48 protein-coding genes, 4 tRNA genes and 3 pseudogenes (1 of these 55 only partly in view) are annotated in these 57,483 nt (G+C 71.0%); 33 read left to right on the top strand and 22 right to left on the bottom strand.

The window, feature by feature from the left end:
* Positions 1–36 precede the first annotated feature (36 nt).
* From ORI94_RS01565 to ORI94_RS01555, 3 genes are all read left to right on the top strand, one after another.
* The gene (locus tag ORI94_RS01565) at positions 37–561 is read left to right on the top strand and encodes a MarR family winged helix-turn-helix transcriptional regulator (protein ID WP_266071848.1); all 525 of its coding nucleotides are present in this window, start codon (positions 37–39) and stop codon (positions 559–561) included.
* A 21-nt stretch (positions 562–582) separates the two neighbouring features.
* A complete protein-coding gene (locus ORI94_RS01560) occupies positions 583–2,334 on the top strand; it encodes an MDR family MFS transporter (protein ID WP_266071847.1) in 1,752 nt (583 codons plus the stop codon).
* A 130-nt stretch (positions 2,335–2,464) separates the two neighbouring features.
* Positions 2,465–2,935: a PPOX class F420-dependent oxidoreductase gene (locus tag ORI94_RS01555; protein WP_266071846.1), complete on the top strand. Its 471-nt coding sequence runs from the start codon at positions 2,465–2,467 to the stop codon at positions 2,933–2,935.
* 75 nt (positions 2,936–3,010) lie between these two features.
* On the opposite strand, the gene ORI94_RS35455 is transcribed toward ORI94_RS01555, so the two are convergent.
* The 3 genes from ORI94_RS35455 to ORI94_RS01540 all read right to left on the bottom strand — a co-directional run bounded on the left by ORI94_RS35455 (position 3,011) and on the right by ORI94_RS01540 (position 5,648).
* Complete coding sequence (locus tag ORI94_RS35455; protein WP_416237749.1) at positions 3,011–3,628, bottom strand: hypothetical protein; 618 nt, start codon at positions 3,626–3,628, stop codon at positions 3,011–3,013.
* A gap of 77 nt (positions 3,629–3,705) precedes the next feature.
* Complete coding sequence (locus tag ORI94_RS01545; protein ID WP_266071845.1) at positions 3,706–4,446, bottom strand: response regulator transcription factor; 741 nt, start codon at positions 4,444–4,446, stop codon at positions 3,706–3,708.
* Between the two features lie 275 nt (positions 4,447–4,721).
* Positions 4,722–5,648: a DUF2797 domain-containing protein gene (locus ORI94_RS01540; protein WP_266071844.1), complete on the bottom strand. Its 927-nt coding sequence runs from the start codon at positions 5,646–5,648 to the stop codon at positions 4,722–4,724.
* Positions 5,649–5,817: 169 nt separating this feature from the next.
* On the opposite strand from ORI94_RS01540, the gene ORI94_RS01535 reads away from it, so the two are divergent.
* Both ORI94_RS01535 and ORI94_RS01530 read left to right on the top strand, forming a co-directional pair.
* Positions 5,818–6,252: a hypothetical protein gene (locus ORI94_RS01535; RefSeq protein ID WP_266071843.1), complete on the top strand. Its 435-nt coding sequence runs from the start codon at positions 5,818–5,820 to the stop codon at positions 6,250–6,252.
* Positions 6,253–6,282: 30 nt separating this feature from the next.
* Positions 6,283–6,828 (top strand): potassium channel family protein, encoded by a 546-nt coding sequence (locus ORI94_RS01530; protein WP_266071842.1) that lies wholly within the window; start codon positions 6,283–6,285, stop codon positions 6,826–6,828.
* Between the two features lie 66 nt (positions 6,829–6,894).
* Here ORI94_RS01530 and ORI94_RS01525 read toward each other — a convergent pair.
* Positions 6,895–6,967 (bottom strand) — tRNA-Arg (locus ORI94_RS01525).
* Between the two features lie 189 nt (positions 6,968–7,156).
* Positions 7,157–7,247 (bottom strand) — tRNA-Ser (locus ORI94_RS01520).
* Between the two features lie 394 nt (positions 7,248–7,641).
* On the opposite strand from ORI94_RS01520, the gene ORI94_RS01515 reads away from it, so the two are divergent.
* Complete coding sequence (locus tag ORI94_RS01515) at positions 7,642–12,270, top strand: PAS domain-containing protein (RefSeq protein WP_266071841.1); 4,629 nt, start codon at positions 7,642–7,644, stop codon at positions 12,268–12,270.
* Between the two features lie 190 nt (positions 12,271–12,460).
* Here the strand turns inward: ORI94_RS01515 and ORI94_RS01510 are convergent, their stop codons facing one another.
* From ORI94_RS01510 to ORI94_RS01500, 3 genes are all read right to left on the bottom strand, one after another.
* Positions 12,461–14,116 carry a long-chain fatty acid--CoA ligase gene (locus tag ORI94_RS01510; protein WP_266071970.1) on the bottom strand — a complete coding sequence of 552 codons (1,656 nt, stop codon included), beginning with the start codon at positions 14,114–14,116 and terminating at the stop codon, positions 12,461–12,463.
* Positions 14,117–14,252: 136 nt separating this feature from the next.
* Entirely contained in the window at positions 14,253–14,813 is a 561-nt protein-coding gene (locus ORI94_RS01505; RefSeq protein ID WP_266071840.1) for a SigE family RNA polymerase sigma factor, read from the bottom strand.
* Between the two features lie 525 nt (positions 14,814–15,338).
* Positions 15,339–15,647 (bottom strand): hypothetical protein, encoded by a 309-nt coding sequence (locus ORI94_RS01500; protein WP_266071839.1) that lies wholly within the window; start codon positions 15,645–15,647, stop codon positions 15,339–15,341.
* A gap of 357 nt (positions 15,648–16,004) precedes the next feature.
* Between ORI94_RS01500 and ORI94_RS01495 the strand changes: the two are divergent.
* The 5 genes and pseudogenes from ORI94_RS01495 to ORI94_RS01475 all read left to right on the top strand — a co-directional run.
* A pseudogene (locus ORI94_RS01495) lies at positions 16,005–16,845 on the top strand (bifunctional DNA primase/polymerase).
* A gap of 86 nt (positions 16,846–16,931) precedes the next feature.
* On the top strand, positions 16,932–17,363 hold the full coding sequence (locus ORI94_RS01490; protein ID WP_266071838.1) for a hypothetical protein: 432 nt from the start codon (positions 16,932–16,934) through the stop codon (positions 17,361–17,363).
* Positions 17,364–17,406: 43 nt separating this feature from the next.
* On the top strand, positions 17,407–17,946 hold the full coding sequence (locus ORI94_RS01485) for a DinB family protein (protein WP_266071836.1): 540 nt from the start codon (positions 17,407–17,409) through the stop codon (positions 17,944–17,946).
* A 336-nt stretch (positions 17,947–18,282) separates the two neighbouring features.
* A complete protein-coding gene (locus tag ORI94_RS01480; protein ID WP_266071834.1) occupies positions 18,283–18,483 on the top strand; it encodes a hypothetical protein in 201 nt (66 codons plus the stop codon).
* 581 nt (positions 18,484–19,064) lie between these two features.
* Positions 19,065–19,233, top strand: a pseudogene (locus ORI94_RS01475) (GntR family transcriptional regulator); the annotation flags it as partial.
* A 498-nt stretch (positions 19,234–19,731) separates the two neighbouring features.
* Here the strand turns inward: ORI94_RS01475 and ORI94_RS01470 are convergent.
* Complete coding sequence (locus ORI94_RS01470) at positions 19,732–20,073, bottom strand: hypothetical protein (protein WP_266071832.1); 342 nt, start codon at positions 20,071–20,073, stop codon at positions 19,732–19,734.
* Between the two features lie 291 nt (positions 20,074–20,364).
* Here ORI94_RS01470 and ORI94_RS01465 point away from each other — a divergent pair, with 291 nt between their 5' ends.
* A complete protein-coding gene (locus ORI94_RS01465) occupies positions 20,365–20,883 on the top strand; it encodes an HAD domain-containing protein (RefSeq protein ID WP_266071830.1) in 519 nt (172 codons plus the stop codon).
* Between the two features lie 232 nt (positions 20,884–21,115).
* Here ORI94_RS01465 and ORI94_RS01460 read toward each other — a convergent pair whose 3' ends face one another.
* Positions 21,116–21,523 carry a DUF6086 family protein gene (locus tag ORI94_RS01460; RefSeq protein ID WP_266071828.1) on the bottom strand — a complete coding sequence of 136 codons (408 nt, stop codon included), beginning with the start codon at positions 21,521–21,523 and terminating at the stop codon, positions 21,116–21,118.
* A gap of 169 nt (positions 21,524–21,692) precedes the next feature.
* A protein-coding gene (locus tag ORI94_RS01455) for an IS3 family transposase (protein WP_266071826.1) occupies positions 21,693–22,855 on the bottom strand; the annotation gives its coding sequence in 2 pieces (ribosomal slippage) (positions 21,693–22,568 and positions 22,571–22,855; 1,161 coding nt in all).
* A gap of 171 nt (positions 22,856–23,026) precedes the next feature.
* On the opposite strand from ORI94_RS01455, the gene ORI94_RS35285 reads away from it, so the two are divergent.
* On the top strand, positions 23,027–23,179 hold the full coding sequence (locus ORI94_RS35285; RefSeq protein ID WP_323056015.1) for a hypothetical protein: 153 nt from the start codon (positions 23,027–23,029) through the stop codon (positions 23,177–23,179).
* 152 nt (positions 23,180–23,331) lie between these two features.
* Here ORI94_RS35285 and ORI94_RS01445 read toward each other — a convergent pair whose 3' ends face one another.
* The 3 genes from ORI94_RS01445 to ORI94_RS01435 form a co-directional block, all read right to left on the bottom strand.
* Entirely contained in the window at positions 23,332–25,152 is a 1,821-nt protein-coding gene (locus tag ORI94_RS01445; protein WP_266071825.1) for a pentapeptide repeat-containing protein, read from the bottom strand.
* Between the two features lie 256 nt (positions 25,153–25,408).
* Positions 25,409–25,495: transfer RNA gene (locus tag ORI94_RS01440), tRNA-Ser, on the bottom strand.
* 65 nt (positions 25,496–25,560) lie between these two features.
* On the bottom strand, positions 25,561–27,132 hold the full coding sequence (locus ORI94_RS01435; RefSeq protein WP_266071823.1) for a S1C family serine protease: 1,572 nt from the start codon (positions 27,130–27,132) through the stop codon (positions 25,561–25,563).
* Positions 27,133–27,432: 300 nt separating this feature from the next.
* On the opposite strand from ORI94_RS01435, the gene ORI94_RS01430 reads away from it, so the two are divergent.
* The 3 genes from ORI94_RS01430 (at position 27,433) to ORI94_RS01420 (ending at position 30,391) form a co-directional block, all read left to right on the top strand.
* Positions 27,433–28,260: a glycerophosphodiester phosphodiesterase gene (locus ORI94_RS01430; RefSeq protein ID WP_266071821.1), complete on the top strand. Its 828-nt coding sequence runs from the start codon at positions 27,433–27,435 to the stop codon at positions 28,258–28,260.
* Between the two features lie 310 nt (positions 28,261–28,570).
* On the top strand, positions 28,571–29,131 hold the full coding sequence (locus ORI94_RS01425) for an ATP-binding protein (protein ID WP_323056014.1): 561 nt from the start codon (positions 28,571–28,573) through the stop codon (positions 29,129–29,131).
* 270 nt (positions 29,132–29,401) lie between these two features.
* Positions 29,402–30,391: a DUF5926 family protein gene (locus ORI94_RS01420; protein ID WP_266071817.1), complete on the top strand. Its 990-nt coding sequence runs from the start codon at positions 29,402–29,404 to the stop codon at positions 30,389–30,391.
* A gap of 481 nt (positions 30,392–30,872) precedes the next feature.
* On the opposite strand, the gene ORI94_RS01415 is transcribed toward ORI94_RS01420, so the two are convergent.
* Positions 30,873–31,538: a bifunctional DNA primase/polymerase gene (locus ORI94_RS01415; protein ID WP_266071816.1), complete on the bottom strand. Its 666-nt coding sequence runs from the start codon at positions 31,536–31,538 to the stop codon at positions 30,873–30,875.
* Between the two features lie 526 nt (positions 31,539–32,064).
* On the opposite strand from ORI94_RS01415, the gene ORI94_RS01410 reads away from it, so the two are divergent.
* Together ORI94_RS01410 and ORI94_RS01405 are read left to right on the top strand one after the other, a co-directional pair.
* A complete protein-coding gene (locus ORI94_RS01410; protein ID WP_266071815.1) occupies positions 32,065–33,615 on the top strand; it encodes a PP2C family protein-serine/threonine phosphatase in 1,551 nt (516 codons plus the stop codon).
* 374 nt (positions 33,616–33,989) lie between these two features.
* A complete protein-coding gene (locus tag ORI94_RS01405) occupies positions 33,990–35,501 on the top strand; it encodes an aminopeptidase P family protein (protein ID WP_266071814.1) in 1,512 nt (503 codons plus the stop codon).
* A gap of 214 nt (positions 35,502–35,715) precedes the next feature.
* Here the strand turns inward: ORI94_RS01405 and ORI94_RS01400 are convergent, their stop codons facing one another.
* Entirely contained in the window at positions 35,716–36,180 is a 465-nt protein-coding gene (locus ORI94_RS01400; protein WP_266071813.1) for an ATP-binding protein, read from the bottom strand.
* Between the two features lie 220 nt (positions 36,181–36,400).
* On the opposite strand from ORI94_RS01400, the gene ORI94_RS01395 reads away from it, so the two are divergent.
* From ORI94_RS01395 to ORI94_RS01355, 9 genes are all read left to right on the top strand, one after another.
* Complete coding sequence (locus ORI94_RS01395; protein WP_266071812.1) at positions 36,401–37,279, top strand: hypothetical protein; 879 nt, start codon at positions 36,401–36,403, stop codon at positions 37,277–37,279.
* 251 nt (positions 37,280–37,530) lie between these two features.
* Positions 37,531–38,292, top strand: coding sequence for a YcnI family protein (locus ORI94_RS01390; protein ID WP_266071811.1), 762 nt, complete (start codon positions 37,531–37,533; stop codon positions 38,290–38,292).
* 91 nt (positions 38,293–38,383) lie between these two features.
* A complete protein-coding gene (locus ORI94_RS01385) occupies positions 38,384–39,037 on the top strand; it encodes an SCO family protein (protein WP_266071810.1) in 654 nt (217 codons plus the stop codon).
* An 80-nt stretch (positions 39,038–39,117) separates the two neighbouring features.
* Entirely contained in the window at positions 39,118–39,561 is a 444-nt protein-coding gene (locus tag ORI94_RS01380; RefSeq protein WP_266071809.1) for a copper chaperone PCu(A)C, read from the top strand.
* A gap of 13 nt (positions 39,562–39,574) precedes the next feature.
* Positions 39,575–41,641: a copper resistance CopC/CopD family protein gene (locus ORI94_RS01375; protein ID WP_266071808.1), complete on the top strand. Its 2,067-nt coding sequence runs from the start codon at positions 39,575–39,577 to the stop codon at positions 41,639–41,641.
* Between the two features lie 6 nt (positions 41,642–41,647).
* Entirely contained in the window at positions 41,648–42,952 is a 1,305-nt protein-coding gene (gene efeB / locus ORI94_RS01370; protein WP_266071807.1) for an iron uptake transporter deferrochelatase/peroxidase subunit, read from the top strand.
* A gap of 91 nt (positions 42,953–43,043) precedes the next feature.
* On the top strand, positions 43,044–43,976 hold the full coding sequence (gene pheA / locus ORI94_RS01365; RefSeq protein ID WP_266071806.1) for a prephenate dehydratase: 933 nt from the start codon (positions 43,044–43,046) through the stop codon (positions 43,974–43,976).
* Positions 43,977–44,611: 635 nt separating this feature from the next.
* Positions 44,612–45,889 (top strand): serine--tRNA ligase, encoded by a 1,278-nt coding sequence (gene serS / locus ORI94_RS01360; RefSeq protein ID WP_266071805.1) that lies wholly within the window; start codon positions 44,612–44,614, stop codon positions 45,887–45,889.
* Positions 45,886–46,689: an HAD family hydrolase gene (locus ORI94_RS01355; protein ID WP_266071804.1), complete on the top strand. Its 804-nt coding sequence runs from the start codon at positions 45,886–45,888 to the stop codon at positions 46,687–46,689. The genes serS and ORI94_RS01355 overlap by 4 nt, the downstream gene beginning before the upstream one ends.
* 58 nt (positions 46,690–46,747) lie before the next feature.
* Here the strand turns inward: ORI94_RS01355 and ORI94_RS01350 are convergent.
* The 5 genes from ORI94_RS01350 to ORI94_RS01325 form a co-directional block, all read right to left on the bottom strand.
* Positions 46,748–46,832: transfer RNA gene (locus ORI94_RS01350), tRNA-Ser, on the bottom strand.
* A gap of 909 nt (positions 46,833–47,741) precedes the next feature.
* Positions 47,742–48,461, bottom strand: coding sequence for an ABC transporter permease subunit (locus ORI94_RS01340; RefSeq protein ID WP_266071802.1), 720 nt, complete (start codon positions 48,459–48,461; stop codon positions 47,742–47,744).
* Between the two features lie 11 nt (positions 48,462–48,472).
* A complete protein-coding gene (locus tag ORI94_RS01335) occupies positions 48,473–49,384 on the bottom strand; it encodes an ABC transporter ATP-binding protein (protein WP_266071801.1) in 912 nt (303 codons plus the stop codon).
* The gene (locus ORI94_RS01330; protein WP_266071800.1) at positions 49,381–50,298 is read right to left on the bottom strand and encodes an ABC transporter permease; all 918 of its coding nucleotides are present in this window, start codon (positions 50,296–50,298) and stop codon (positions 49,381–49,383) included. Before ORI94_RS01330 ends, ORI94_RS01335 begins: the two co-directional genes overlap by 4 nt.
* Complete coding sequence (locus tag ORI94_RS01325) at positions 50,288–51,313, bottom strand: ABC transporter ATP-binding protein (RefSeq protein WP_266071969.1); 1,026 nt, start codon at positions 51,311–51,313, stop codon at positions 50,288–50,290. The genes ORI94_RS01330 and ORI94_RS01325 overlap by 11 nt, the downstream gene beginning before the upstream one ends.
* A 350-nt stretch (positions 51,314–51,663) precedes the next feature.
* Here ORI94_RS01325 and ORI94_RS01320 point away from each other — a divergent pair.
* The 6 genes and pseudogenes from ORI94_RS01320 to ORI94_RS01295 all read left to right on the top strand — a co-directional run.
* Positions 51,664–52,230, top strand: a pseudogene (locus tag ORI94_RS01320) (alpha/beta fold hydrolase); the annotation flags it as partial.
* Positions 52,231–52,258: 28 nt separating this feature from the next.
* On the top strand, positions 52,259–52,807 hold the full coding sequence (locus ORI94_RS01315) for an RNA 2'-phosphotransferase (RefSeq protein WP_266071799.1): 549 nt from the start codon (positions 52,259–52,261) through the stop codon (positions 52,805–52,807).
* A gap of 43 nt (positions 52,808–52,850) precedes the next feature.
* Positions 52,851–53,297, top strand: coding sequence for a hypothetical protein (locus ORI94_RS01310; protein WP_266071798.1), 447 nt, complete (start codon positions 52,851–52,853; stop codon positions 53,295–53,297).
* Between the two features lie 606 nt (positions 53,298–53,903).
* The gene (locus tag ORI94_RS01305; RefSeq protein WP_266071797.1) at positions 53,904–54,776 is read left to right on the top strand and encodes a DUF72 domain-containing protein; all 873 of its coding nucleotides are present in this window, start codon (positions 53,904–53,906) and stop codon (positions 54,774–54,776) included.
* A 10-nt stretch (positions 54,777–54,786) separates the two neighbouring features.
* Positions 54,787–55,683, top strand: a complete 897-nt coding sequence (locus ORI94_RS01300) for an LLM class flavin-dependent oxidoreductase (RefSeq protein WP_266071796.1) — start codon at positions 54,787–54,789, stop codon at positions 55,681–55,683.
* 65 nt (positions 55,684–55,748) lie between these two features.
* Positions 55,749–56,675, top strand: a complete 927-nt coding sequence (locus ORI94_RS01295; protein ID WP_266071968.1) for an HAD family hydrolase — start codon at positions 55,749–55,751, stop codon at positions 56,673–56,675.
* A 91-nt stretch (positions 56,676–56,766) separates the two neighbouring features.
* Here ORI94_RS01295 and ORI94_RS01290 read toward each other — a convergent pair whose 3' ends face one another.
* Positions 56,767–57,483, bottom strand: the 3' portion of a protein-coding gene (locus tag ORI94_RS01290) for a M23 family metallopeptidase (RefSeq protein WP_266071795.1). Its footprint extends 348 nt past the window's final position; only the last 717 of its 1,065 coding nucleotides appear in the window; the start codon falls outside the window, past its right edge — the gene reads right to left on this strand; its stop codon occupies positions 56,767–56,769.

Below are 57,483 nucleotides of genomic sequence, written 5' to 3'. Positions count from 1 at the left end.
TTCTACCGTTGCCCTAAGCAACGATGGAGAGGTGTCATGGCCGAGCAGGCGCAGTACGACGAACTGGTACGGCAGTTCAGTGCCTTCGGCGCGGTGAAGCGGGAGTTGCGCCGGAGCATGTCGGCCGACTTCCACAGCGGCTCCGCCGCCGTGCTGACGGCCATCGGCCGCCACGGCGACATGCGTATGAGCAGGCTCGCCGAACTGCTCGCCGTCGATCTGTCGGTCACCAGCCGCCATGTCACCCATGTGGCCGAGCGCGGCTGGATCGAGCGCTCCCCCGACCCGGCCGACAAGCGCTCCCGCATCCTGCGCCTGACCCCCGCGGGCCAAGTCCAGCTCGACGCGTTGTTCCGACAGACCACCCACCTGCTCGCCGAGCGCCTGGACGACTGGTCCGACGACGAGATCGGCCTGCTCGCCCAGCTCATGTCCCGGCTCCGGGACAGCTTCAGCGACTGCCGGCCCACGCCCCGCGCGGCACCACCACCGAGCCCCGCACCACCGGCGCCTCACGCCCCGCAGGACAGCGGGACCACTGCACCACCCGTACACCCGTAAACGAGCAAGAGAAGGAAGTCCATGGCAACGACCACACCGACCGGTGTGCGGGCTCAGGCCGGGCACGGAGGAGTCTCCTCCGAAAGCGGCGCTCCGATGTCCCACCGGCAGATCCTGGAGGCGCTGTCGGGCCTGCTGCTCGGCATGTTCGCAGCGATCCTGTCCTCCACCATCGTCTCCAACGCCCTGCCCGAGATCATCACCGACCTCGGCGGCGGCCAGAGTGCCTACACCTGGGTCGTGACGGCGGCGCTGCTGTCGATGACGGCGTCCACCCCCCTGTGGGGCAAGCTGGCCGACCTGATCAGCAAGAAGACGCTGGTCCAGACGGCCCTGGTCGTCTTCATCGTGGGCTCCGTGATCGCCGGCACGGCACAGAACCCCGGCATGCTGATCACGGCCCGGGTCATCCAGGGTCTCGGCGCCGGTGGTCTGACCGCGCTGGCCCAGATCATCATGGCCGCGATGATCTCCCCCCGGGAGCGCGGCCGCTACTCCGGCTACCTGGGCTCGACCTTCGCCGTCGCGACCGTGGGCGGCCCGCTGATCGGCGGCGTGATCACCGACACCTCGTGGCTCGGCTGGCGCTGGTGCCTGTACGTCGGTGTGCCGTTCGCGCTGATCGCCCTGGTCCTGCTGCAGAAGACCCTGAAGCTGCCGGAGACCAGGCGCAAGGCGAAGGTCGACTGGCCCGGCGCCTTCTTCGTCACCGCGGCCGTCAGCCTGCTGCTCATCTGGGTCACCTTCGCCGACGACAAGTTCGCCTGGGTGTCCTGGCAGACGTACACGATGGTCGGCGGCGCGCTGCTGCTCACCCTGGTCTTCCTGTTCGTCGAGACGAAGGCCGCCGAGCCGATCATCCCGCTGCGGCTGTTCCGCAACCGCACCATCACGCTGGCCTCGGCCGCCTCGCTGTTCGTCGGTATCGCGATGTTCGCCGGAACCATCTACTTCAGCCAGTTCTTCCAGCTGGCCCGGAACGAGTCCCCGACGATGTCGGGTGTTCTGACCATCCCGATGATCGGCGGTCTGTTCGTCTCATCGACCGTCTCCGGCCTGATCATCACCCGGACCGGCAGGTGGAAGGCCTGGCTCGTCGTCGGCGGTGCGCTGCTGACCGCCGCTCTGGGGCTGCTGAGCTCCATACGCCACGACACCCCGTACTGGCACATCGGCGTCTTCATGGCGATCATGGGCCTCGGCGTCGGCATGATGATGCAGAACCTGGTGCTGTGCACGCAGAACCAGGTGGAACCGAGCGACCTCGGAGCCGCCAGCTCCGTCGTCACCTTCTTCCGGTCGCTCGGCGGCGCGGTGGGCGTCTCGGTGCTCGGCTCGGTCATGTCGACCCGGATCAGCCACTACGCCCAGGACACCATCGGCTCGCTGAGCCCGCAGGAGCAGGCCGCCGCCGCCCGGTCGGCGAACTCCGGCGAACTGCCGGACATGGACCTGCTGCCCGACGGCATCCGCACCTGGCTGGAGAGCGCCTACGGGCACGGCATCGCCGACATCTTCCTGTACGTCGCCCCGATCGCCTTCCTCGCCTTCCTGGTGACGCTGTTCATCAAGGAGGTCCCGCTGCGGACCTCGGGCGCGCTGGCCCAGGCCGCCGAGGCGCGCTCCGCCACGCCGGTCCCGGTGGCTGCCGGGACGACGGGCGGGGCCACCGGCAGGTCGGCAGCCACCGACACCGACACCGACACCGGCGACGCCGTCGAAGCCGCGAACGTCCCGAGCCGGTCCGGCTCCGGCTCCGGCTCCGGCAAGTAACCCGGGACCGGACGGCCCCTACGCCCCCGGCCCGCGGCGGCCGGCGCGCTCTCGGCGGGAGGCGCGCCCCGCCGCGGGCCGTTCCTCCTCGCCGCGGGTGAGGAGAACCCGTCAGCCCTAGGCTGGCGCCATGGCACCGAACATCGCGACGAACACCCGCGTCTCCCTCGACGAGCTGCTGGACTTCGTACGTCCCCGGCACCGCGCGATCCTGCTGACCCGGCGGGCCGACGGAAGCCCTCAGGGATCGCCGCTGACCTGCGGGGTCGACGACTCCGGCCGGATCGTGCTCTCCACCTATCCGGAGCGCGCCAAGACCCGCAATGCCAAGAGGGACACCCGGGTGAGCCTGATCGTCCTCAGTGACGACTGGAACGGACCCTGGGTACAGATCGACGGCGCCGCCGAGGTCGTCGACACGCCCGAGTCGGTGGAGCCGCTCGTGGAGTACTACCGGAACATCGCCGGTGAGCACCCCGACTGGGACGAGTACCGGGCGGCCATGGTCAAGCAGGGCAAGTCGATCATCCGGATCACCCCGGAGCGGTGGGGCCCGGTGGCGACGGGCGGCTTCCCGGCACGGCTGGTCGAAGCGGAGTAGCGAAAGGGCGGTGGCTCCCGGTGCCACCGCCCTCCGCCCGCCTGCCGGCGTCTGCCGGCGCCCGCTGGGCGAGCGTCAGCCGTCGGCCTTCCGGGTGAGGTCGTAGAAGGTGGCCGGGTCTGCCGTCACCTCCTCGGAGTCCTCCTCCGCCCAGGACGCGATCTGCGAAGAGGTACTGGAGTCACCGGAGTCGTCGTCTTCGCCCGTACCTCCGCCCGTACCGCCGCCCATGCCACCGCCGGCGACGAAGTAGTGGATCCTCCCTTCCGCCACGTACTGCTGGAACTGTGCGAGGGTCGGCGAGGGGTCGGTGCCGTTGAAGCCGCCGATCGCCGTCACGGGATCACCGGTCGCCAGTTGGTGGCTCGCGGCGTTCTGGGCGCCGGTGAGCGGCTCGGCCTCGGGCGTCGTGAACCCGTTCTCCTCCTTGGAGGTGCTGACGATCCCGTCGGTCACCCGGCCGTCCCCGACGGTCGCACCGATGGTGCCGATGCCCTGCGGGCCGACCACGACGAATTCGAGCGGGTCCCGGTCGTCCAGGTGCTGGGGCCGCGGGCCGCCGTCGTCGGGCCCGCCGACGGCACGCGTCGCCACCTCGTGCACCTGCCCGTCCAACTGCCCGTACAGGTGCGAGCGCAGGGCCAGCGTCGTCACCGTGCCGATGACCGTGCACACCACGGCGATCAGCACCACGGACGCGACGACGAGCCGGGTCCGGAGTGTGCGCGGTGTGCCCGCTCTCCGCCGTGGACGCGGCCGTCGCCGTCCGCTCACGACACCGCGGGCTTGATCAGGTACCCGGCGCCGCGCCGGGTGTGGATCATCGGCTCCCGGCCGGCGTCGATCTTCCGGCGCAGATACGAGATGTACAGCTCGACGACGTTCGCCTGCCCGCCGAAGTCGTAGGACCACACCCGGTCGAGGATCTGCGCCTTGCTGAGCACGCGCCGCGGATTGCGCATCAGGTAGCGCAACAGTTCGAACTCGGTGGCGGTGAGGTGGATGCCCACCCCGCCCCGGGTCACGTCGTGGCTGTCCTCGTCCAGCGTGAGGTCACCGACGACCAGCAGGGACTCGGACCGGCGGTCGGCGGCGCCGGAACGCCGGATCAGCCCGCGCAGCCGCGCGACGACCTCCTCCAGGCTGAACGGCTTGGTCACGTAGTCGTCGCCACCGGCGGTCAGGCCCGCGATACGGTCCTCGACCGCGTCCTTGGCGGTGAGGAACAGGACGGGCACGTCCTGGTGCTCACGGCGCAGCCGCCCGAGCACGGACAGCCCGTCCATGTCCGGCAGCATCATGTCCAGGACGACGGCATCGGGCCGGAACTCGCGCGCGGCCCGGACGGCGCCCCGGCCGTCCCCCTCGCTGCGGATCTGCCAGCCCTCGCAACGCAGGGCCATGGACAGCAGTTCGGTGATCGACTGCTCGTCGTCCACCACCAGTACGCGGACGGGGCTCCCGTCCGGCCTCAGCAGTTCGGTGCGCCCCTGGGGCGAGGTCGTGGTCATGCTCCACACCCTCGCGGGGACCTCTGAGAGCGCCCTTTCGCAAATCTGTGTTCTCCCTGAGAATCCCGGTGCGCGACGAGGGAGCGCGCGTTTCAGCCGGTGCTGTCGGCGAGGCCGGAACTGCCTCCGAGGCCGCCGGCGCGCCCGCGCCCTCTCCCTCCCCCGCTCCCGCTTCCGTTGTCGTTCTCCCGCAGGCCGGAGAGGCGGGCCGCGTTGTCGTGGCACACCACCCGCAGCCACGCCGGCCCGAGCCCGGCCGCAGGCACCGGTCCGCATCAGAACAACCCGTCCTGCACCCCCGCCCCCTCGCCGTCCCCCCTCGCCCCTCCGGCGCCCTTCGCCCCCTTCGGGTGCCTCACCGGAAGATCGAACGCCCGCCCCTCGCCCGGCACGAGCCCCCACCCACCCAGCAACCGCGTATCGAGCACCACGACGTCGGCCCGCTCCCCACCCGCCGGCACGACACGCAGATGCAGATCCGGGCCCGCCGCGGCCACCAGCTCCCCGCTCACCGCGCCCCCGGCGACCAGCTCGCTCACCTCCCCCAGCACGGCCGACGCCCCCGCCAGCCCGAACGCCCGCACGTGATCGACGGGCCGGAAAGGCTCCCGGGCCAGCGACTCGGGCCACCCGGGCAGAGCGCCCGCCCGGTCATGCAGCTCCGCAAGCTCGGCCGCGCGCTCCCCCTCCGTGTCCGGAAGCACCGCCCGCACCGCACGCTTGTCGGCGTACGGAATCCGGTCGGGCACCCGGAGCGCGGCGCTCAGCAGCGCCTCGGTGCGCCGGGCCGCCATCAGCGGCCCGGTCCCCAGCCAGCTGAAGCAGACCGCGCCCTGCTCCAGCAAACGCGCCGGGCCCCGGGCCACCCCGGTGATCCCGACCTTGACCGCCCCCGGCCCGAACCACGCCAGATACACCCGGTACGGCCGCGGATCGTCCGCAACGGTGTCGGCGGCCACGGAGTGCGCCCGGTCCAGCCGCGCGCACTCCTCGCAGCGCGCTCCCGTACTCCGCGCCGACACCACCGCGCCGAGCGGACACGTGTGCCCCCGCGCCCCGACACAGGTCCGTACGCTCCCCTCCTCGACCGCGAAGGCCACTCGTTTCCCCCAAGGCAGGGCGGTGCGCCGCCCGCCCTCCCACACCAGCACGGGACCGTCCGCCGACCAGCGCAGCCCCGAGCATCTCCATACCTGTGCCATCTCCGACGAGAGTAGGGGCGGGCACCGACAACGCCCCGCTTCCACTCCCAGTCCGTCCGCACCGAGGTGTCGAGGTGCCAAGCACCCCCCGTGGTGCGAACCTGGAGGAGGCGCCGTGCACCTCGGCGCCCGCTCGGGGCCCGCTCGGGGACAGCCGGAAGGGCGACACATGGCTAGCAATGTCGGCGGAACGCACCACCGGGCCGACTGGGAGTCGCGCAGTGCCTGGGCGACGAGCTGGACAGCGGCCGCGGCGGTACTGATGACCTTCGGCGGGATCATGGCGATCTTCCAGGGCATCGCGGCCATCGCCGAGGACGACGTCTTCGTCACCACCAGCAACTTCACCTACGCCTTCAGCCTGACCGGCTGGGGCTGGGTACACCTGATCCTCGGCGCCCTCGTCCTGGCCGCCGGGCTCGCCCTGTTCAGCGGGGCGGTCTGGGCCCGCGTCACGGGCATCGCGCTGGCCGGCATGAGCATGATCGCCAACTTCGTGTGGCTGCCCTACGCGCCGGTCTGGTCGATCGTCCTCATCGTCATCGACGGCTTCATCATCTGGGCCCTGTGCTCACCACGCCGCGAGACGGCGCCCCCGACCTAGGAACACCCCTCCGGGCATCCTCCCCACCCCATGGAAAACAGCGAGAAGAAACCCCCCACGGTATCGAGCAGGCTGTGGTGCCGGCTCGCCCAGACAGCCGGCGCGGCCGGTCTGGTCACCGCCTACTTCCTCCTCCCCCTCGACCATCTGGGCCCCCGCCGGCCCGGCCTGAGCTGGACCCTCTTCGGCCTGTCACTGGGGGTCATCGCCGCCCTGCTGCTCCAGCAGATCGGCCACGTCCTGCTCGGCCACCCGCACGCCCGGCCCGGACTGGTCATCCCCCTGCTGATGTGCCTGTCCATCCTGGTCTTCGCGACGACCTACCAGGCCCTGGCCCAGCGCCCCGGCGAACTCGTCGGCCTCGACACCCGCCTGGACGCCCTCTACTTCACGCTGGTCACCCTCGCCACCATCGGCTACGGCGACATCACTCCCCACGGCCAGGCGGCCCGCATGGTCGCCATCCTCCAGATCTTCTACACCTTCGTCTTCCTCACCGCGGCGGCCACCGCCCTGAGCCGCCAACTCCAGACCACGCTCCTCCGCCGCAGAGCCGACCACGAGCACACATCCTGATCCGCCCGGTCCCGCTCCCAGCACGCAAGAGCCCCGCCGGTTCAACCGGCGGGGCTCTTGTTCCTGTGCACTCGGCAGGATTCGAACCTGCAACCTTCTGATCCGTAGTCAGATGCTCTATCCGTTAAGCTACGAGTGCGTGTTTTTCAGTTTTCTCGCCGCTCCCGGCCCTCTGCGGGCTCGCTCGCGGCGACAGGAAGAACATTACATGACCGCCGCCGCCATGTGAAATCCGTTTGGCCCACCCCTTGTGGCCTGGGAAGACAGCAGTTCGGGCCGGGCGCACGACGAAGCCCCGGCCGGATGGGCCGGGGCTTCGCAATCGGTGCGGAGGCGGAGGGATTTGAACCCTCGATGGGCTTTAAGGCCCAAACCGCATTAGCAGTGCGGCGCCATAGACCGGACTAGGCGACGCCTCCGTGCACAACATCCCTCGCGCGAGCGCGGTTCAGTGGTGCGTGCCGATGATGACACAGTCCTGCGTGGTGTCACCAATCGCCCCCTACGGTACTAGGCGCGACGGCCGCAGAGCAAAGCTCCTCCGGCAAGCGCGTGGCGGGCGCGTCGTCGCCGTCACCGGGCAGGCCGGACCACGTGGAGGTCCCACAACGTTTCGGGGTGCGGCGGGCCGGGCCGTGGCCGGTGACGGGCGGCGGAGGCGTTACATCACCGTCACGTTACGTGCGACCTCGGTCTCATCCGGCGTCGCGAGCGCAACCCCAGCCCTTAGACTCCCTCGCGTGACACGTTGAGGGCCGGTCGGCAAGATGGCCCGACCGGTCGGCACGCAGCGGAACAGGAAGGAAGCGTCTCGTGAGCAGCAGGCCATCCCGAGGCACTGCTCGCCTCGCAGCCATACTGGACGCGCTTCCGGACGCCTTGGTGCTGGTCAACGCCAACGGGACGGTCGTCAACGCCAACAGCATCGCCCTCGAGGCCTTCGAGACCCCGGGCACGGCACTGGTGGGGCGCGGGCTGCTCGACCTGCTGCCCGAGTTCGACTCCAAGCTCATCCCCGGCTCCATGCGCCGGCCCGACCACATCGACCCGCGGGCCCGTACCAAGCCGACGCGGATGGTCGCCCGGCGGACCGACGGGATCGAGTTCCCGGTCGAGGTCACCAGTGCGAACCTGGAGACCGGCCAGCAGGCCTACGACAATTACGGCTACACCGGCGACGAACTGCTGATGCTCGTCGTACGCGATCTGTCCGGCACCGTGGACACCGAGGCCGAGCTGGCGCGTTCGCAACGGCAGACCGAGATGATCCTGCGGGCCGCCGCCGAGGGCGTCGTCGGGACGGACACCGACGGGCGGATCGTCCTCGTCAACCCGGCCGCCGCCCAGATACTGGGCTACCGCGCCAGCGACCTCGGCGGACGTGAGCTGCACACCCTCGTCCTCCACTCGCGCGCCGACGGCTCCCCGTTCCCGTACGGCGAGTCCCCGCTCGCCGACACCCTGCGCTCCGGACGCAAGCACCGGGTGCGCGGGCAGGTGCTGTACTCCAAGAGCGGCGACAAGGTGGCGGTCGACCTGACGACCGCGCCGGTACGCGACGGCGACCAGCTCGTCGGCGCCGTCATGACCTTCACCGACCGGCGTCCGTACGACACGCTCCTCAAGGAGAAGGAAGCGGCCGAGCGGCAGCACGCCGAGGAACTGGAGCGGCTCGCCGAGGAGCACGCCTCCGAGCTCACCGCCCTGCGCCAGAACCACGTCCGCGAGCTGGAGGAACTGCAGGAGGCGCACACCGAGGAACTCGCCGCGAACGAGGAGCGGTACGCCGCGCTCGGTGAGCGGGAGAAGGACCGCTTCGAGGCCCTCACCGGCCGGCACGAGCAGCTGCTGACGCTGCTCGGGCAGTCCCTCAGGAGCCCGCTGGAGGAACTCCGCCGCGACCTGGCCGCGCTGGCCGCCGACGACGCAGGACAGCTGTGGCCCGAGGCCAACCAGGTGCTCCACCACCTGTCGGCCGGCTACTCCCGGATCACCACCCTCATCGACAACGTCCTCGGCTTCCAGCGGCTCGACTCCGGGACGGAGGCGATCACCCGTACGAAGGCGATGCTCGACGCCGTCGTCGCCGCCGGTGTCGACGGGGCCGTGGAACTCATCGGGCCCGGCCGGGTGCAGTTCGCCGTGCACGCGCCGCCCATCGAGGCCGAGGTCGACGCGCGGCTGCTCGCCACCGCCCTCGCCCATCTCGTCGCGGATGTCGCGGGCGTCGACGCCACCGGCAACACCCCCGTTTCGGCGGGCGGTTACCTGGACAACACGGTCGTGGTCGCGGCGGCACAGCGCGGCGAGGTCGTACGCATCGAGGTGCGCGGGCCGTACAGCGGCGGCGACCCGGTGCACGAGCCGGTCGTACGCGGGATCGTACGGGCGCACGGCGGGGTACTGCAGACGCACGAGGTACCGGGGATGAGCGGCAGCGCGTTCGTCCTCGAGGTGCCCATCGGGGCCGGTGCGGGTGTCGTCGCCGCAGGCCAGCCGCCTGCCCAGCTCGCGCTGCCCGCCGGAGTGCCGGCGGGCGAGGGGCCGGGCGCGGCACCGGCGCCGGGAGCCGTGCCAGGTGCGGCTCCGGCCGAGGGGGCTGCCGCTGTCGCGGGCGGGCAGCAGGGTTCCGGTGGCGGACGGCGGAGGGCCCGGCGGTCCTCGGTGGACGCGTTCCTGGACAGCGAGGTGCCGGGAGCCGACGACGGTTCCGAGGCCGGTACGGACGCCGCGGCACCCACCGGCCGGCGCAGGCGCCGGGCGGCCTCGGAAGCCGCGGAGCCCGTACAGCCCGCGCAGGCTCCGGCTCAGCCGTCCGGCGGGACCGGACGGCGGCGCGGCCGGCCGGCCGAGGGCGCGGAGGCCGCTGCTGCCGCTGTCGTCCCGGGTACGGGTACGGGTGGGGCCGTCGGTGCGGTCGGTGCGATCGGCTCCGGGGGCGGAGTGTCCGAGGGGGCCGTTGTCACGGCCGCCGAGTACGCGGCGGGGTCCGCCGCGTCGAACACCGGGCTGGGCGGGACCGTACCGCCGCAGGGCGTACCCGTCCCCGCCGGGGGGCAGCGTGCCCGGCAGGCCTCCGGTGAGCAGCACGCCCTGCCGCCCGCGTTGCCCGCGATGGGCAGCGGGGGCGGGACCGCCGGTGCCTCCCAGGGACAGGGGCAGGAGCCCGGCCAGGGAGAGGGGCAGCAGCCCCAGGGGGCCGGGCGACGCCGGCGTGCGCTTGCGGCGGCGACCGAGCGGGCGGCGGCGCAGGAGGCCGCGCCCCGTACGGTGTTCGCCCTGCCGCCCGCCGAGGCGGACCAGGGGGGCCAGGAACAGGCCAGGGCTGTCGGCGCGGTCGGGCAGAGCCCGGGGCAGGGCCCCGCGCAAGGACCGGAGCAGGGGCCGGCACAGGGCTCGGCTCCCGTGGCGGTGCCCGCACCGGCTGCCTCCGGGGACGCGCTGATCGACGGAGGGCGCCATGACGCCGTCCCGCACGACCAGCCCGACGATCACACTCCTCCGCAGCCGCACCCCACCAGTGCCCCGACCGGCCGCCGACGACGGGCCGCCGCCCAGCCGGTCGAGCAGGACGCGGCACCTTCACCGGCGCATACCGCTCAGGTCCAGGCCCCGGGGGCTCCGGTCCAGGCCCCAGGGGTTCCGGGGATTCCGGTCCAGGCTCCGGGGGTTTTGGCCGGAGGTGCCGCTCAGCCGGCTCCCGTACCGGTCGCACCGGTGCAGGGGACCGCCCCACAGGGAGCAGCCGTTCCGTCGGCTGTGCCGCCGGCCGTTCCGCCGCGGGGCATCACGGGGCAGGGGCACACGGCCGCCGTCCCGGGACAGCTGCCGCAGGCACAGGTGCCGGCACCGGCCTCCCACGACCAGCCGCAGGCGGCCTCCGCCGGACAGCCGCTGCCCCAGCCGGCAGCGCCGCCGCCCGCCCCCCAGGGGCAGCCCCCGGTACAGGAACAGGCGCAGCCCGTCGTCCCGGCCGCGGAGCAGCCCGCCGCCGTGGCCCAGCCGCTGCCCGCCGAGGCCGCACCCGGTCAGGGAACTCCGCCCCAGGGCACCCCGTCCGCGCAGCCTCCGTGGCCTGTCCCAGGTGGCACCTCCGGCGCCGGAACTCCCGTACCGCCGAACGGCATGCCGACGCCTGCGCCCGCACCGGCCGCCCCGCTGCCTCCCGAGAACGCGGCGCCCGCGCAACGGGCAGCTCAGCCGCTCCCCGTCGAGACGGCGGCACCGTCGGTGCCGGTGGACCCGAACTCGACCCAGGGGCGTGCGTTCAGCGTGCGCACGCTGGGGCAGGGCGTGCCGTTCACCCGGCAGGCCGCCCAGGCCCAGCAGCCGCTGCCGTCGGCCACGCCTCCCCCGCATCAGCCGGGCGGCTCGGGCCGCCGCCGCAAGCTCGGTACGCGCCCCGACCCGGCCACGGGCCAGGAGCAGAGCGCGCACCCGCACGCGGCGACCGGCTCCGCCCCCACCCAGCGGCAGGCCCAGGCAGCGCCCCCACAGCCTCAGCCGCAGCCCTCGTCACAGCCCCCGTCCCAGCCCCAGCACTCGATCGCCGGTCAGCCGGGGCAGTCGCGGCTCGCGCCCACGACCGAGGGCACGGGACGCTCGTACGCCATAGGAGCGCCGGATGCGGACGCGGCCGAGGGACCCGAGCCGCTGGACGGTCCAGGTGGGGCCGTCGAGGTGGCGGACCCCCCTCGTCCGCAGCCGATGGACGACGAACTGCCGCCCGAGCCCCTGGACAACCCGCGCCGGCTGCTGGTGTGGCCCGCGCCGGACGTCGCCACGCAGCAGGCGCTGAGCGACCGCGGCTACCGGCCGGTGATCGTGCACTCGCGCGAGGAGGTCGACGCCCAGATCGCGGCGTTCCCCGCCGCGCTGTTCGTGGATCCGCTGACCGGGCCGATCACCCGTACGGCGCTCCAGTCGCTGCGGACGGCGGCGGTGGCCGCCGACGTACCGGTGCTCGTCACGGCCGGGCTGGGGCAGGCGTCGCGCGATGCCGCCTACGGCGCCGATCCCGCGGTACTGCTGAAGGCCCTCGCGCCGCGGGACAGCGAGCAGCATCCGCCGCGGGTGCTGCTGGTCGAGGAGCACGCGGAGATCGCGCTCGCGCTGACCGGGACGTTGGAACGGCGCGGCATGCAGGTCGCGCGGGCCGCGGGCGACGCGGACGCGGTGGCGCTGGCGGGGCAGTTCCGGCCGAACCTGGTGGTGATGGACCTGATGCAGGTACGCCGTCAGCAGGCCGGGATCGTCGACTGGCTGCGGGCGAACGGGCAGCTCACCCGCACCCCGCTCGTCGTCTACACCGCCGCCGTCGACCAGGGGGACCTGCCGCGGCTGGCCTCCGGCGAGACGGTGCTGTTCCTCGCGGAACGCTCCACGAGCGACGAGGTGCAGGACAGGATCGTCGACCTGCTGGCCCGCATCGGCACCAACTGAGGCGCCGGGTCCGTACCGGGTCCGTACCGAGGGTGCCGTGCCTTCCCTCCGGGCGCAGGCCGTGCGCGGCCCCGCGTACACCGGCCCGGCGCACACCGGCCCCGCGCACGTCGGTCCGGTGCCCGGCCGACGTATGCGGGGCGCGTCATGGTGCGTCCGGCGCGCGAAGGGGTGCGCGCGCCGGAGCGCGTCAGAGCTGGGTGATGTCCAGCGTGCCCTCGGCGTACCGCCTGCGCAGCACCTTCTTGTCGAACTTGCCGACGCTCGTCTTCGGCACCGACTCGATCACCGTCCAGCGCTCGGGCAGCTGCCACTTGGCGATCCTGCCCTCGCCGGCGAGGAACTCGCGCAGCGTGGTGAAGTCCGCGGCGGAGCCCTCCTTGAGGACGACGGTGGCCAGCGGGCGCTCGCCCCACTTGTCGTCCGGGACGGCGACGACGGCGGCCTCGGCGACGTCCGGGTGGGACATCAGCGCGTTCTCCAGATCGACGGAGGAGATCCACTCGCCGCCGGACTTGATGACGTCCTTGGCCCGGTCGGTGAGGGTGAGGAAGCCGTCGGGCGAGATCGTGCCGACGTCGCCGGTCTTCAGCCAGCCGTCCTCGCTGAACTTGTCCGCGGGGCGCAGGGGTTCGGCGTCGGTGCCGTTGTAGTAGGCGCCGGCGATCCAGGGGCCGCGCACCTCCAGCTCGCCCGCGGACTCGCCGTCCCAGGGGAGGCGTTCGCCGCCGGGGCCGGTGAGCCGGGCCTCGACCCCGGCCGGGAAGCGGCCCTGGGTCAGGCGGTAGGTGAACTCCTCGTCGGTGCCCACGGCGTGGGCCGGCGGGCGGGCGATGGTGCCGAGCGGGGAGGTCTCCGTCATGCCCCAGGCGTGGCAGACCCGCATGCCCATCCGGTCGAACGCCTCCATCAGGGAGGGCGGACAGGCAGAGCCGCCGATGGTGACCTGGGTGAGGGAGGAGACGTCCCGCGGCTTGGCCAGCAGTTCGGCCAGCAGGCCCTGCCAGATGGTGGGGACGGCGGCGGCGTGGGTCGGACGCTCGCCCTCGATCATCTCGGCGAGCGGTGCGGGCTGCAGGAAGCGGTCCGGCATCAGCATGTTGACACCGGTCATGAAGGTGGCGTGCGGCAGACCCCAGGCGTTGACGTGGAACTGGGGGACCACCACCAGTGAGGTGTCCTGGTCGGTCAGACCCATCGACTCGGCCATGTTGACCTGCATCGAGTGCAGGTAGATCGAACGGTGGCTGTAGACCACTCCCTTGGGGTCCCCGGTCGTGCCCGACGTGTAGCACATGGCCGCGGCGGCACGCTCGTCCAGCTCGGGCCAGTCGTAGGCGGTGGGCTTCCCGGCGATCAGGTCCTCGTACTCGTGCACCCGCACCTGTGCCTGCGCCGCGGCGTCCGCCAGCGCGGAACGGTCTCCGGGGCCGGACACGACGACGTGCTCGAGCGACTTCAGGTGCGGCAGCAGCGGAGCGAGCAGCGGGACCAGCGAACCGTTGACCAGGACCACCCGGTCGGCGGCGTGTTCGACGATCCACACGAGTTGCTCGGCCGGAAGGCGGAGGTTCAGGGTGTGGAGCACCGCGCCCATGGAGGGGATCGCGAAGTACGCCTCGACATGCTCGGCGTTGTTCCACATGAGGGTCGCGACCCGTTCGTCGCCGGTCACTCCGAGATCGTCGCGCAGGGCGTGGGCCAGCTGCGCCGCGCGGGTGCCGATCTCCGCGTAGGAACGGCGGTGCGGCTCGCTCCCGCCGGTCCAGGTGGTCACCTGTGACGTGCCGTGGATCGCCGCCCCATGGGTCAGGATCCTCGAGATCAGCAACGGTACGTCCTGCATGGTGCTCAGCACGGCGTCCTCCCGGGCGACATTGCCTACGCGGCGGTAACGGATGTGCTGATTCTGCGCACATACCGCGCGGTATGTCACTAGAGGAGCGGATGATCGATCACATACCGCGAAACGACATTTCGGTTCAGGACCGAACAAGCTCCAGCTCAGCGTCGTCCCGCAGCTTGCCCAGCGCCCGCGACACGGCCGACTTCACCGTTCCCACCGACACGCCGAGCACCTCGGCCGTCTGCACCTCACTGAGGTCCTCGTAGTACCGCAGGACGACCATGGCACGCTGCCGCGCGGGCAGCCTCATGATCGCCCGCCACATCGCGTCACGCAGCGCCTGCCGCTCGGCCGGGTCGTCGGCCGCGGACACCGGGTCCGGCTCGGGCAGCTCCTCACAGGCGAACTCGTCCACCTTCCGCTTGCGCCACTGCGACGTCCGGGTGTTCAGCAGCGCCCGGCGCACATAGCCGTCGAGCGCACGGTGGTCCTCGATGCGCTCCCAGGCGACGTACGTCTTGGCGAGCGCGGTCTGCAGCAGGTCCTCCGCGTCGCTCGAATTCCCGGTCAGGGACCGGGCGGTACGCAGGAGCGCCGGCTGGCGGGCCCTCATGTACGACGAGAACGACGGGTACGGGAGGGTCTGCGTCACTGGAGCAGCGGCGTCCGAAGCGCTGGTGCAGACGGGTGTGGTCATGGCTCAACGCTATGAGCGGGGCGCGTCCGGCGGATCGGCCGCAGGTCCCGAAGCCGCGTCCCCCTCAGGTTGTAGGGGGAGCGTCTGCTGCACCTCCTGAAGGTGGACGAGCGGTGGAGAGCCCCTGCGGGTTCGCCCCTGGGGAAAGCACACCGGCACCCCGGGGCCTCCCCCGCGCCCCGAGGGCCCCCCGTCACCCCGGGCGCCCCCCGCGCCCTGAGCGCCGAGGCCGGCACGCCCACACCCTCCCCCCACGAGAGCTGCCTCTCGTGCGACTTCACCGCGCCTCGAACGCATCCGACGCCCCAACCCCCCGGCGGCTCCCTCACCCCCTCTCCGTCGACCCCGCTCACGCGCCCCCTTCGCCGTCCCGCATCGCCTCCCCCTGCGCCCTCCTGCGCCCCTTGCGAACCCGCCCCCGCGAGACGTGTGCGCGGCGACACCGGAAGACCGACGCGCACACGCCCCGCACCCCACGAAGCACGCCCCGCACAACCGCCAGAGGGCCACTGCCCCCTCACCTCATCACCACAGCGGGGTGAAGCTGATCGCCACGTTGTCGTTGCCCTGGCTGACGGCCGTGAACGCGGATCCGTTGACCTGGGCGGTGTCGCTCTGGTTCGAGGCACCGGAACCGACGGCCTGCTGCTGCGAGGTGGCCGAAGTGCCGAAGTTGTCCCCGTCCACGCCCGATGCGGCACTCGCGGCCGTGGCACTCGAGCCGTCCTCCGCGAGAGCACCGCTGTCCGCCGCCGCGACACCGGTGAAGAGGGCTACCGCCAGCGGCAGGGCGGAGACGGCGGCGATGACGCGGGCGGTACGGATGCTTGCCATGTCGTGTTTCCTCCAGAAACCAGGGACGCACCGGCTCATGACCGCGTGTGCCCGATGTACGGCTTTCACCAGGGAAGTTGGCCGACCGCCCCGGGCTGTACTCGACGTCGCAAGATCAGGATTGCCCACCGGATCCCCGTGAACCACCCCTGAAGACATCATTCGCACGCAAGCGTGAGGACAAGTCGATAAACCCCTACCCGCCCCCTAATCCGCCCCCTCCGCCCGACAAGACACCTCCACACCAAGTCCCACAAGAGGTGAAGCGTTCCGGCACTTTTTCCGCCAGCCATGCGAACCCCGGCGCGACACCCCGCCCCCCTTCCCTTGTTCGAACGTAGGTACGAAAATAAAAGCATGGCCACCACCGACCGGCAGGCCACGACGCCGGCCCTCGCGCACGCCCTGTCCGCCGCCGAGCGCGGACTGGCCGTCCTCCCGCTGTCCCGGACGAAACTCCCCGCACTGCGTTCTCCGCACCACGACGAACCCGCTCCCCGCCCCGGTCCCACCACCCGCTGCCGTGGCGAGTGCGGCCGCTTCGGACACGGTGTCCACGACGCCTCCACCGACCCCGCCCGCATCCGCGCGCTGTTCGCCGCCGCCCCCAGGAGCACCGGTTACGGCATCGCCTGCGGCCTGCCGCCGCACCACCTGATCGGCGTCGACCTGGACACGAAGAGCAGCGCCGACTCCTCCGCCGCCCTGCGCGAACTGGCCCTGCGCCACCTGTTCACGATCCCCGCCACAGTGGTCGTCCTGACCCCCAGCGGCGGCCGCCACCTGTGGCTCAGCGGCCCGCCCGACGTCGTCGTCCCCAACCCGGCGAGCCGGCTCGCCCCCGGCATCGACATCCGGGGCGCCGGCGGCTACCTGGTCGGCCCGGGCTCCCGTACGGACCACGGCACGTACACCGCCACCCCGGGAACCACTCACCTCGCCCCCGCCCCGCGCCCACCACCCCGCACCTCCGGCAGCCGGCGGCCACGGGCAAGGACTCGTCCAGTTCGTCCTCGCCGCACACCAGGGCCGGCGCAACACCCGCCTGTTCCGGGCGGCCTGCCGCGCCTACGAGGACGGCATCGGCCCCGCCCTGGTGGCCCCCCTGGTCGAGGCGGCCCTCAGCACCGGCCTGCCCGAACGCGGGGCCCGCGCGACGATCGCCTCGGCAGCCCGCATGACAGGCCGCCACCCCTGACAACAAGGCACAGCCCGCCCCGCGTTCTTTTTCTCCCCGCGAAAAACCGAAAGCCCCGGATGCACCACCGTCCTAGAGTGCCCACCATGTCACTCACGCGCGTCGTCCTCGCCTCAGGCCGCTCGGTCGACCTCTCCGAACTGCGGATGTCGTCGACGTACGGCGGCATGCTCGAGGGCTACCCGTGCAAGCCCCTCAACGACCGGAAGATCACCTCGGCGTTGCGGTCCGCCGAAGACGCCTTCCCCGGAACCCCGGTCCACCTGGTTCCGCCCCCGCGCGAGCACCCGGACCAGTACGCAGGCGCCTTCGGCCCTGTGGAGGTCATCCCCGCCGTGACCTGCCTGGGCCACTTCCGCTCCGAGGCCCTCGACCCCGCCCGCGACCGCGCCCTGTACCGCTCCCGCCTCACCGTCGTCTGGTTCCAGCCGGCCGCCCACGTACCGTCGGGCCACGACACGGAGCCCGCGCTGCAGGAGGTGCCCTGGGAACGACTGGCCGAGGACGAGGAGGTCTGACCGGTCTGACCGCACACCCCGCACACCCCTGGAAAGCCCTCGAATGAACACCCCCGCCCCTGTGTCGCGAACAGAACTGCTGCGATGGCAGTTCGAACTGACCTGGTCCCTGTTCGAGTACCACCTGGAGCGACTGGAGCCGGACGACTTCCTGTGGGAGCCCGCCGCCCACTGCTGGACGATGCACCGTTCCGCCGACGGGACCTGGGTACCGGACTGGGCGGAGACCGAGCCCGACCCCGTCCCCGTCCCCACCATCGCCTGGATCAGCTGGCACATCGGCTGGTGGTGGAGCGTGACCCTGGACCACGCGCGCGGGCGCCCGCCCCGGGAACGGACCGACATCACCTGGCCCGGCGAAGGGCCGACGACCGTCCAGTGGTTGCGCGACCTGAGGACGGAGTGGCTCACGACCCTGAACAGCCTCACCGACACCGGCCTGGACACCAGGGCGCCCTTCCCATGGCCGGGGCCGGACGCCTCGGCGTACACCCTGGCCCACACGATTGCCTGGGTGAACACCGAGCTCCTGAAGAACGCAACAGAAATCGGCCAACTCCGTCTGCTACGAGCGGCCTCCTGACCGCATATCCGCACACGCCGACCGGAAAGTGGGCGGAGCTGCCGGTATGACGTCTGCGTCTTTCGCTTGGGCCGCGGTCCGACGGAGGCGGGTCGGCCAGTACCCACCGTCGACGAACGTGGCCCGCCCCAGCTCAGGGGTGGACCACCGGTCCCCTTCGGTCTCGACGCGCTTTCCGGCCGGCCGGACACAGACGTCGTCGGCCTTGAATGCGCGATGTCGTCAGGGCGGTTCACACAGGCCGGTGACGACGAAACCCTTTGAGGCTTTCCCGTTTCCAGCACGCAGCCTGATACGATCCGTCATCAACTCGTCACCCAGCGTAAGGAGATGAAAATGATTCGTCGCGTCGCCATTGTCCTCACCGGCCTTGTCACCGCGGGATTCTTCGCCGTGGGTACCTCGGTCGCCGCACCCACGGACTCAGGGCCTCAGCCTCAGGAGGCCTCGCAGGAAAAGGCCGGTCTCGACTCCACGGGTAACGTTCTCGGCTCCCTCATCGGCGGCATCAAGGAGACATTGGGGCAAGGCCTCTGACATCACCTCGGCAACGCCGAAAAAGGCGGCCAAAAAACTCCCCGATCCCGCGCACACGCATTGCCCCACCCGCGCGCCTCGTGGCGTTCTTCGGCCGCCTCTGCTCGATCTGCCCATAGGATCCCTTTCACGCCTCCGCGCCGACTCCACGACCGCACCGAAGTACTGCCATCCCTCCACTTCGATCACCTGCTCGGACGCGAAGAGGCCCAAGGTCGGCACAGCCGCATCCAGAAGACGCCGGGCGGTTCCCGGTCCGTAGAGACTGAGACAGCTCCGGGCCGGGAAGCGCACCGCGGCTCCGGACTCGAAGCAGCAGCTCGAGACGACCCGATCCGAGTCCGGACGAAAGATCAGAGCCAGTCGGTGCCGCCGGTCCTCGCGGTGGAGGGAAAGCGTCAGGCGCCAGCCCTCATGGGCCGGCTTCGCCTTCTGCCGGACCGCCCCGTACCAGATGGTGTCGCCCACGACGAGGCGCCGGAGCTGTCGGCCCCTCTTCACCCGGACACAGCAAGCGCCCGCCCTGGTACGAGCGTGAGCATTCATGCCGGGGCCTGGCTCCGGCCCGTCGGAGTCGACCGGCCGGAGCGGACCCCGTGAACCTCGTGGCCGAGCGGCATCACCGTCAGCCATGCCGTGGAGCGGCCCGAGCCACGGCAGGCGACCGCTGAGGAGGCGTCGCTCGCGAGCATCCAGAAGAGTGCGCTGGTCACGCACATCCGGCGGACACATCCGGCGGACGTACCGCGGCACCCTGCCCCCTTCCGCACCCGATCGAGCGGGGGGCCACGGGGGAGACACGGTGATCAGCGGGCAGCACAACGGCCCCTGACCAACTACCCGGGTCAGAGGCCGTTCTCGCTGTTCTCAGCGCGGAGGCGGTGGGATTTGAACCCACGGTGACATCGCTGCCACGACGGTTTTCAAGACCAGCCTGATTCCCGCGGCCAGAGGGGCTTTGACCTGCGACTTAGGATGGTTCACTCGCTTGGTCCGGCCCATCTTGGCCAGAGGATGGCCGCGGAAGCTGGGTGAGTACCGCTCAGGCTGCCAGCTACGACTGGACGGCTAACCGCTACGGAAGGCCCGACGACCTCTTCGTCCCGAAGCAACCTGGGTGAGGGCTCTGCCTGGAACTGGTGCAGCTCTCACCTGCGCTGATGGTCCGCAGACGTCCGCGCTTGTTCGCCGTTGTGCGTGGGCGTTGTCACTCAGTCAGACACTCACACAGCGGACGTGGCACGAGCTTCAGTCGCCCGCGAACCACAAGTAACCTCCTGGGGCGGCCGCGCACTCTTCCAGCATCGTTGCGAGGTCGTCCAGTGCGGCGAGCTGACGTTCATCGCCGCATCTCTGCCTCAGACCGTGGATCTCCCGGAGGGCAGCTGCGGCCTCCTGCTCGTTCATCAACGTATCCCCGTACGGATCGACGGCAGTGAGCCTCCCCGGTACTCCAAGGAGCTGGAGTGAGCCGAGCGCATCGGCCAGCGCGTCGCCGTGTCCGTAGGAGCTTCGCAGAAGTGTCGCGCGGGACTTGCGCCAGTTGTTGCGAGTCGGCCGTGATGAGTGCAGCTCCAGATCAATCCCCATGCCTCATGATGCACACGCTGTGCCGCGGCACAGCCGCGACTGATCGAGGGCGGCCGTGTCCTGCGGCCACTCACATGGTCAAGGCTCTTCGCTCCCTCGCGGGTCTCTTCTTGCCCTGGGTCTTGCCGGGGATCTTGGTGACCTGGATTTTCCCTGCTCAGGAGCAGTGGTCCCGTGCGCCTGGTGGTCGTCGTTGGTCGTCATTGGCCGCTGTCGAGCGACCTCGGACGGCCCAGGGACGGCCCAGCAATGGGGGAGGCGCGCCCCTGCTACACCGGCTATCGTGCCGTCGTGACAAGCGCGACGGAGCGCCCCCTCCTTTTCCTCGACGTCGACGGTCCACTGGTCCCGTTCGGGGCGTCGTCCGGTCGCCCTCAGGCCGCTGCCGCCGACGTCTCGACGTTCGGCGATCAGGGAAACCCGCTGCTGACGCGACTCGACCCTGGGCTCGGATCTCGCCTCACAGCCCTGGGATGTCATCTCATGTGGGCCACGACCTGGATGGAGGAGGCGAACAAGGTCGTCTCCCCACGTATCGGACTGCCCAGGTTGCCCATGGTGGAGTGGCCCGCCTCCTACGCCGACAAGGGCCCGCGTGGCCTGCACTGGAAAACCCGTCACCTCGTCGAGTGGGCCAACGGCCGACCGTTCATCTGGGTCGACGACGAGATCAGCGCCATGGACCGCCTATGGGTCGACGCCAGTCATTCCGGGCCGTCACTGCTCCACCGCGTCGACCCGGTCAAGGGCCTCACGGACGCCGACTTCACCGCGCTCGCCGACTGGCTCCGCCTCGTCATACCGAGATGAGCACCGCTTTAGGAGAGCGGTGGGGCGAGTTGGTGCCTGACCTGCGGCATGCCGACTTCAACGGACGCGGGCTCGATGCACTCTCGGCAACCGCAGTTCCCCGTGGCTCCCCGCCCGATCTGGCGCGGTTGTGGCACGGGCAACAGTTGGTCCGATCCGTAGCTCTAGCCGGATCGGTCATCGGTGGCTGCGCCGACCACTCTGAGCCCCGGAGAGACGCTATCGGACTGGATCAGTTGCCGGGGTTGGGTACGGCGCTGCTGTACTGCCTCCAATTCGCAGCCCCCATAGAGCGTCCGAAGGAGGCCATCTCGCTCTTCAGAGATTCCTCGTGTTCGGCGCTCAGCGTGATGGATGACCCCGCCATGTCCAGGAGAACGAGAGACGTGACCAGCAAGCCGCGCCACAGTCCTTGCAGCACCGCACTGTTGGTCCGAGAGTAGGCGTCGTATAGACCCTCCGCGAACGTCCGGAACGCCGGAAGATCTACGTCACAGCCGCCTAGGCGGTCGTTTTCGATCAAGCCGCTCGGCCGCTCCAGATACGCCGCTGCGCTCTGCGTAAGGGAGAAGAAGAGCCGACCACTGTGGGAGCCCGCGTCCCAAAGTGTCTCGTCATCCAGCTCGTAGGGGTAGCTCAATCTGCCATCTCCACACTCTCGTAACAGTGACCGTCTGGCTGTTGAGGTAGCTCACTAGCCTGTGGCGATAGTCGTACAGGACCGCCGATGTTGATGTCAGTCACGGACGTCAGACTGCCGACTTCTAAGTATATCTAGGGTCTGCTGCACCTTTGGGTGACAGGTTCTGTCACGCGGCCTGGAGGGCCGGTGTGGTCATGACGATTTCGTATTCGACGGGGGTCAGCCGGCCGAGTCCGGCTTGTCTGCGGCGTCGGTGGTAGGTCCTTTCGATCCAGGTCACGATCGCGATCCGCAGTTCCTCGCGGGTGGCCCAGGCGCGGCGGTCGAGGACGTTCTTCTGCAGCAGGCTGAAGAAGGACTCCATGGCCGCGTTGTCGCCGGCCGCTCCGACTCTGCCCATCGAACCGGTCATCCGGTGGCGGTCGAAAGCTCGGACGAAGTTTCGTGCGTGGAATTGGGACCCTCTGTCGCTGTGCAGGATGCATCCGTCGACCGGGCCGCGCCGGGCCACGGCACTGTCCAGGGCGGTCACGGCAAGACGGGACTTCATTCTTGCGTCGATGGAGTAGCCCACGATCCTGTTGCTGAAGACATCCTTGACCGCGCAGAGATACAGCTTGCCCTCCCCGGTGGCGTGTTCGGTGATGTCGGCGAACCACAGCTGGTTGGGGCCGTCCGCGCTGAAGGTGCGGTTGACGAGGTCGTCGTGGACCGGCGGGCCGGCCTTCTTTTCTTTGCCGCGCTTCTTGCCGAACACGCTCCACCAGCGGTTGTCCCGGCAGATCCGCCACGCGGTCCGGTCCGCCATCACGGCCCCGGCGCCGCGCGCTTCGCCGGCCAGGAAGCGGTAGCCGAACTCCGGGTCGTCCCGGTGGGCGTCGAACAGCGCGTTCGCGCGATACGCCTCGGTGAGCACGGCATCGGTCAGCGGCTTGTCGAGCCAGCGGTAGTAGGGCTGCCTGGCGAGCTTGAGGACCCGGCACGTGACCGTGACGGGAACTCCGTCTCCGGCCAGCTCTTTCACGAGCGGGTAGATCCTTTTCCCGGCAGGTTCGCCTGGGACAGGTAGGCCGCGGCCCGGCGCAGGACCTCGTTCTCCTGCTCCAGCAGCTTGATCCGCCGACGCGCGTCCCGCAGTTCCGCACTCTCCTGACTGCTCACTCCGGGCTTGGCGTCCTCGTCGATGTCCGCGCGGCGCATCCACTTCCACAACGTCATCGGATGGACTCCGAAGTCGGTGGCCACCTGCTCGATCGTCACACCGGGGTCGCGGTTCCTCGCGACCCGCACGACGTCCTGGCGGAACTCCTCCGGATAAGGCTTGGGCACAGCGACATCCTTCCCACCTGCCCTGCAGGGCAAGCCAGTTCAGATGTCACCCGATCGTGCGGCAGACCCGCTCGCCGGAAGGCGCTCACCCCCGCACAGGTCGCCTCTCCGCTGGCCGCCATCCCCTACGACCTGCGGCACGCGTGCGTGTCGTTCTGGCTCCGTTCCGGAGTGAGCCTGGCCGAGACGGCCCGCCGTGCCGGGCAGAGCGTCGCCGTCCTCCAGCACTACTACGCCAAGGTGCTGGACGGCGAGGAGGACAGGATGAACGCCCTGATCGAGCAAGGTCTGGCGGAGCACGAGGGCGGGGCCGAGGTGCCGTGAACTGTCGGGCCGCACGGAAGATTTCAGTGGGTGGGGCTGTGACCTGGGCACTGAAATCTTCCGTGCGGCGATCGGGATGGTGCGAGCGCACCGATCTCTTCAGCGCTTGGTGGCCGTGGTGTCTGCGGTCTCCTGTGCGGTGTGCGCGGTGGTCAGCGTTTGACGCGGCTGCGGACGGCCAGGACCGCGAGTCCGAGGAGAACAGGTTCGGCGAGGCGGGAGGTCATCTCGGTGTAGGTGCCGGCGGTGGTCAGGTCCTGGCCGGAGGAGCGGAAGACCACCGAGTTGATCACCACGCGCAGCGCCTTCTCGAACCGCTCGGTGGTGATGCGTTCGGTCCACGGGCCGGTGGGGTTGCGTGGGTCGGGGGTGTCGGTGGTGAGGACGAGGTTCTGCCCGGCCTGGACCTGTTGGCCGGTGGTCTGCGGTTTCGGGTCGTCGGCGGGCAGGCCCCACAGCACCATCACAGCAATCGTGGTGGCCATAGCGGCCACCAACCAGGCCAGGGCGCGGGTGGCGCGCAGTCCGTAGCCGGATAGCGCCCAGTAGGCGGTCAGCAGTACCCTCTCTCCCCGAGGTCGGGTGGTGTCGTGGCGGCGCATCTCGCATTCGCCGTAGTAGAAGTCGGCGGCGTCCGGCTCGTTCTTACCGTCCTCCAGGGACTTGCGCAGCTGCCGGTACAGTGCCGCCACCGCAGCCGGCTTCAGCTCAGGGGCGTCCTGCGGCGCTGGCGTCCAGCCACGGGTGACGGCCGTCTCGGGGTAGCGGGCAGTGCGCACCCGCCAGTGATGCTCTTCGGTCAGCGTGTTGCGCCGGCTCCACTGCCAAGGGAAGTACCGGTTCCAGCCGGTGGGGGTGGTGGCGAAGGTGCACCAGCCATCCACTCTCAGTTGGTCGAGGTGGACCGCCCCGGCGAATCGGCATCCGCTCAGGTCGACGTCGTGCAGTGCCAGGTGTGCGGCATCCACCCCACCCACCGACGCCAGGCGCACACCGGGCTCCCGGCCGGACAGCTCTGTCTCCGGCAGCGGGTCATCCGATCCAGCACGGAGAAAGGGGTAGGGGCGGGCGGAGACCACCACCGGGTACTCAAAGACCGCGTCCCTCAGGTCCAGCTCGGCGTAGCGCAGGTGCAGCGTGGCGGTCGACGCCCACCGGGTGCGCGCACAGCTCACCCGATGAGCAGCCATCTCCACCGTCACAGGCTGCTGGAAGAGCACACCGTCCAACACCACCCGCTCACCGCACACCAGCGGCCCCAGATACGACGCCATCTCGAACCGTGCCCCGCCGAACCTGGCGTCGCCGGTGAAGGACGTCTCGCAGAACCCGACGGCGCTGGTGAAGGACGCATTGACGAACCCGGCGATGCCGGTGAAGGACGCCTTATCGAACCAGGCATCGCCAGTAAAGGTCACCCCGTCGAACCTGGCATCGCCAGTAAAGGTCACCCCGCTGAACCAGGAATCGCCGGTAAAGGCCACCCCGCCGAACCTGGCGACGCCGGTGAAGGACGCCTCACCGAACCAGGCATCGCCGGTAAAGGTTGCCCCGCTGAACCCCGCATCGCTGGTAAAGGTCACCCCGCCGAACCTGGCGACGTCGGTGAAGGTCACCCCGTCGAACCAGGCATCGCCGGTAAAGGCCACCCTGTCGAACCAGGCGATACCGGTGAAGATCGCCCCGTCAAATCTGGCGGTACCAAGTTGAGGACGTCGGGTGCTGGGGGCGCGCAGGGCGTCAAGTAACCGGTCTAGTAGCTCTGGGGTAAAGGGGGTGCCACGATGGTCGAGATCAGCGCCGGGCGACAGGCTGGTCAGGTAGGCAGCGCGGTCGGCCTCGGCCAGATGGGCCAGGCACGCGGTGTATCCATCGACGCGGACGCCGCGGCAACCGGCAGTTGCGGGGTTGGCGCCGTGGCCACAGTGCGGCCAGTCTGGCGCAGTCTGGGGCGGTGCGGGACTCACAGTCATGCCTGAAGGACGATCGGCGCGGCCTGGCAGTTGCCCGTTGTCCAGCCTTGGAGGTCGCGGCGTTGAAATTTTCGGTGCGCCGCTGAAGACGCATCGAAGACTCTCCATCAGTCCGATGTGAATCCTGGCCGCAGGTTGGCCGCACGCGCTGGTCAGAGGCGGGATACCGGCGATTCAGGGTGAGACAAGGTGCACGCAGAGAGGGTGCCCCGATCAACGGGGCACCCTCTCTGACCTGCGACATCTATGACCTGCGCGGAGGCGGTGGGATTTGAACCCACGGTGACATCGCTGCCACGACGGTTTTCAAGACCGTTCCCTTAGGCCGCTCGGGCACACCTCCCCGCACTCGCCGGGTGATCGGCGGTGCGGGGACAAGGGTAACGGGTCGGTGCGGGCGGGGTGGGATCAGCTGTCGCCGATGCGGGAGCCCAGGGTGAGTTCCGTGGTCTGCTCCTTGCCGTCGCGCTCGTAGGTGAGGGTGACCTCGTCGCCCGGCTTGTGGGTCCAGATCTCACCGATCAGGGTCGGCCCGGAGTCGATGACGCGGTCGTCGAGCTTGGTGATGACGTCGCCTGGCCGCAGGCCGGCCTGGTCGGCGGGGCCATCGGGATCGACCGCCTCGGAGCCGCCGGCGCCCTGGTCGGTGATCTTCGCCCCGCCCGTGCCTTCCTCCAGGGAGACCGACGCGCCGATCTTGGCGTACACCGGCTTGCCCGTCTTGATCAGTTCCTGGGCGACGTACTTGGCCTGGTTGATCGGGATGGCGAAGCCCAGGCCGATGGAGCCGGCCTGACCGGTGCCGAAGCCGCCGTTGCTGGTGGACTGGATGGCGGAGTTGATACCGATGACGTTGCCCTGGGCGTCCAGCAGAGGTCCGCCGGAGTTGCCCGGGTTGATCGAGGCGTCGGTCTGCAGGGCGCTCATGTACGAAGCCTGGCTGCCGGCGCCGTCGCTGGAGGCCACCGGTCGGTTCTTCGCGCTGATGATGCCGGTCGTCACCGTGTTGGACAGGCCGAACGGGGCGCCGATGGCGATCGTCGAGTCGCCTACGGCGACCTTGTCGGAGTCGCCCAGGGTGAGGGGCTTCAGGTCCGAGGGGGCGTTCCCCAGTTTGATGACCGCGACGTCGTAGCCCTGGGCGTTGCCGACCACCTCGCCGTCGTACTTCTTGCCGTCCGGGAAGGTCACCGCGACCTTGCCGCCGTCCACGGCGTCCGCCACCACGTGGTTGTTGGTGACGATGTGTCCCTGGGTGTCGAACACGAACCCCGTGCCGGTCCCACCCTCACCGCTGCTGCTCTCCGCCTCGATGGTGACCGTGCTCGGCAGCGCCTGGGCGGCCACGCCCGCGACCGTACCCGGGTCGCGCTTGACGTTGCCGCCGCTGGTCGACGACGAGACGGTCGTCGAGCCGTTGCTGTCGTTGTTCTTGGCCAGCGTGTAGCCGAGGCCGCCGCCCAGACCGCCCGCCAGCAGCGCGGCCAGCAGGGCCATGGCGACCAGGGGGCCCCGCCTGCCGCCCTTCTTCGGTGCCGGCGGCTGCTGGTGGGAAGCGCCCCAGCCGTCCGCGCCGTGGCCGGCGCCGCCGTCGTACGACGGGGTGCCCTGCGCCGGGGGCGGGGGCCAGGAGGCGTCGTGCGGGGAGGTGGCTCCCGGCGGAGGGGCGGCTTGGGGATGGTCCTGGGCGCCGTAGCCGCCCTGGCCGGTGTGGGCGGCCCGGGCGGCAGGTCCGGCCGGCTCGCCGTATCCGCCGTGGTCGCCGCCTCCGTATGCCGGGTACTGCGACGAGCCGTGGCCCTGTGCCGCTCCCGGCGCGTTCGGCGGGACCGGGGGCAGGGGGGTCGTCGGGCTGCCCCCGTCCGGAGCCTGGCGCTCCGGGTGCGCCTGAGCAGCAGGAGCGTCCACCGGCGCGGGCGGTACGGACGGGGCCGGGGGTACCGATGCGCCCTCGTTGGTGCCCTCGTTCTCGGTGCTCACAGCTCTCTCTCCTCGATCCACGGCTGTTGTTCCAGGTCGCACTCGGTCACGCTCGTTCACGCATGTCGGCGGGTCCGGCGCGCTTCAGCTGTGCAGGCCTCTTTGTATGACGTCAGCTTTTCCCATGGGCCGTCAGGGCACCATAAGCCGTTCCTGTGGGTGCGAGGCCCTTCCTTATACAGGGCATTACTCACCAAGGGTGCACCATCACCGCGCCTCCGATCAGATCTCCGCGTCGACCTGCCCGTCGCCGCCCGCACGACCGCGCAGGTACCCCCCTTGCGATGGCACCATGACGCGGTGACCCATGCACGTCAACGTCCGACCCAGGTCGTCGCCCACCGCGGAGCCTCCGAGGATGCCCCCGAGCACACTCTGGCCGCGTATCGCAAGGCGATCGAGGACGGTGCGGACGCGCTCGAATGCGATGTACGCCTGACCGCGGACGGTCACCTCGTCTGCGTTCACGACCGCCGCGTCAACCGTACGTCCAACGGCCGCGGTGCGGTGTCGGCGCTGGAGCTGTCCGACCTGTCCGCCCTGGACTTCGGCTCCTGGAAGACGCGTGGCCCGCTCGGGGGGCGGATCGAGGAGCCCGACTGGGAGCACAGGCCGGAGGACCGGGAGGCGACCTCCGTCCTCACCCTGGAGCGACTGCTGGAGCTCGTCGCCGACGCCGACCGCCGGGTGGAGCTGGCGATCGAGACCAAGCACCCCACACGGTGGGCGGGACAGGTGGAGGAGCGGCTGCTGCTCCTGCTGAAGAGGTTCGGCCTGGACGCCCCCGGTTCCCCGGAGGAGTCACCGGTACGCGTGATGAGTTTCTCCGCACGGTCGCTGCATCGCGTGCGCGCCGTCTCGCCCACCCTGCCGACGGTCCACCTCATGCAGTTCGTCTCGCCCCGCCTGCGCGAGGGGCGGCTGCCGGAAGGGGTGCCGATCGCGGGCCCCTCGATCCGGATCGTCCGCAGCCACCCCGCCCACATCGAGCGCCTGAAACAGTCCGGCCACCAGGTGCACGTGTGGACCGTGAACGAACCCCAGGACGTGGACGCCTGTGTCGCCCTCGGAGTCGACGCCATCATCACCAACCGCCCCCGCGCGGTGCTCGACCAGCTCGGCCGTTGAGCGGCACGGGGCGGACCGGCCGGTCGGGCGGGGCCGTGCGGCCCGCGCAGTCCGTACTGCCCGCACCGCCCGCACCGCCCGCACCGCCCATGCTGCCCGTGCAGGGCTCTTGACCGCGGGCCCTCTCTCACTCCATCCTCACATCTCGGCCACATCGACGAAATCCAGCCATCTGACTACGCGGAGCGCTCCGGCGCATTCGGTACGTGCTCGGTTGTTTCGAGTGCGTCACCGCACACGGATGGGCCGGTTTCCGGTTCAGACCCATGGGGCATTCACACCGTGGCGTGGGGCGAAGGAGGTCTCGGGGGTGGCGTTGGTGGTGGCACAGGAGGTGCCCACGTCGTCGAGCATGGCCGTATCCCATGGCCCTGCGGACGTGGGGAAGGCAAGGCGCCGCATGCGCCTGCAGTTGCGCGACGGCGGCGTGGCGGAGACGGTCATCGACGATGCCGTACTGATCCTTTCCGAACTGCTGAGCAACGCCTGCAAACACGGCAGACCCCTGGGTGACGCCCTGGCCGGGGACGGCGACATCCGCGCGGCCTGGCAGGTGGATCCCCGCGGTCGGCTCATCGTGGAGGTCACGGACGGCGGGGGCCCGACCCGGCCTGCACCGGCGACCCCGTCGGTCACCGCGCACGGCGGCCGGGGGCTGAACATCATCACGGCCCTGGCCGACGACTGGGGCGTGCGCGACGAGGTGCCGGGCGAAATCACGGTGTGGGTCGTCGTCCACGACGACGTGTACGACCCGGACGCCGGACACCGGCGCGACGACTTCGCCGCGCGGGTGACGACCTCCACGGTGTCCGAGATGCCCGAGATGTCAGACCTGGAGTTCGCGGACGCCTTCGACCGCCTCGACTGACCGGCGCACGCGCGCGGCGATCCCCCACGGCCGCCCCGCGTGGTCGTCCACCGTCGGCTCGGCCGCTTCGGCCTCCGGCAGCCGGCAGCCGGCAGCCGGCAGCCGCCAGTTGTCTCGCGGTGGCCTCGCGGCGGCCTCGCGCGGCCCCGGTCCCGTACCGCGTGCGCGTCGCCCACGGGCGGCACGTCGTCCACAGGGTCCCTTCGGCCTCGCCGTGAGCGACTAGGCTCCCGCCCGTACGAGACGAGCCGTAACCGGGAGACACCCACGATGGCCAAGAAGCGCCCCCAGACCAAGGCCAAGCGCCCGCAGCCTACGGACGGAGCCCGCGCCGCAGGCGCTGACGGGAACTTTCCGGTCGTCGGCGCCCGCGAGCCCTGCCCCTGCGGCAGCGGCCGCCGTTACAAGGCCTGCCACGGCCGTGCCGCCGCACACGCCGTGACCGAACTGGTGCAGCGCCCGTTCGAGGGAGTGCCGGGCGAGTGCGACTGGGTGGCGCTGCGCGAACTGGTGCCGGCGGCCACCGCCGAGCTGTCCCTCAAGGACGGCCTGCCCGACGGCGTCCCGTCGGTCACCCTGGCCACCGTGCTGCCGATGGCCTGGCCCGCGCTGCGCCGTGACGACGGCTCGGTCCTCCTCGGCCTGCAGAACGACACCTCGTCCGGTGACATCAGCCGCGACCTCGCCGACACCCTCCAGCGGGCGCTCACCGCCGCTCCGGGCACCCCGGTGCAGGCTCGCCGCGCTCCGGCCGAGGGACCCCGACTGCAGGACCTCCTCGACCCCGAGGGCACGTTCGAGCCGGTGGTGCACAGCGGCTTCGAGTTCTGGGTCCCCGACCCGGAGAACGCCGCCCCGGACGTGGCCGCCTCCCTGGAGCGGGCCAACGCGGCGGCCATCCCGACCGTCAAGCTCTCGGGCGTGGACTCCGCGTACTGGTGCGAGACGCCCGAGAAGAACCATCTGCGGTGGGTCATGCCGCACCCCGAGGAGCGGCTTCTGGACGCCTTGGCGCGGCTGCACGCGGCAGGCCGCTCCTCCCTCGGCGAGGGGACCCGCCTCGTGGGCTCCTTCCGCGCTCACGGGCTCATCGTCCCGGTCTGGGACCTGCCCAGCGGGGTCGGGGCCGAGGACGTGGAGAAGCCGGCGGCCGAGTTCGCCGAGCGCCTCGCCGCGGCCCTGGCCACCGACGCCCCGCTCACCGGCGACGAGCGCCGCGCACGCGGTGGCCTGACCAACCGCCAGGTCACCCTCAGCTGAGGCACGGGCACGCTTCCCGGTCGCGCCGACTGCCCGGTCCGTGCGACCGCCCAATCCATGTGACCGGCTTCATCCACAACTCCCGGTGAAGACAAGCCAGTCGGTGACCGGAAAAGCCGAGATCGAATTTGCTAACCGCCGATCTCTTGTTACCGTTCCAGTAGCCCGGTTGCTGGTGCATCCCCCGTCGCCAGCAACCGGGTCTTCGCTTGACCGCGATTCTTCGCAGAACACGGTCGCACCTCGACCACTGGCCCCCCCCTTGAACGGCTGCTCCCGGAGCGCAGGCCGGCAGCGCGACGGCGACCGACAGCCCTCGTACGGGCCTGGTCAGCGAACCCGGCGACTGCGCGGCCGGCGTGCGCGGTGCCGCGAGAGGCCATCCCGCCGAGGCTCCGCCGGAAGGCACGGGGACGACGAAACCGCCGGATGCCGCGCGCGGCGACAGGAAGTACCGGAACACCACGCACGCCGGCAGCGCCTACATCTCGGGCGCGCTCACACCCGTACCGGTGAGGGCCTCGACCACGGCGTCCACCACGGCCTCGACATCGGGCACCCAGGGCGAGGCCGAGCCGGGCAGCGGCGCGCGCTCCCAGCGGACATCACCCAGGCCGGTGGCGGACGGGGGCAGGGCGAGGTAGCCGCCCTCACCGTGGAAGCGGAGCGAGCCGGGGACGAAGTCCTTGGCGTACAGCAGCTCGCCCAGCTGCTCCAGGGAGTACGGCTTGACCAGGATCGACCAACGGTCCGCCGAGGCGACGACCGGGCCGAGCCTCATACCGAGCCGGTCGAGGGCGACCAGGGCACGGGCGGCCGGCACGGCGGGCAGGGAGACCGCGCAGGGTGCCCCGCCTCCCGTGGCCAGGACGATGGGCGCCGTGGGCCGGTTGCCCCACCACCAGCGCACCATGCGCGCATCAGTGGTGGCGGCGAGGAGCCCGGGGTCGAAGGGATGGGCGCCCGGCACGGTGCATTCGGGGTCCGGGCAGCCACAGCGGGACCCGCCCTGCGGGTCCGTGGCCACACCCGGGAGTACCGGCCACTGCCAGTCCGAGGCGAAGGTCAGGGCCGCTTCGATCAGCTGGGACCCACTGTCGCCTCGCCGCGACAGGAGGCCGCGTCGCCTTCCGAGGATCTCGCGCATGAGCGCTCGTTCCTTTCCGTTGCACGCCTGGGAACACCGTGGACCACGTCACACCGTGTGTCGATCACTGCACTGTGCGTACCTACTGTGCGTACCTGTCGGCGCATCACACCCCTGCACCGGGCAAGGGGAGCCCCTACGGGCCGGACAAGGACTGCCTCCGCGGCCGCGCCACCCCTACTGCGTCGATCGGAAGCACGGGGTGGCGTGGGGGTGGCGAAGTCTGGCGTTTACCGTCGCGCGTGTTTCTCTCCGCCTCCGCCACGGGAGGATGGGGCACGGTCGTCGGTGGTTAAGACGCCCGGGTCCGTCACCAGGTTCCCGGGTGACTCCCCACCACCCCTGGCCTTCTCCGAGTACGTACCCATCACGACCGCTGTGACGCTCCGTCGAGCGAGCCCAGTCGACCGCAATCAACCTCCCCCCGAGTTAGTTTCGAGCCAATTTTCCTTTCCGACAAGGGGGCGGGGCGAACTCCTTCCGGACTCCCTCCAGCCTCACGGACACCAGTAATCCCAGCAGGACAATGCTGGACATCTCCTCACGAGAACGTGTACATGTGGAGACACTGCCGGCGACGCAGAACGACATGGGGGTTTGCGATGCTCTTGAGCAGTTCGTACCGGCAGGAAAGCCGGACGCCATGAACGCCCCGCACCCTCCGAAAGTGGCTGGAATCGATTCAACAGTTCCGGCCCCCGCACACACTGTCGCGCCCGTTGCCACGGGTACCTCTCCGGCTGCCCCGGCAAACCCCCAGAACGCCCCGGGCATGCTCCTGCAGGACCGACTCGCGGGATGGGTCTCCGATCTCACGACCCTTCATGAGCTGACCGAGCACCTGGCCCGCACGAGCTCCCTCGACCAGGCACTCCAGGAGCTGCTGCGCGCCGGCGCCGCCCTGGTGGGCGCCCGACGCGGCCTCGTCGTCCTGGAACCCGCCGACGGCCGCGGGCCGGACACCACGATCGGTCTCGGCCTGGCCCGCGCGGACCTCGGCCACATCGAGACGATCCCGCGCAGCGCGGTGCCGTACGGCAGGATCCTCGACGGACTGCCCGGCGCCGACGACGGCATCGCCGTGCCCGACCTGCTCGCCGAGAAGGGGCTCGACCCCCGGCACCGCGAGGTCGCCGCCCGCCTCGGCTACGCCGCGAGCTACACGCTGCCCCTCGCTCCCGAGGCCGCGGTCGGCACGGACGCCCCGCAGACGGCCCAGGCGGCGCGCCGCCTGGGCGCCGCGGTGTGGCTCTACGACGAACCCGCCGAGCCGTCGGAGCGCCAGCGGCACCTCGTCGGCCTCTACACCCGCTACGCCGCCGATCACCTCGCCCGTCTCCTGGAGCTCGAGCGCACGCGTGCGTCCATGGCCACCATGTCCGAGGAACTCCTCCCCTCGCGCCTGCCCCGGATCCCCGGCGTCCAGCTCGCCGCCCGGCACCGTGCCTCCCCGGACGGCGGCGGCGACTGGTACGACGCGCTGCCGCTGCCGGACGCCGCCCTCGGCCTCGCCGTGGGGTCGGTCACCGGGACCGGGCCGAGCGCGGTCGCCGCGATGGGGCGGCTGCGGGCGTCCCTGCGCGCCTACGCCGTGATGGAGGGCGAGGACCCGGTCGCCGTCCTGTCCGACCTGGAACTGCTGCTGAGGCTCACCGAACCCGCCCGTTCGGCCACCGCGCTGTTCGGCTACTGCGAACCCGCGTTGCGCAGGGTCACGCTGGCCGGCGCCGGGCACAGTCCGCCGCTGTTGCTCGGCGAGCGCCGTACGGAGTTCGTGGAGACGTCGGTCTCGGCCCCCCTGGGCATGCTCGCCTGCTGGGAGGCGCCGAGCGTGGAGGTCCACGCAGAACCGGGAGAGACGGTTCTGCTCTACACCGACGGACTGCTGCACCGCATCGGCGACCCCACCGACCGCGCCTTCGCGCGGTTGCACGCGGCTGCCGCCGGGGTACCCCAGGCGCTGCGCCGCGACCCGGGCGCGATCGCCGACCACATTCTGCGCACCGTGCTGCCCGAGGGTGCGCAGACGACAGACGCCACGGAGGACGTCGTCCTGCTGGCTGCCCGGTTCGAGTAGCCGCAGCGCCACGCGGAGCGGAGCAGGCCGGGGCAGGGTGCGACGGGGCGGGAAGAAGTGGAGCGGGAAGAGGTGGGGCGGGAAGAAGACGATGCCGGTCGGCCAGGAACCGGAGAAACAGGAGGGTGCCGGTTCGCAGCACCGGTCCCGCAGCACGGGTCTCGCGGTATCGGTTCGCGGCCGGCTCGGCGTCCGTTTCTGTGCCGGTGCCCATGACCGTGCCCGTTTCCGTCGCCCTCCGTGCGCCCTTGGTAACAGGCCCTTCCCCCCGGTGACCGTTTCGTCGGCAACCGTACGATGGAGGAGGTCCCCCGGCCCGGACGAAACCGACACCCTGGGGGAGGTCCAGAGCCTTACCGAGGAGGATGACCGCTGTGGCAGAAGAGCTCCCGACCGCGTTCGACGAGGCCGCCGGGACGACAGGCCCCGAAGGCCCGGAAGCCGCGGCGGATGCCGAGACTGCCGGGGAAGAGCCCGTCAAGCAGCGCAAGAACGGCCTCTACCCCGGCGTGTCCGACGAGCTGGCCGAGAACATGAAGAACGGCTGGGCCGACACCGAACTGCACGACCTCCAGCCGATCCCCCAGGTCACGGAGACCGCCGCCCGCCGTGCCGCGCTGTCCGCGCGCTTCCCGGGCGAGCGCCTGGTCGTCCCCGCGGGCAACCTGAAGACGCGGTCCAACGACACCGAGTACGCCTTCCGCGCGTCGGTCGAGTACACGTACCTCACCGGCAACCAGACCGAGGACGGCGTCCTCGTCCTGGAGCCGACGGCCGGCGGCCACCAGGAGACGATCTACCTCCTCCCGCGCTCGAACCGCGAGAACGGCGAGTTCTGGCTGGACGGCCAGGGCGAGCTGTGGGTCGGCCGCCGCCACTCCCTCATCGAGGCCGAGAAGCGGTACGGCATCCCCGCCGCCGACGTGCGCGAGCTGGCCGGCGCCCTGCGCGAGGCCACCGGCCCGGTGCGCGTCGTGCGGGGCTACGACACCGGCATCGAGGCGGCGCTGACCGACAAGGTCACCGCCGAGCGCGACGAGGAGCTGCGGGTCTTCCTCTCCGAGGCCCGGCTGGTCAAGGACGCCTTCGAGATCGGCGAGCTGCAGAAGGCCGTCGACTCCACCGCGCGTGGCTTCGAGGACGTCGTGAAGGTCCTCGACAAGGCCGAGGCCACCAGCGAGCGCTATATCGAGGGCACGTTCTTCCTGCGCGCACGGGTCGAGGGCAACGACGTCGGCTACGGCTCCATCTGCGCCGCCGGCCCGCACGCCACCACCCTGCACTGGGTACGCAACGACGGTCCGGTCCGCTCCGGCGACCTGCTGCTGCTCGACGCCGGCGTGGAGACGCACACGTACTACACGGCGGACGTCACGCGCACGCTGCCGATCGACGGCACGTACAGCGCGCTGCAGAAGAAGATCTACGACGCCGTGTACGACGCCCAGGAGGCCGGTATCGCGGCGGTGAAGCCCGGTGCCAAGTACCGCGACTTCCACGACGCCGCCCAGCGGGTCCTGGCCGAGCGGCTCGTCGAGTGGGGTCTGGTCGAGGGTCCGGTGGAGCGGGTGCTGGAGCTGGGTCTGCAGCGCCGCTGGACGCTGCACGGCACCGGCCACATGCTCGGTCTGGACGTCCACGACTGCGCCGCCGCACGCACCGAGGCGTACGTCGACGGCACCCTGGAGCCGGGCATGGTGCTCACGGTCGAACCGGGCCTGTACTTCCAGGCCGACGACCTGACCGTCCCCGAGGAGTACCGGGGCATCGGCGTCCGCATCGAGGACGACATCCTGGTGACCGAGGACGGCAACCGGAACCTCTCCGCCGCTCTGCCCAGGCGGTCGGACGAGGTCGAGGCGTGGATGGCGGCCCTCAAGGGCTGATCACGAGGGTTGATCACGGCTCGAGGGGTTCTTGAGACGCTCTCGAGATGCCGATGAACCGCTTGAGCGGTCGACCGGTGAGCTGATGCGCGCACGCGCACTGCGGCCGGCACCCGAGAGGGGTGCCGGCCGCAGTGCGCTGGGGGTCCGGTGCGGTCGGGCGCGCTGTGAGCCGATTCGGTGCGGGCGGATTCGGTGCGAACGGGCGGTGGGGTCACACCGCCATCAGCGGCGCGCCCTTCCGCCATTTGAGGATCTTGTCGAAACTCACCACGGCGCCGCCCCGACCGGGTTTGTTGCCGATGTGGACGTGGTCGGCGAGCTCCTGGATGAGGCAGAGACCTCGGCCGTGCTCCGCGTCGTACGGCGCGGGGCGGACCGGTGGGTGGGTGCGGCCGCCGGCCACGGCGGGAAAGCCGGGGCCCGCGTCGGCGACCTCGATACGGCACTTCTCGCCCTCGAGATAGGCGGTCACCCGGTACGCCTCGGTGAACCCGCCCCGGACGGTGCCCCCACCGTGCTCGACGGCGTTCGCACAGGCCTCGGTGAGAGCGACGGACAGGTCGTAGGAGATGTCGGGGTCGACGCCCGCGGTCTCCATCGCGCCGAGAAGGAGGCGACGCGCGAGCGGCACGCTCGCAGCATCACGGCGCAGATGGAGTGACCACCAGATGCTCATGCTCCAGCCTCCCGGCCGCGGCTCGACATACCGTTACCTATTGCCCTGCGTACACGCTTGTAAGCGTCCCGCTGACGTGATAACCCCCATATGGCGGGTGCGCCACGAGGCCGATCGGTGTATACGGGACGTCACGTCACAGAAGTGACCTTCCGGCCGTAGCTCTCCTTGCGGACCTGCCGTACGGCAGCCGGAGGCCCAGTGCGATGATGAGCCCGCCATGACTGCCCCCCACCCGCACACGATGCGCTCCGGACGCGGGCTCCGGATGCCGCGGGCCGCGGTGTTCGCCGCGGTCTGTGTCGTGCTGGCCGGGGCAGGTCACACACTCGCCTCCCACGCCGCCGTTCCGCTGTGGACGCTGGGCGTCGGATTCCTCGGGGCGTTCGCGGCCGTGCTGCCCCTCGCCGGACGTGCGCGGTCCCTGCCCGGTATCGCCGCCCTGCTGGCAGTGGGCCAGGCGGTGCTGCACACCGTGTTCGGCATCGGCCAGCACGGCGTCGCGACCACCGCGAACGTGTCGTCGGCCGCGTCGTCTTCCGGGTCCGGGTCCGACGCCTCGCTGATCGAGCAGGCGGCCCGGCTGATGTGCGGTGCCGGCACGGCGGCCCTCAGCCCCGCACAGGCTCGGCGCATCCTCACCGACGCCCGGATCCACCCCGACACGACCGGCACGGAGAGCGCGGTCGGCGGGTCCCACCCGGGGGGCGCCCAGGAGGGCGTCCTGTCCCTGGCCGCGGACCCTTCGGCCGCGGGCTCGGCGGTGCCGCTGCTGCCGTCCCTGCCGATGCTGCTCGTCCACGTCCTCGCGGCTTTCGCCACCGGCTGGCTGCTGCGCCGCGGCGACCTGGCGTTGCTGCGGCTCACCGAACTGTCGGTGCACGGCGTCGCCGAGGGCGCCCTCGTACGGTCCCTCCGCGTGGCGCTCATCCTGGTCCTTGCCCTGCACGCAGGTCTGCCGGGAGCTCCCCGAGAGACCCCGCGCCGGCTGCGCACCGTACCGACCGTGCCGCCCACGCCCCGGATCACCGCACTCCAGCACACGGTGATCCGCCGGGGCCCGCCCCCGGCCGGTACCGCACTCGCCCTCGCCGCCTGACGCGACCGGGCCACCACTCCGCCACCGCCGGACCTCCGGACGGGAGAGGGGCGCCGGCGTGCGGTACGGCACGCGCGTGCGCGTCCGCTTTCCCGCGTGTTCCCCCGCGCACGTCCCCGCCTGCTCCGCTCGTCCTTCTTTCGCGCGAGCGGGCCGACTGCGGCCCGGCAGCCGGCCACCGGCGGGGACGTACGCCCGTACGCGGATCCCTCACCGTCAGCGAAACCCAACTGAAGCGGAGTGCTTCTGCCATGAAGGCTTCCCGTATCGCCGCCGTCGGCGCTGTCGCCGGTGTCGCCGTCCTCACCTTGTCCGCCCCCGCCTTCGCCCACGTCAGCGTGCAACCCGAGGGCGAGGCGGCCAAGGGCGGTTACGCCGTCGTGGACTTCAAGGTCCCCAACGAGCGCGACAACGCGTCGACGACCAAGCTCGAGGTGACGTTCCCCACCGACCACCCGCTGGCCTCCGTGATGCCGCAGCCGGTCGACGGCTGGGACATCAAGATCACCAAGTCCAAGTTGGACAAGCCGCTGGAGATGCACGGCAAGAAGATCGACGAGGCCGTCACCCGGGTCACCTGGACCGCCGACGATGACGACGGCATCGAGCCGGGCTTCTTCCAGAAGTTCCCGGTGTCCGTCGGCACCCTGCCCGAGGACGCCGACGAACTGGTCTTCAAGGCACTGCAGACGTACTCCAACAAGGAGGTCGTCCGCTGGATCGAGGTGCCTCAGGAGGATCAGGAGGAGCCCGACTTCCCGGCCCCCGTGCTCGTTCTGGCCGAGACCTCCGCCGACGGTCACACGCACGGCGCGTCGGACGGCGAGGCCGAGGGCGCCAAGGCCGACGAGAACGCCGAGAACGCCTCCGCGGAGAGCACCGCGGCGGCCGGCTCCGACGACGCGGGCGGCACGGACACCACCGCCCGGGTCCTGGGCGTCGTCGGCATCGTGGTCGGCGCCGCGGGCGTCGCCTACGGCGTACTCGCCGGGCGCCGACGCGCCGACGCCTGAACACCCCCCTGTTCAACGGCGCGCACCGGGGCCGCCCACGGCCCCGTGGAACCCCGGTGCGCGCCGGAGCACCTACCTTCTGGACCTCATCATGCGCAAGAAGACCCTCACGGCGGCCCTGCTCGCCGCCGCCACCCTGACCCTCTCCGCCTGCGGCAGCGGCGACAGCAACAACGACAGCCCCATCGCCGTGGTCTCCGAGGAGGCCGGCGCGGAGAAGGCGGCCACCGCCCTCGACAACCCGTTCGAGAAGCCGGACCTCGTCCTCACCGACACGCAGGGCAAGGAGTACGACTTCCGTGCGGAGACCGCCGGCAAGCCCACGCTGGTCTACTTCGGCTACACGCACTGCCCCGACGTCTGCCCCCTGACCATGAACAACCTCGCGGTGGCCAAGAAGCAACTGCCCCAGGAACAGCAGGACGAGCTGCGGATCGTGTTCGTCACCACCGACCCCGAGCGGGACACCTCCGCCGCGCTCGGCAAGTGGCTCAAGGGCATCGACTCCCAGGTCGTCGGCCTGACCGGGGACTTCGACACGATCCAGGCCGGCGCCCGCACCCTCGGCATCTCGATCGACGCGCCGCGCAAGGACGACAAGGGCCAGGTCGTCTCCGACCACGGAACCCAGGTCATCGCCTTCTCCCCGAAGACCGACGGCGGCTACCTCCTCTACGGCGAGGACGCCACCGTCGAGGACTACACCGCGGACCTCCCCAAGATCATCAAGGGTGAGAACCCGTGAACCGGCCTGAAGGAAAGCGGCTCACAGAGAGGCGGCCTCCCTGGAGACGGCTCCTCGGCAGGCCGCACGGCCTCGCGACGGTGGCCCTCACCGGGGCGCTGACCCTGGCCGGCTGTGGCGGCTCGGACCCGGACAGCCCGGGCTCGGGTGGCGAGGCGGACCTGTCCGTCGGCTCCGCCTACATGCCGCAGCCGGTGTCGGACATGGCGGCCGGCTTTCTCGTCATCAGCAACAAGGGCGGCGCGGCCGACCAGCTGACCTCGGTCGGCAGTGACGCCGCCGGCCGCGTCACCGTGCACGAGACCGTCGACGGGGCCATGCAGGAGGCCGACGCGCTCGACATTCCGGCCCACGGCAGCCTCGTGCTCGAGAGCGGCGGCAACCATCTGATGTTCGAGCAGCTGAAGCAGCGGCCGAAGCAGGGCCAGAAGGTCTCCGTCGAGCTGCGCTTCGCCCACTCCGACCCCGTAACGGTCGAGATTCCGGTGAAGCCCGCCACCTACACACCGAAGCACGGACACTGAGGGAGAAACCCCTGTGACCCAGACCACCGTCCCCCGCGTCCGGATCCTGGTGCTGCTGTTCCTGGCCGTCACCGGCGCGCTCCTCGCCGGGGCCGCTCCCGCCTCCGCGCACGCCGCGCTGACCGGCAGCGATCCCCAGCAGGGGACGGTGGTCGACCAGGCCCCCGCCCGGGTCTCGCTCACCTTCTCCGAACCGGTCGCGGTGAGCGACGACGCCCTGCGCGTCCTCGACCCCAAGGGCGAGCGGGTCGACAAGGGCGACCCGGCCGTCGCGAGCGGCACCACGTACACCGTGCGGCTCCTCGGTGGGCTGCCCGACGGCACCTATACCGTCACCTACCAGGTGGTGTCCGCGGACAGCCACCCCGTCGCCGGCGCCTTCACCTTCTCCGTCGGGGCCCCCTCGGAGACCTCCGTCGATGCCACCGTCCAGGCCTCCGACGACGGACTGGTGGGCTCGCTGTACGGCATCGGACGGTACCTGTCGTACGCCGGGTTCGTGGTCATGGTCGGCGGAGCCGCCTTCGTGCTCGCCTGCTGGCGGCACGGCTCCGGCGTACGGGCGGTGCAGCGGCTGGTCGTCTCCGGGTGGCTCACGCTCACCGCGGCCACTCTCGCACTGCTGCTCCTGCGCGGTTCCTACACGAGTTCCGGGAAGGTCGCCGACGTCTTCGACCTGACGCTGCTCAGCGAGGTGCTGCAGACCAAGACCGGCGCGGCTCTCGTGTCACGGCTGCTGCTGCTCGCCGCGGCGGCGCTGTTCATCGCGGTGCTGTTCGGTGCCGCCCGGTACGAGCAGAACGACGAGGAGAAGCGGGACCTGTCCTTCGGGCTCGCGATCGGCGGGACGGTCGTGTCGGCCGGGCTCGCCGCGAGCTGGGCCATGTCCGAGCACGCCTCCCAAGGACTCCAGCCGGGCATCGCGATGCCGGTCGACGTCGTCCACCTGCTGGCCGTCGCCACCTGGCTCGGCGGGCTCACCGCCCTGCTCGTCGCGCTCTACCGGGCGCCTGCCGGCGCCGCGGTCGACGCGGCCGCCGTCCGGCGGTTCTCGCGGCTCGCGTTCGGCAGTGTGGTCGCCCTGGTCGGCACCGGGGCCTACCAGAGCTGGCGCCAGCTCGGCTCCTGGTCGGCGTTCAGCGACACCCGGTACGGGCAGTTGCTGCTCGCCAAGATCGGGCTCGTGGTGGTCATGGTCGGGATCGCGTACGTCTCCCGGCGGTGGACGGCGCGACTGGCGGAGCCCGGGGCACCGGTGTCACTCCGGGAGGAACCGAGGGAAACCGTGGCGGCGGTGTCGGCCTCGAAGGGCGGGGCGACCGGTACGGAGAGGGGCGTCCCTGGCACCGACACCGACACCGACACCGACACCGACACCGACACCGACACCGAGGTGGAACGGGGGAAGGGCGCGGACGACACGGGGCCTGCCGATGTTCGCCCGGAGGAATCCGGTGCCGGGGCGAAGGCGGGCGTGGACTCCGCGCGGGCCGCGCAACTCGCCCGGCAGCGGGCCGCCGTGGCGGCCGCCCGGCAGAAGCGGCTGCGGGACTCCGACCCGAACCTCTTCGGGCTGCGTCGCTCCGTGCTCGCCGAGGCCGGTATCGCCGTCGTCCTGCTCGCGATCACCACCGTGCTCACACAGACCGAGCCGGGGCGCACGGAGCAGGAGGCCGCGTCGGCCGCCTCGTCCTCCCCGGCCACGTCGTCGCCCTCGTCCTCAGCCGCCCAGGGAACCGGTGCGGTGACCCTGAACATGCCCTTCGACACCGGCGGCAAGAACGGCAGGGGCGTCGTCACCATCGACCTGGACCCCGCCCGCGTGGGCGGCAACGACCTGCACGTCTATGTGGAGCGGACCGACGGCAAGGCCTTCGACGTCCCCGAACTCAAGGTCGCCCTCACCCTCGACGCGAAGGACATCGGACCGCTGTCCGTCATCCCCGACCACCTCGCCACCGGACACTGGTCGGCGAGCGGAGTGCAGATCCCCATGGCAGGAGACTGGACGGTCGAGGTGACCGTGCGGACCTCCGACATCGACCAGGTGACCGTCTCCAAGAACGCACAGATCGGCTGAACCACCATGGCTGACCAGTCCACTCCGGAGGCCCGCACCACTGCGGCGCCAGAACCCCGGGAAGGCACCACCGCGCCCGCCGACCGGGAGGGCATCTCCCGGCGCCGTCTGCTCGGCACCGCCGGGGCCACCGGAATCGTGCTCGGTGCCGCGGGCGGTGCGGTGGGCTACGCCGCCGCCGCGCCCGCCGCGTCCGCCGAAGTCACCCCACTCACCTCCGTAGGCGAGGACCGGGCAATGTTCCACGGGAAACATCAGCCCGGCATCACCGACGGACTCCCGGCCCGCGGCCATCTCATCGCCTTCGACCTCGCGCCGGGCGCCGGGCGCAAGGAAGCGGCCGCCCTGCTGCGCCGTTGGTCGGACACGGCCCGACGGCTCATGGCAGGCGAACCGAGCGCCGAGGGGGACACCGGTGTGGCCCAGGACGCCGGGCCCTCCTCGCTGACCCTCACCTTCGGCTTCGGTCACAGCTTCTTCGCCCGTACCGGGCTGGAGAAACAGCGTCCGGTGGCCCTGGACCCGCTGCCCGACTTCTCCTCCGACCACCTCGACAAGACCCGCAGCAACGGCGACCTGTGGGTGCAGATCGGCGCCCACGACGCCCTGGTCGCCTTCCACGCACTGCGCGCCGTGCAGAGGGACGCCGGTTCTGCGGCCAGGGTGCGCTGGCAGATGAACGGGTTCAACCGCTCACCCGGCGCCACCGCCCGCCCGATGACCGCACGCAACCTGATGGGCCAGGTCGACGGCACCCGTAACCCCAAGCCGTCCGAATCCGACTTCGGCCGACGGATCTTCGTACCGGCGAACGGTGACCCCGCCTGGATGGCGCACGGCTCCTACGTGGTCGTCCGCCGTATCCGCATGCTGCTCGACGACTGGGAGAAGCTCGCGGTCAAGGAGCAGGAGGCCGTCGTCGGGCGCCGCAAGTCCGACGGAGCGCCGTTGTCCGGAGGTACCGAGACGACCGAGATGGACCTGGAGAAGACGGATTCTGCGGGCAACCTGGTGGTTCCCGTCAACGCCCACGCCCGGATCACCCGCCCCGACCAGAACGGCGGCGCGGCGATGCTCCGGCGCCCCCTCTCGTACCACGACGGCATGGACGCGGACGGCGTGCCCGACGCGGGTCTGCTGTTCGTCTGCTGGCAGGCCGACCCGCTGCGCGGCTTCGTACCGGTGCAGCGCAAGCTGGACCGGGGCGACGCGCTGACGCCGTTCCTCCGGCACGAGGCGAGCGGGCTGTTCGCGGTGCCGGGCGGCGCGGCGGAGGGCGGGTACGTGGGGCAGCGACTGCTGGAGGGCTGAGGCCACCCGTGTCACATACATGCCACTCGCGGGGGCACTCCCGGGCCCGCGTCCGGGGATGCGCCCGGCGCGGGCCCACTAGGGTGAGGTCATGCCAGCGAGCTATGCGTATCTCGGCCCCGAGGGCACCTTCACCGAAGTCGCCCTGCGTACTCTCCCGGAGGCAGCCACCCGGGAACTGATCCCGTACGTGTCCGTGCAGTCCGCGCTCGACGCGGTACGCGCCGGGGAGGCCGAGGCCGCTTTCGTCCCCATCGAGAACTCCGTCGAGGGCGGCATCACCACCACTCTCGACGAACTGGTCGCCGGTACCCCGCTGACCATCTACCGCGAGGTGCTGCTGTCGATCACCTTCGCGCTGCTCGTCCGTCCCGGCACCAGGCTGTCGGAGATCAAGACCGTCACCGCCCACCCCGCCGCCCAGCCGCAGGTACGCAACTGGCTGAAGAAGCACCTCCCGGACGTCGTCTGGGAGTCGGCCGCCTCCAACGCGGACGGCGCCCGACTGGTGCAGGAGGGCCGGTACGACGCGGCCTTCGCCGGCGAGTTCGCGGCGGCCCGGTACGGGCTGGAGGCCCTGGAGACCGGAATCCACGACGCGGAGAACGCCCAGACCCGCTTCGTCCTGGTCGGACGGCCCGCACGGCCCGCCGCGCCCACCGGCGTGGACAAGACGTCCATCGTGCTGTGGCAGCGCGACGACCACCCCGGTGGTCTGCGCGATCTGCTGGGTGAGTTCGCCACGCGCGGCGTCAACCTCATGCTGCTCCAGTCCCGGCCCACCGGTGCCGGTATCGGCAATTACTGCTTCTGCATCGATGCCGAGGGTCATATCTCGGACCGCAGAGTGGCCGAGACACTGATGGGTCTCAAGCGGGTCTGCCTCCAGGTGCGCTTCCTCGGTTCGTACCCGCGTGCGGATGTGGATCCGCCGAAGGTACGGGATCTCCAGCCAGGGACCTCGGACGAGGAATTCGCGTCCGCGGCGGACTGGGTGGCGCGCTGCCAGGACGGCCGGTTCTGAAGGCCTGAGGTAGACCAGGTGGGAGGACGGCCACGGGGCCCTGGCTTCCTACGGCCGGCCTTATCAGTCTTATTTTCTGATTTTCGTTATCCACAGAAGTTATCCACAGGCCCACTTCTCGACCTGGGGACAAGTCGACAGCGCTGCGCCGTTTCATCGACAAATCGTCCCACTTTCCATGATCGCGGCTACTCGCCCGGGGGTCGCCCTTCATCCACCCTTTCCCTTTCGTCAATCCTTCGGGAACCCCCCTTTCCGCCCGAAAGTGGAGGTAAGGGGGGTTCCCGACAGGAATCCGCATCTCCGGTCGCGCGTTCCGGAGCGGTCGATCCCGAAGTCCACAGACTTTCTTCACACCCTGTGGATAACTTTCGGAAGCCTGCGGGCGTCTGTGGACAACCGGGGCCGCGCCCCGGCTCCAGCAAGGAATTACCATCGCCGGGCAGCCTGTGGGCCGCCCCCTTTCCAGGCGGTGGGGCACTCCCGTTCACCCCGGACCGGTCTCCGCGGCGCCCCGCGAAGACCTCGGACCAGCCCTTACGGGCACAGGGTGCAATTCGCCTATAACGGTCGTCGAGCAGGTCCGGTGGAATAGTGAGTCGTGGGGCGTCACCCCGCACCGGTAGCCTTGCCCCGTGATTGACCTTCGCCTGCTCCGTGAGGACCCCGACCGTGTGCGCGCTTCGCAGCGCGCCCGTGGAGAGGACGTCGCGCTCGTCGACTCCCTCCTGGCCGCCGACGAACGGCGCAGGTCGTCCGGCGTCCGCTTCGACGAGCTGCGCGCCGAGCAGAAGGCGCTCGGCAAGCTCATTCCCAAGGCGGCCGGTGAAGAGAAGGCCGAACTGCTGAAGAAGGCCGGCACCCTCGCGGCCGACGTCAAGGCGGCCGACGCGGAACGGGACACGGCAGCCGCGGAGACGCAGGAGCTTCTGGGCAGGCTGAGCAACCTCGTCCACCCCGACGTCCCGGTCGGCGGCGAGGAGGACTTCGTCACGCTGGAAACACACGGCGCCGCCCGCGACTTCGACGCCGAGGGCTTCGAGCCCAAGGACCACCTGGAGCTCGGCCAGATCCTCGGCGCCATTGACGTCGAGCGCGGTGCCAAGGTCTCCGGGTCGCGCTTCTACTTCCTGACCGGCGTCGGCGCCCTGCTCGAGCTGGCGCTGGTGAACGCCGCGATCGCCCAGGCGACCGCGGCCGGCTTCACCCCGATGCTGACCCCGGCCCTGGTGCGGCCCCAGTCCATGGCGGGCACCGGCTTCCTCGGCCAGGCGGCCCAGGACGTCTACCACCTCGAGAAGGACGACCTCTACCTGGTCGGCACGTCCGAGGTGCCGCTCGCGGCCTACCACATGGACGAGATCATCGACGCCGACCGGCTGCCGCTCCGGTACGCGGGCTTCTCGCCCTGCTTCCGGCGCGAGGCCGGCTCTCACGGCAAGGACACCCGCGGCATCTTCCGCGTACACCAGTTCGACAAGGTCGAGATGTTCTCCTACGTCGCTCCGGAGGAGTCGCAGGAGGAGCACCAGCGGCTGCTGGAGTGGGAGAAGCAGTGGCTGACGTCGCTGGAGCTGCCGTTCCGCGTGATCGACGTCGCCTCGGGCGACCTGGGTTCCTCCGCCGCGCGGAAGTACGACTGCGAGGCGTGGATCCCGACCCAGGGCAAGTACCGCGAGCTGACCTCGACCTCGGACTGCACCGAGTACCAGTCCCGTCGGCTCCAGATCCGCGTGCGGGACGGCAAGCAGGTGCGTCCGCTGGCGACGCTCAACGGCACCCTGTGCGCCGTACCGCGCACGATCGTGGCCATCCTGGAGAACCACCAGCAGGCCGACGGTTCGGTACGCGTCCCTGAAGTGCTGCGTCCGTACCTGGGTGGCCGGGAGCTCCTGGAACCGGTCACCAGGTGAGCGCGCCGTTCCCGTACCAGCTTGTCGCCACCGACCTCGACGGCACACTGCTGCGTGAGGACCACTCGGTCTCCGACCGCACCCGGGACGCGCTCGCCGCCGTCACCGCGGCGGGCGCCGCCCACATCGTCGTCACCGGCCGCGCGGTTCCCTGGACCCGGCCCATCCTCGACGACCTCGGCTACCAAGGGCTCGCCGTCTGCGGCCAGGGCGCCCAGGTGTACGACGCCGGGGCTCACCGGCTGCTCACGTCGGTGACCCTGGACCGGCAGCTGGCCTCGGTGGCGCTGGCCAAGATCGAGGCGGAGGTCGGTCCGCTGCACCTGGCCGCGAGCCGCGACGGTCTGGACGGCGAGGTGCTGGTCGGCCCCGGCTACGAGGTGACGGGCAGACTGCCCTCGACGCCGCTCACGGACGCGGCGGACCTGTGGGCGGCTCCCCTGAACAAGCTGTACATCCAGCACCCGGCACTCACCGACGACGAACTCACCGAGGTGGCCACCCGCACCGCGGGTGGTTTCGTCACCGTCGCCATGGCGGGCGAAGGCATCGTCGAACTGCTTCCCCTCGGCCTGTCCAAGGCCACCGGGCTGTCCCTGGCCGCTCGCCGGCTCGGGGCGAAGGCCGCGGGCACGATCGCCTTCGGCGACATGCCCAACGACATCCCGATGTTCGCCTGGTCCGCGCACGGCATCGCCATGGCCAACGCCCACCAGGAACTGCGGGCGGTGGCCGACGAGGTGACGTCCTCCAACGAGGAGGACGGGATCGCGGTGGTGCTGGAGCGGTTGCTGGGCTGAGAGGCCCGTTGAACCCGCGACGCCCGCGCTCAGCGGGCGTCGCGGGTTCAACGTCGTGCGGAGGATGCACGGATCGAACGTGCGCGGACTTTCGCCCGACCGCGGCTCAGCAAGCCGGTGCCTTACCTCTCGGCCAATCCTCCAGGTGGGCGGCCCACGCGGCTGATGCGCGTGCTCGAAGCGGCCGCCCCGGGCAGCCCCCCGTGGGGCGGCCTCGGCAACGGAGCAGGAACTACTCCGGAGTCCGCCGTCGGCTGCCCTGGCAGGAGCTGGACGTACTGCCGTGCATGGACATCGCCCCGCTCCTCTCCCGGATCACGGCACCGGACGTTCCCGGCGATGCGGACACGACCACTCTGCCCGCCGAGCGAATGGGATGCCACTCGTTTAAGGGGACCTTTCCCGTGAGCGTCCGATCAGGTCGCGTGGTCCGGTGCCGTGCACCGCAAGGCGCCGGAGAGCCCTCGTAACGGAGCCACCAGGGCTCTCCGGCAACGCGGCGAGGCGCGGTGCCGGGCCACGCGACCCGGGCGGGCACAGGGAAAGGTCCCCCAAGGCCCGGCCCGGCCGACGGGATACGCCGGAGCCGCGGGACCGGGGGCCCGGAGCGGCGGGACCCTGACGCCCCGCCGCCCTCACCCCCGCCGCGCTCGCCCCCGCCGGCGCGCCTTGCTGGAGACCCATCCCCCCGGCGGCTCGCCGGAGCCCCGGAGCAGCGGCTCCGGCGCTCCGACGAGCCGTCGGCGTTCGGCCGGCATGCAGGCGCGGGCGGACGGCTCGGCGGTCTCCGCGACGCGGATGAAGGCGTCGTCCAGGACCACGTCGTCCGGGGCGGTGGAGTCCCCGCCCCCGGTCTCGGTGTCCCCGCCACGGGCCGGGCCGTCGGTCCGGTGGCGGGGGCGGTCGTCGCTCTCGTGTTTCCGCCGCTTGTCGTGCCCGAACCTCCCGTCCGCCGGCGCGATCGGTCCTTCCGTCGGATCAGGAGCCGTAGCCCCCGGTGTCCTCCTGTTGCCCGGGGGCCGGAGTGGGACAGGGTGCGGAACGAGGTGAGGTCACTCCTCTCCGGCGAGTGTCAGCGTGCGCAGCTTCTGACCGGCGTACCAGGTGGCCAGGACGGTGACGACGACCAGCAGGACCGTCGCGGTCGTCAGACCGACGTCCGAGGTGACCAGGTCGCCACCGGAGACCTTCTGGGCCACCGCGAGCGACCACTGCTGGATGCTCAGGGTGCGGGCCCCGGGCACCAGGGAGCCGAACAGCGCCTCCCAGACCAGCGCGTAGACCAGACCGAACACCACCGCGTGCCGGGAGACCGTACCGAGCAGCAGGAAGAGCGCCGCGTACGCGATGGAGGCGACCAGCGCGGCCACCGTGTAGGCGACGGCGACCTGCTGGCCGTTGCCGTTGAGGATGAAACCGGCGATCAGGGTGGGCACCGCCGAGAAGGCCATCGTCACGGCGATCGCCACGATCAGCTTGGTGAAGATGATCGTGGACCGCTTGACCGGCTTGGACAGCAGGTACACCACCGAGCCGTCGTCGATCTCGGGGCCCATGGCGCCGGTGCCGGCGATGACACCGATGATCGGCACCATGGTGGCGAGCGCCAGCCCGCCGAGCACGTCGGCCGCGGTCTGGTCGTCGGCACCGGCGAGGACGCGCACCGCCAGGGAGATCGCGATCAGCAGCAGGGGCAGGGCGCCCAGGATGAGGGCCCGGCGACGGCCGAGCAGGGCCCGGTAGGTGAGTCGGGCGACTGTGGGGTCGTACATGGTTCGGCCTCCTACGCCGCGACGAGATACGAGAAGACGGACTCGAGGGACTCGTCGGACGGCGAGACCGTGAGCAGGCGGATGCCGTGTTCCTTCGCGACCCTGGGCAGCAGGGACGTGAAGCGGGCGAAGTCGACGGCCTGGATACGCAGGACGCCCTCGCTGTGGTCGACCTCGATGCCGGACGTGGACGGGTCGGCGATCAGCGCGGCCGCGAGGGCGCGGTCGTCGCTGGAGCGCACCAGGTAACGGTGCGGGCGGTCCGTCATCAGGCGGCGGATCTTGCGGAAGTCGCCGCTGGCCGCGTGCCGGCCGGCGACGACGACCTCGATGTGCCAGGCGAGCTGCTCGACCTCTTCGAGGATGTGGGACGAGAACAGCACGGTGCGGCCCTCGTCGCCCATGCGCCGCAGCAGGTCCATCAGCTGCATGCGCTGGCGCGGGTCCATGCCGTTGAACGGTTCGTCCAGCAGGAGCAGGGACGGCTCGTGGACGAGCGCGGAGGCCATCTTCACACGCTGCCGCATGCCCTTGGAGTACGTGGCGATCTTGCGGTCCTGCGCGTACTCCATCTCGACCGTCGCCAGGGCCCGCTGGGCCGCCTTGGCGCCCAGTCCGTGCAGTTCGGCGTTGGCGACGACGAACTCGCGGCCGGTGAGGAAGTCGTACATCCCCTCGCGCTCGGGGACGATGCCGATGTGCCGGTAGATCTTCTCGTTGCGCCACACGGCCTGGCCGTCGAGGGTGACGGTGCCGGTGGAGGGGGCGAGGAAGCCGCCCATCATGTTGATGAGGGTGGACTTTCCGGCGCCGTTGGGGCCGAGGAGACCGGTGACGCCGGGGCCGATGGTCATGGTGATGTCGTTGACGGCGACCACGTTGCCGAACCAGCGGGAGACGTGGTCGATGGAGAGCGTGGTCACAGGCCCACCTTCCGGTAGCGGCGCGTCAGAAGGCCGTAGCAGGCCGCGATCAGGCCGAGGGTGAAGAGGACGTACACCACGCCCTCGCCGTTCGACGGTCCGGTTCCGCCCGGGAAGGTGCTGCTCGCGCCCAGGAAGGCGGACTGCACACCGTCGATGAGGGTGATCGGCGAGAACAACCCGATCCAGGCGATCGAACCGGAGCTGTCCTGGACGTCCGCGATCGCCTGGAGGGTGGAGACCGCGCCGTAGGAGATGGTCAGGACGGCGATCACGGCGGCGATGCCGAAGCCGCGGCGCGGGGTGACTGCCGCGATGACGAGGCCGATGCCGGCGAAAAGCAGTGAGAGCAGTGCCACGGAGACGAGCCCCTGCGCGAATCCCTTGGTCTGGTCGGTGAAATCGAGTTCGGCCAGCAGCGCGCCCACATAGAGCACGAGCAGGGGAGCGGCGGTCAGGATGAACAGGGCCGAGGCCAGTGCCGCGAACTTGGCGCGCACGTAGTCCGTGGTCTCGATGGGCCGCGAGAAGTACAGCGGAACCGTCTTGAAGCGCAGGTCGCGCGAGACGGACTGGGGTGCCTGAGCGGCGACGTACAGGCTGATGACGGCCTGCATGATGATCGCGTAGCGCGTGTAGTCGACGGGCAGCTCCTTGGCGTTCGTGGCGACCGAGACGGCGACCATGATGGCGGCGGGCACGCACATCACCACGAACAGCAGCATCGGCAGCACCTTGGACTTCGCCGAGCGTCCGAGTCCGTAGGAGCCCCGCAGGGACTGCGAGTACAGCGAGAGCCTGGCGTAGGAGCGGCCGAGACGGGGCCCGTCGTAGGAGCGGTAGCCGATGTTGTGGATCCGGGTCTGGTCACCCGGCGTCGGTGCGGGTGTCCGCAGGGGCTGCTCAACCGCCATGGCCGACCGCCTCCTTCCGCTGCTCGCCGTTGCCGCCGTCGGCCCCGGTGTCTTTGCCTGTTCCTGTGTCCGTGCCTGCGCCGGTGTCCGTGTCGTCCGTGAAGACCTCGGAGATGTGGTGGCGGCGCTGTTCCATGCGCACCAGGCCGAGCCCGAGGTCGGCGATCACGTCCCGCACCAGGTCGTAGGTCTCCTCGCCCTGGGCGGTGAGAAGGAGGACGTGTCCGGAGCCCGGCAGCCCGCTGCCGTCCTGGACGGTCACCCCGCGCGCGTGGAGCGCGTCGCGCACCGCGCGGGTGCCGTCGGGGTGCTCGTCGGTGTCGGTGACCTCGATCGCGAGGGTCGTCGTGATCTGGGTGAAGTCCGTGGTGGAGCTGGAGCGCAACAGCTTGCCGCCGTCCACGACGACCACGTGGTCACAGGTGCGCTCGAGTTCGCCCAGAAGGTGGGAGGTGACCAGGACCGAGATGCCGAAGTCGGTATGGATACGGCGGATCAGGCCGAGCATCTCGTCGCGGCCGACGGGGTCGAGACCGTTGGTCGGTTCGTCCAGGAAGACCAGGTCCGGGTCGTGCACCAGGGCCTGCGCGAGCTTCACGCGCTGCTTCATGCCCGTCGAGTAACCGCCCATGGGGCGGTAGCGCTCCTCGTACAGGCCGACGTGGCGCAGGGTGTCCGCGGTGCGCTCCCGCGCGGCGGTGGGCGGCAGGCCGGACATGCGTGCCATGTGGACCACGAACTCGGTGGCCGAGACGTCAGGCGGCAGGCAGTCGTGCTCCGGCATGTAGCCGACCCGCTCCCGGATGGCGGCGCCCTTGGTCGCGACGTCGAGGCCGAGCACTTCGGCGCGGCCCTCCGTCGCGGGGGACAGACCCAGAAGGATCTTGATCAACGTGGACTTGCCGGCTCCGTTGGCCCCGACGAGCCCGGTCACACCGGGCCCGACATCCATGGAGAGCCGGTCAAGCGCGGTCACCCTGGGGAACCGCTTGCTCAGGCTTTCGGTCGCGATCACAGTCACCTCACCGACGTTAGTGACCCGCGCCACGCGGGTCGTCAGACCGGAGAGCTGTCTTGGTGTCCGTCTGGAGTCGTACAGGCCCGTAGGGGATCCCCCGCCAGGAGCGGTCCTCTCCCTCCGGGCCCCTCTTGAACCGGCCTCCGGGAAACTACGAGATTCGCCGGTGGCACGCTACGGAAACGTAGCGCAGCCGGCGGTCCGGGGCCACGGCGCGGCTGCGGCGCGGCGGTCGCCGGTGACGGGAACGGTGTGGGAGGACCGGTTCGGGCCCGGCGCCCGTCGGCGCAGGGCGGAGGGGGGTGAGGGGACCGTTCGAAGCGGTGCTGCGGTGCTGCGGGGCTGCGGTGCTGCGGTGCTGCGGGGCGCGCGAGCGCCGGGTGCGCACGGGTGGCGCCGAGTTGTGCGTGGCGGAGCCGGGCGCCCCCGGACGGCCGGCCGTCGTCCTGGTGCACGGCTACTCCGACAGCAAGGAGGTGTGGTCCGAGGTCGCGCCGCGCCGCGCCGAGCACTCCCACGTCGTGGCGTACGGCCTTCGCGGACACGGGCGGTCCACCGCGCCGCGCCTGCTGCGGGGCGGATTCACCCTCGAAAGACTGACCGACGACTTCCTGGCCGTCGCGGACGCGGTCAGCCCGGGCGAGCCGGCACCTCTGGTGGGGCACGACTGGAGCTCGGTGCAGGCAGGGGAGTTCGTCACCGTCGGACGTGACGAGGGGCGGACAGCCTCGTTCCCCTCGATGTCCGGGCCTTCGCTCCACTCCTTCGGCCACTGGATCAACCGCCGGCTGCGGCGGCCCACTCCGCGCCGGGCCGGCCGGCTGCGCCGCTGCGGGGGCCCACAGGACCCCCTCCGCTGCGGGTGGACAGTCCTGGCTGTGGATCACACATCCCGGGCATATTCGATCGCGTGGTGCACGTCTCGCCCGGCAGGCTGAGCGGATGGACGAAAGACGCACCGTGAAGGTGTCGAAGTACCTGGCCAGACATCTGCGCCACCAGCCCGAGGCGATCGGGCTCACCCTCGACGAGGCAGGCTGGGTCGAGATCGACACGCTGATCGCCGCGGCGGCCGCACACGGCTTCCGGTTCACCCGGGCGGAACTGGACCACCTCGTCACCGCGAACGACAAGCAGCGCTTCGCGACCGAGGGCACCCGGATCCGCGCCAGCCAGGGTCACAGCATCGAGGTCGACCTCGGGCTGCCGCCGGCCACCCCGCCGCCGTATCTCTTCCACGGCACCGTCGCCCGGCACCTGGCCGCCATCCGCGCCGAGGGGCTGCTGCCCATGAACCGGCACGACGTGCACCTCTCCGCCGACCGCGCGACGGCGACCCGCGTGGGCGCCCGCAGAGGCCGGCCCGTGGTCCTCTCCGTGGACGCGGCCGCCATGGGCCGCGACGGCCATGTCTTCCGGGTGAGCGCGAACGGCGTGTGGTTGACCGGCACCGTGCCTCCCGGATATCTGCGGTTCCCCACGAGCCACTGACCCGGCGGTTTCCGACGGCCCGCAACGACGCATGATCGGCGGTATGGAACATCTGCCCACCACGGAGGCCGCCGTCAACGCCCTCCGGGAGCTCGCGGACGTGTACGAGCGCGAGATCGAGGTCACCCACGACATCGGCGCCGACCAGACATCACGCCGCACCGCGGCGGGCGTGGGCGTGACCACCGACCCGGACGGCTCCCTCCCCCACGAGGCCTACGTCGAGTTCGGTGGCCTGCCCCGGGTGGGCGTACGGCTCTATCCCGAGGACGACGCCCTGATCGACGTGGAGGGTGTGGAGTGCCCCGACATCGCCCGGGACGACGTGCCCGCCTTCCTCCGCTCCGTCTTCGACGGCCTCGCCCACGTCCGAGGCCGTCGCTTCCCGCCGGGCTACTTCCTGGTCGTACCACTCCCCGGGGGCCGGACGCACAAGGAGTTCATCCCGATGATCGTCCTCACGCCTTGGCTGAGTGCCCGCGTGCGGTGATCAGCCGGAGCCGGTGGTCACCGGAGGTGCAGTGACCACCGGAGGTGCAATGTTCGCCGGAGGCGCAGTACTCACCGAAGATGCAGTGATCGTTTCACGTGAAACACCTGTACCCCGGGAGGCCCGTCAGGACCTGGGCTCGAAGGCATGAGTCCGCACCTGAGCACCGTGTTCCTCCCGCGCCGCCGCCACGGCGGCCGTCACCGACCGGACGCGCCTGGGCGTCCTGGCGACCTCGGTCCGGCCTCGCCCATCCGCCACGAGCTGAACCGGACAGACACCGCCGCTGGTTCGGCCCACGGAAGTCCCGGCGTGCGGCACGGCGCGGGACGAGGTCAGGTGCCGTACCGAGGTGTCGACGCCGACGGACTCGCCCATGTGAAGGAAGGGGCGGTTCTTCCTGTCCGGCCGACGGCCGGCCGCCCCGCTCCCGGTGACGAGACGCGCGAGGAACCCGTGCCCGGCGCCTCGCTCATGCCCTGGAGGAACGGCAGGGTCCGCTGACCGGCGGCTCCGGCGGAACCACCGGGGCCCGTCGCGGACCGCCGGGCGGATGCCCCCACGTGCTGGACGAATTCGCCACCGCGTCCGGGGAAGACGGGCGGGATGGGAGAGATCCGGGTCGGAACCTGCTCGTGGACGGACAAGGCGCTGGTGTCCAGCGGCTGGTACCCGACAGGCCGCCGCGACGCGGAGGGCAGACTGCGGCACTACGCCACACAGTTCCCGGTGGCAGAGGTGGACTCCACCTACTACGGACTGCCCAGCACCCGTAACAGCCTTCTGTGGGCCGACCGCACCCCTGAGGGCTTCCGGTTCGACGTGAAGGCGTTCTCCCTGCTCACCGGGCATCCGACACGGCCGGAAGCGCTGCCCGCCGAACTGCGCCCGGCCCTCGCACGGCAGCGGGGGCGGGCCGGCATCGACCCCGGACTGCTCGATGATGTGTGGGACCGGTACAGCGCGGCCCTCGAACCACTGCGCGCATCCGGCCGTCTGGGGACTCTGGTTTTCCAGTTCCCGCACCGGCTCGTACCGGGCAGGCCGGCGGTGGAGTTCCTGCGCCGGTGCCGTGAGCGTGCCGCGGGATGGCCGATGGCCGTGGAGTTCCGACACCCCGGCTGGTGGCGCGAGGAGCACGTCGACGCGACGACCGCCCTGCTGACGGAGCTGGACACGGCCGCCGTGGCCGTGGACATGGTGCAGACGCTCCCCGCTTCCGTGCCACCGGTCGTACGGGTCACCACCCCGGAACTCGCCCTGGTGCGCTTCCACGGTCGCAACAGCGCATGGGGGACCGGCACCAAGGAAGAGAGGTTCCGCCACTCCTACACCCCCGAAGAACTCTCCGAGTGGACACCGCGCGTGCACGAGATGGCCGAGCAGACGCGGGAGGTCCACGTCCTGTTCAACAACTGCTGCGGTGACGCCGCCGTCCGCGCCGCGCAGTCGATGCAACACCTGCTCGGTCTCTCGTAGGGTCGTCCCCATGCGACTGAGCACTGTGATTCTGCCGATCGACCGCTGGCGCGAGGGGGGCCGGGACAAGTGGCGGCGCGCCGAGGAGCTGGGCTTCCATGCCGCCTACACCTACGACCACCTCTCCTGGCGGACCTTCCGGGACGGCCCCTGGTTCGGCGCGGTACCCACGCTCACCGCCGCAGCGACGGCCACCGAACGGATCCGGCTCGGCACGCTCGTCACCTCTCCGAACTTCCGGCACCCGGTGACCCTGGCCAAGGAGCTGATCTCCCTCGACGACGTCTCGGGCGGGCGCGTCACCCTCGGTATCGGCGCGGGCGGCACCGGTTTCGACGCCACCGCGCTCGGCCAGGAGCCGTGGACCCCGCGCCAGCGGGCGGACCGCTTCGGCGAGTTCGTCCCACTGCTCGACCGGCTGCTCACCGAGGAGACGGTGTCGTACGAGGGGGACTTCTATGCGGCACACGAGGCCCGCGGCATCCCGGGCTGCGTGCAGCGGCCCCGGCTGCCGTTCGCCGTGGCCGCCACCGGACCGCGCGGGATGCGGCTCGCCGCCCGGTACGGGCAGGCGTGGGTGACCACGGGCGACCCCAAGCTGTACGAGAACGGCACACCCGAGCAGTCGGTACACGCCCTTCGAGGTCAGGTGGAGAGGCTGGCCGAGGCCTGCACCGAGATCGGGCGGGCCGGGACAGGGCCGGAAAAGATCCTGCTCACGGGATTCACCCCGGAGCAGGACCGTCCGCTGGACTCCCTGGACGCGTTCGTCGACTTCGCGGGCCGCCACGCGGAGCTGGGCTTCACCGAGCTCGTGCTGCACTGGCCCATCCCCGACTCGGGCTTCGCGGCGGACCAGAAGACCTTCGAGCGGATCGCCATGGAGGCACCGACCCAGCTGGACTGAGCGGGCCGCTCACCAGGAGCGGTACTCACTCACATGTGCGGACTGCCGCACGCCCGTGCGGACTCATACGGGACAATGGCCGGGTGACCTCAGCGACCGCACAGCCCGAGACCCCGGGCTCCCCCCAGTTCTCGACCTCGCTCGAGCGGGGAGACAGCCCTCTCACCCCGCCGCGGCTCATCGCCACCGACCTCGACGGCACCCTGCTGCGCGACGACAAGTCGGTGTCCCCCCGCACGGTCGCCGCGCTGGCCGCCGCCGAGCAGGCGGGCATCGAGGTCTTCTTCGTCACCGGCCGCCCGGCCCGCTGGATGGACGTCGTCAGCGACCACGTCCACGGCCACGGGCTCGCCATCTGCGGCAACGGCGCCGCCGTCGTCGACCTGCACGGTGGGCCCGGCGCCCACCGCTTCGTGAAGGTGCGCGAGCTGGCCCGGCAGAACGCGCTGGACGCGGTGCGCCTGCTGCGCGAGGCGGCGCCGGGCACCGTGTACGCCGTCGAGCAGACCTACGGCTTCCACCAGGAGCCGGCGTATCCGAAGCTGCACATGGAGATCCCGGACGTCCGCGCCCAGGCCGAGGACCTGCTGGCACCGGACGGTGCCGCCGCCCACGAGCCGGTGCTCAAGATCCTCGCCCACCACCCCGAGCTCGACCCCGACGCGTTCCTCACGCTGGCCCGGCTGGCCATCGGCACCTGTGCCAACGTCACCCGCTCCAGCCCCAGCGCCCTGCTGGAGATCAGCGGACCCGACGTGTCGAAGGCCAGCACGCTCGCCCTGTGCTGTGCCGAGCGCGGGATCTCCCACGAGGAGGTCGTGGCCTTCGGGGACATGCCCAACGACATCGAGATGCTGACCTGGGCGGGCCGTTCCTACGCGATGGGCAACGCCCACCCGGACGTACTGGCCGCCGCCTCGGGGCACACGGTCGCCAACAACGAGGACGGCGTGGCCGTGGTGATCGAACAGATGCTGGCCCGACAGCCCTGACCGGTTCCGAGCGCCGGAACGGATCCGTTCCGGCCCACCCCCTCGACCGGGCCGGGCACGAACGGCGGAGCGGGCCGGGCCCGGTGCTCGCTCAGAGCGGCACCCCGCGTTGTGCCAGCCACGGCACCGGGTTCACCGCCGAGCCCGTCTCGGGCGTGACCCGTACCTCGAAATGCAGGTGCGGCCCGGTGGAGTTGCCGCTGGTCCCGGACTGTCCGATCCACTGGCCGGGCGAGACGTGCTCGCCCTGGTCCACGGCGACGGTGGCCAAGTGTGCGTACTGCGTGTAATAACCGCCCGCGTGCTCGACCACGATCTCGATACCGAACGCCCCTCCGCAGGACACCTTCACCACTTTGCCCGCGCCCACGGACCGCACCGGCGTGCCGATCGGCACCGCGAAGTCCTGGCCGGTGTGCCGGTTCGCCCAGCGTGCACCACCGCTCCCGTAGGACGCGGACAGCGCGTAGGTCTCCACCGGCGCCACCCAGGAGTCGGTGAACACCGTCACCGGCTGGTCGAGCCGCACCGCACCGCGGCAGGAGCCGGCCGCCACCGAGGCGTCCGCCTGGCCCTGGAGCTGCCACCGGGCCGTCTCCAGCTTCTGCTCGATACCGCTCTTGAGGTCGGCGAGTTCCTTGTTCCGCTTCTCCAACGCCTTCCACGCCTCCGCAGCCTTCGCCTCGTCGCGGGCGAGCCGGGCCTCGGCCCGCGCGTTCTTCCCGATCGCCTTGTCGAGAGCCAGGTTCGCCTTCCACAAGGCACGCTGACCACGCATCACCTCCTCCGGGTCGTCCGCGAGAAACAT

It is taken from the genome of Streptomyces sp. NEAU-W12 (assembly GCF_026242095.1).
Taxonomy (GTDB): Bacteria; Actinomycetota; Actinomycetes; order Streptomycetales; family Streptomycetaceae; genus Streptomyces.
This window is presented reverse-complemented; position numbering and strand designations above follow the sequence as displayed.

Excerpts from the sequence above, each read along its gene's own strand:
- ORI94_RS01565 (WP_266071848.1), top strand. The coding sequence starts at position 37 with ATGGCCGAGCAGGCGCAGTACGACGAACTGGTACGGCAGTTCAGTGCC.
- ORI94_RS01560 (WP_266071847.1), top strand. The coding sequence starts at position 583 with ATGGCAACGACCACACCGACCGGTGTGCGGGCTCAGGCCGGGCACGGA.
- ORI94_RS01555 (WP_266071846.1), top strand. The coding sequence starts at position 2,465 with ATGGCACCGAACATCGCGACGAACACCCGCGTCTCCCTCGACGAGCTG.
- ORI94_RS01545 (WP_266071845.1), bottom strand. The coding sequence starts at position 4,446 with ATGACCACGACCTCGCCCCAGGGGCGCACCGAACTGCTGAGGCCGGAC.
- ORI94_RS01540 (WP_266071844.1), bottom strand. The coding sequence starts at position 5,648 with ATGGCACAGGTATGGAGATGCTCGGGGCTGCGCTGGTCGGCGGACGGT.
- ORI94_RS01535 (WP_266071843.1), top strand. The coding sequence starts at position 5,818 with ATGGCTAGCAATGTCGGCGGAACGCACCACCGGGCCGACTGGGAGTCG.
- ORI94_RS01530 (WP_266071842.1), top strand. The coding sequence starts at position 6,283 with ATGGAAAACAGCGAGAAGAAACCCCCCACGGTATCGAGCAGGCTGTGG.
- ORI94_RS01510 (WP_266071970.1), bottom strand. The coding sequence starts at position 14,116 with ATGCAGGACGTACCGTTGCTGATCTCGAGGATCCTGACCCATGGGGCG.
- ORI94_RS01505 (WP_266071840.1), bottom strand. The coding sequence starts at position 14,813 with ATGACCACACCCGTCTGCACCAGCGCTTCGGACGCCGCTGCTCCAGTG.
- ORI94_RS01500 (WP_266071839.1), bottom strand. The coding sequence starts at position 15,647 with ATGGCAAGCATCCGTACCGCCCGCGTCATCGCCGCCGTCTCCGCCCTG.
- ORI94_RS01490 (WP_266071838.1), top strand. The coding sequence starts at position 16,932 with ATGTCACTCACGCGCGTCGTCCTCGCCTCAGGCCGCTCGGTCGACCTC.
- ORI94_RS01485 (WP_266071836.1), top strand. The coding sequence starts at position 17,407 with ATGAACACCCCCGCCCCTGTGTCGCGAACAGAACTGCTGCGATGGCAG.
- ORI94_RS01480 (WP_266071834.1), top strand. The coding sequence starts at position 18,283 with ATGATTCGTCGCGTCGCCATTGTCCTCACCGGCCTTGTCACCGCGGGA.
- ORI94_RS01470 (WP_266071832.1), bottom strand. The coding sequence starts at position 20,073 with ATGGGGATTGATCTGGAGCTGCACTCATCACGGCCGACTCGCAACAAC.
- ORI94_RS01445 (WP_266071825.1), bottom strand. The coding sequence starts at position 25,152 with ATGACTGTGAGTCCCGCACCGCCCCAGACTGCGCCAGACTGGCCGCAC.
- ORI94_RS01420 (WP_266071817.1), top strand. The coding sequence starts at position 29,402 with ATGGCCAAGAAGCGCCCCCAGACCAAGGCCAAGCGCCCGCAGCCTACG.
- ORI94_RS01415 (WP_266071816.1), bottom strand. The coding sequence starts at position 31,538 with ATGCGCGAGATCCTCGGAAGGCGACGCGGCCTCCTGTCGCGGCGAGGC.
- ORI94_RS01410 (WP_266071815.1), top strand. The coding sequence starts at position 32,065 with ATGCTGGACATCTCCTCACGAGAACGTGTACATGTGGAGACACTGCCG.
- ORI94_RS01400 (WP_266071813.1), bottom strand. The coding sequence starts at position 36,180 with ATGAGCATCTGGTGGTCACTCCATCTGCGCCGTGATGCTGCGAGCGTG.
- ORI94_RS01395 (WP_266071812.1), top strand. The coding sequence starts at position 36,401 with ATGACTGCCCCCCACCCGCACACGATGCGCTCCGGACGCGGGCTCCGG.
- ORI94_RS01390 (WP_266071811.1), top strand. The coding sequence starts at position 37,531 with ATGAAGGCTTCCCGTATCGCCGCCGTCGGCGCTGTCGCCGGTGTCGCC.
- ORI94_RS01385 (WP_266071810.1), top strand. The coding sequence starts at position 38,384 with ATGCGCAAGAAGACCCTCACGGCGGCCCTGCTCGCCGCCGCCACCCTG.
- efeB (WP_266071807.1), top strand. The coding sequence starts at position 41,648 with ATGGCTGACCAGTCCACTCCGGAGGCCCGCACCACTGCGGCGCCAGAA.
- pheA (WP_266071806.1), top strand. The coding sequence starts at position 43,044 with ATGCCAGCGAGCTATGCGTATCTCGGCCCCGAGGGCACCTTCACCGAA.
- ORI94_RS01340 (WP_266071802.1), bottom strand. The coding sequence starts at position 48,461 with ATGTACGACCCCACAGTCGCCCGACTCACCTACCGGGCCCTGCTCGGC.
- ORI94_RS01330 (WP_266071800.1), bottom strand. The coding sequence starts at position 50,298 with ATGGCGGTTGAGCAGCCCCTGCGGACACCCGCACCGACGCCGGGTGAC.
- ORI94_RS01315 (WP_266071799.1), top strand. The coding sequence starts at position 52,259 with ATGGACGAAAGACGCACCGTGAAGGTGTCGAAGTACCTGGCCAGACAT.
- ORI94_RS01310 (WP_266071798.1), top strand. The coding sequence starts at position 52,851 with ATGGAACATCTGCCCACCACGGAGGCCGCCGTCAACGCCCTCCGGGAG.
- ORI94_RS01305 (WP_266071797.1), top strand. The coding sequence starts at position 53,904 with ATGGGAGAGATCCGGGTCGGAACCTGCTCGTGGACGGACAAGGCGCTG.
- ORI94_RS01300 (WP_266071796.1), top strand. The coding sequence starts at position 54,787 with ATGCGACTGAGCACTGTGATTCTGCCGATCGACCGCTGGCGCGAGGGG.